The organism is Alteromonas sp. CNT1-28, from assembly GCF_022348345.1.
GTDB lineage: Bacteria > Pseudomonadota > Gammaproteobacteria > Enterobacterales > Alteromonadaceae > Alteromonas > Alteromonas macleodii.
Genome location: NZ_JAKREZ010000005.1, coordinates 57672 through 115342, shown reverse-complemented (window position 1 = coordinate 115342; position 57671 = coordinate 57672). Strand labels below are relative to the sequence as shown.

The window sequence follows — 57671 nt, the reverse complement described above, 5'->3', positions numbered from 1 at the left end:
AATCTCCACGTCAAAATCATCTTCGATATAGTGCAGCGGCAAGGTAATGTTCTGCTTACTCGACAGTAGTTCCTTGGCTAATCGAGCCGAGTTCACCACACGGGCAGACAACTTGTTCTCCTGAACAATAAGCAAGCGTTCTAATTGGGCTGGCTCTTTAATCACAGACATGGTTTGAGCAATATCTAACCCGTAATCGTCAGAGAAAAAGCGGGTGAGTGCAGGAATGTTATCAACCGCGCACATATCAGAGAAGTACGTAGGAGGAACAGGAAGCCCGTTAATCATCTTAAGGCCCATTCCCATTTCTGGGGCAATAGCCTTTAGCACCAAGCTTTTGTCGCAATCCATGCCGCCTAAACGTCTGCCTGTTACCGACAGAACATCCTCTTTGCGATCAAGCTGATTGGAACGCGCGGGAGAAAGCTTAATACAGCAAATATCCGTGGTACCCCCACCAATATCGACAATCAGCGTAGTGGTATCCCTTGGTAGGGTTTGCTCAATTTTATACGCCGCTGCTATGGGTTCATCTAGGAAATTAACCCCTGAAAACCCAGCTTTCGTCGCCGCTTCAGTCATTATTTGAATGGCCTGGGCGTTCCCTTCTTCACCGCGGGTGCCGTGAAACTTAACTGGACGGCCAATAACCGCATTATTAACAGCCTTGCCTAGCTGCTGCTCTGCACACTGTTTAAAGTACGCTAACTGCTTAGCAATGATACCGATGAATGCTTGTTTTTGGTCACCGTCTAGCGAGGCGCCTAGAAAGTTCTTAGGTGAATAAATTAGACGGCCTTTGTCCGGCATTTTAAGAAAGCGCCTAAACCCTTCTTCACCAAACGCAAACTTGCCGTGCTCTACTAAGCGCAGCAAAGGGATTTCGTCTAGCGACATGGCATGCATCAATTGCGCAATAGCTTTACGCTGTAATGCAGGCTTGTTGTGCAAATCACCGCGCAGCGAGTCGATACGGTCGCTATACATCGCCTGTTCTTTTGGATCTTTTGCCGAATAATAGCCGTCCTTCGCCTTATCTATTTGCTCACTGATAACGCGCTGTAACTGCGCCACTTTCGCTTCAACCATGGCATCAGGAGGCGGCGGCAATTCATCTTCAAAATAGATGAACACCGAAGAACGGATTTTATTGCCCTTCTTATCTAACGGGTCGAGTTTGATGTGCTGATGGGCCGTTCCATCAAAATACACAACCTCAGAATTTGATGTACCGTAGTCAATCCCAATCGCAGTCATAGTATGTTCGCTCAAAAAGTTAGAAGCGGATTGTAATGCAAAAGAACCTAACGGCACACCCCCTGTAAGCTAATCAAAACACAACGATTTACCCTAAACACAATCGCTTTTATAAGGGCTACTGAAAACTCCCGCCTATAATGCTAAAGTGGAAATCAAACTTATAACAAAGCCTACAATAATTTATGAGTAATACAGCACCACTTATCACTTCTTTTGACGTACGTTTTTGCGAAACCGATGCTTTGCAACATGTTAGTAACACGGCATTAGTTGCTTGGTTTGAAGCCGCTAGAGAGCCTATTTTCAGAATGTTTACCCCTGAGCTAGACTTACAAAATTGGCCGCTAATTTTAGCCAGCTACAAAGTCGATTTTTTAGCTCAAATTTTTTATGGCAAACCTGTGACGGTTAAAACCTACATTAGCCGGCTAGGCAATAGTGCATTCGACGTGTTTCAAGAGTTATGGCAAGACGATAAGCTGTGCTCAACAGGCATTACCACCATGGTACATTTTGACTATAAAACACAGCGTTCTGCGCCTATTCCAGAGGATGTGAAGTCAGAACTACAGTCACACTTTAAAGAACTACCCACTAAGTAACAAAGCGCAGTACGAGGTCTCCATGAGCGATTTAATTGAAGTTATTGATGATGTGTTACCACCAGAGCTGTGCAAGCAACTCATGGAACGCTTTGAAAGCAGCCCTAATTTGTCTCAAGGCCGAACTGGCGGCGGCGTCGACTTAGACAAAAAGCGCAGCATGGATGTGTCGATAAGCCGCAACCCGGAATTTAAAGACTTATTTCAGCAAGTGATGCAGCACACTGGACAGCAGCTGGTCTCCTACATTGAAAAGTACTATTTTGCGCTTGTTGGGCCCATTGGCTTAACCGTACGCCACCCTAAAACCGGTGAGCCGGTAAAAGTAACCGGAGAGAATTTTGACGAAGTAGGCAAACCCAATTTGGCAAATTTGGTGAATTACCTGTTCCGCGTTGGCGATGTTAATGCACAGCGCTACACCGCGGGCAAGGGTGGCTACCCGTACTGGCATTCAGAAGTCTACCCACAGCTTCAACATAACGATGCGCTACATCGCGTACTGCTGTTTATGTACTACTTAAACGATGTGGACGAAGGCGGCGAAACAGAATTTTATTATCAAAACCGTGCGGTTAAGCCTAAAGCAGGCAGAATGGTAATTGCGCCAGCCTATTTTACTCACACGCATCGCGGCCAAATTCCAAAAAGTAATGACAAGTACATTTTAACGTCTTGGCTTCTGTTTAACCGCGCTGAACAGATTTATACGCAGGGCTAGCTTAACAATAACTTCGTGATGATGTGCTCTAGCTCGCTGTACTCTTCTTTGTCGATAGGTAAGAAGGGTGCAGGTAAGCTAGGCGTTTCACAGTAGCCCAAAATTTCTGCCGCGGCTGCAACCACACGCAAGCCGCCGCCATTGCGCGCAAACATGCTCCATATTCCGCTTAACGCTTGTGACTGAGACTGTGCATCTACAGCATTACCAGACTGAGCGGCGTCGATTATGCGCATTACAGTTCGCGGGAATATCCCCCCTATAACGGAGAGCCATAGGTCACAACCTTCACTCATTCCTGATGCGCCAAAACTATCACCACTCACGCCTATAGCAATGTGTGCAGGCATTATGTCTCGTAATGATGCTAATCGACGAGCGCCTTCGCTACTGCTTGCTTCAGAGGGTGGGATATCCTTGCTGGAACTATTATCCATTGAGCTTTTGGCAAACGGAGTACCGGGTATTTTAATCGCCCCGATATTCGGCAATTTGCCTATGCGGCGGTATAAGTCATCGCTGAAGGTAAAATTAGTCACCCGAGGATTTTCGTAAACGCAGATAGGCACAGATACCTCGTGACTCACTGCCTCATATAGGCCATACACTTCTTCTTCGTTAAGCACTTGATAGGAAACGGGTGCTAACAGCACAGCATTAACACCTGCTTGCTGCACAGCTTCAACGTTTTTTAGCACGTCATAGGTTCTCAGCGCCCCAACGCCTGCCATAACAGGAATGCCATTTGCGTGGTCGACGGCGAGCTTGGCTACGTCGTACTTTTCCCCTCGCGTTAGATAAGGATACAGCCCAGTAGAGCCTATCGCGCAAATTGAATCTACATTCGCCGAAGCTAAATTCTCAACAAGCCCTTTAAATGCTTTATAATCAATAACTTCTTGTTTGAATGGAGTAATGGGAAACGCTGATAATCCTGTAAACACCTGATGTCCTTTTTAAACGTTTAATGCTTAAAACCCTTCTACGGCTTCGCCTTTCAAACGGTAACCTACAGACGCAATGTCGCCTTTCCAACCGTCAGTCGACAGTTCGCCGGTTACCCAAATTGCATCATAAATATTATCTATGCGCACACCTTCTTCAAATTTTACGTAAACAATTTGATTAGACGGCGGCGGTGGTACGTGAATACAGGCTCCGAAATATGGAACAAGTAAGAACTCAGTGGTTAGCTCTGCCGTACCTTCTAGCGGCACAACAAAACCCGGGATTTTCACCCGTTTACCATCAAAGGTATCGACAACGGGTGCGTCAGGCTGAAGCTGACTCATCTCGCCATTGTGTTGAACTGAAGGTGGCGCGAGCTCATTAAAGCCCTCGGGCACTAGGTCTTCCCAATATACTTCAGTAGGAGTTTCATCTGCCAGTGCGTTGAAAGTTACAACCATCATTATTACGGCAAACAATGAAGTCATGGATAATTTATGGTGAATCATACTGCTCTCTATCGTTGAGTATTTTGTTCGCTTTTTTGTATCGGCTTTTGCTTGTCGTTTTCAATCTTCACTTTTTAGCCACATACAAAAAGGGCTGGTATTACACCAGCCCTTTGTATCATCAATTTAAAGCAGCGTGAATTATTCTGCTTCGAAACGCGCGATGCTTGCGGTAATTTCTTCTTTTGCAGCGGCTGCGTCTGCCCAACCGTCAATCTTCACCCATTTGCCTTCTTCAAGATCTTTATAGTGCTCGAAAAAGTGCTCAATTTGCTTAAGAAGAAGCGGAGGAACGTCTGCAATTTCTTTAACGTCACGATAGATAGTAGAAAGCTTGTCTACTGGTACCGCTAGTACTTTTGCGTCTTTACCAGACTCGTCAGTCATGTTTAGTACGCCAACTGGACGACACTTGATAACAGAACCTGCAAGTAGTGGGAACGGAGTCATTACTAGAACGTCAACCGGGTCGCCATCTTCAGACAACGTGTTGTTCACGTAACCGTAGTTAGTTGGGTAGTGCATGCAAGTTGCCATGAAACGGTCAACAAATAGTGCACCTGTGTCTTTGTCTACTTCGTACTTCACCGGGTCAGCGTGTGCTGGAATTTCGATGATCACATTTACTTCGTCTGGTACGTTTTTACCAGCAGAAATAGCACTCAAGCTCATTCTTTGGTCCTTTCAATGATGTATAAGAAATTTTGGGTTAAGTATACGGTGACAGCAGCAAAATAAAAACGCTTTACGACCCATGTCGTACTAATCTCTTTATTTTTCGTTAAATTTTGCTGCTTTTTCGCTATTTCGCTTTGTCGTTGTAGCTCAAGCACATCTCAACTTCTTCTTTAGAGCCGATAATGCACGGTACACGTTGATGAATTTCTTCAGGCATAACTTCCAGAATTCGGCCAGTGCCTGTTTCTGCTTTTCCACCTGCTTGCTCCATTAAGAATGCCATCGGGTTAGCTTCGTAAAGCAAGCGTAATTTACCTGGCTTAGACGGGTCCCTGTTATCGAATGGATACATAAAGATGCCACCGCGACAAAGCAAACGATGAATATCACCCACCATTGCCGCTACCCAGCGCATATTAAAGTTTTTGCCTCTAGGGCCATCTTTACCTGCTAGAAGGTCGGCAATGTATGCCTGCATTGCAGGTTCCCAATGACGCTGGTTCGACGCATTAATCGAAAACTCTGACGTTTGCTCAGGTACTTGAATATTAGGGTGAGTAAGCAGGAAACCACCGTGGGTTTTATCAAGCGTATAAATGTGCGTGCCGCGACCCGTCGTCAACGCCAGCATAGTAGACGGGCCATACAGCACATAGCCTGCAGCTACCATCTGCGTACCAGGCTGTAAGAAAGCAGACGGATCATCTGGTTTCATCCACTGTGGCGCATGGGTAATAGAGAAAATAGTACCAATTAGGCTGTTAATTTCAGTGTTTGACGACCCATCTAGCGGGTCGAAGCTTACTAAGTAATTACCGTCTGGATTACACGGCACAACGTCATCTTCTTCTTCAGAAGAAATGGCTTTTACGTAGCCAGATTCCCTTAGCGTGTCTTTTAAAATGTGGTTAGAGATAACGTCGAGCTTTTTCTGTGTTTCGCCCTGTACGTTTTCTGAAAGGGTTGAACCGAGCACGCCAGCAAGTGCGCCTTGACTCACGCGGAAAGAAATTTCTTTACAGCCCGCTAGCAGTGTACGAATGAGTAAAATTAACTCAAGCGGTGCACCGTCTTGTTGCAATTGGGAATTTAAACGTTTCATTGAATGTAAGCCTTTTTTTCGTGTGTAGGGTGTTGTGCTACCAGTCGCTCAGCTTTCCTTACCGGCGTTTGTCTGAAGCACACACAGGTTTTAAACCTGTGGCTAGATTGTAACCGTGTTCTTGGGTAAGTGGAACACGCCCGTAAAATGTCATACACACACCATACCAGTTTGCACATCATAGATTCTTAGGTGTTTAGCGTATTACAACGGCTTAAGGCATTTATTGAATGATTTAAATTGAATTATCTATAGGCCACGGGGTTCTGATACAGTACCCCAATAACATGATAATTCATTGAGAATGCGCTATGCATGTACATATTTTAGGCATTTGTGGAAGTTTTATGGGCGGCATCGCCGCTATTGCTAAATCACTCGGCCACAAAGTAACAGGGTCTGATAAAAACGTTTATCCGCCCATGAGCACCCAGCTTGAAGCATTAGGCATCGAGTTGACCGAAGGTTATTGCGAAAGCCAGTTTGATCCAGCGCCAGATATGGTAGTAATTGGTAACGCGATGTCGCGCGGTAACCCCGCCGTTGAATACGTGTTAAACCGAAACCTGCCTTACACTAGCGGCCCACAATGGCTGCTTGATAACTTACTAAAAGATCGTTGGGTCATTGGGTTATCAGGTACCCACGGTAAAACGACTACTAGCAGTATGGTCGCGTGGATTTTAGAACACGCTGGTCTTAATCCCGGTTATTTGATTGGCGGCGTACCAGAGAATTTTGGCGTATCGGCTCGCGTGGGTGAAAGCCCCTTTTTTGTCATTGAAGCTGACGAATACGACAGCGCATTTTTCGATAAGCGTTCTAAGTTCGTACACTATCGTCCAAAAACCTTGGTAATTAACAACCTTGAGTTTGACCATGCAGATATTTTTGCTGACCTTGGGGCTATTCAAACCCAGTTCCACCATTTGGTTCGCATGGTGCCAGAAAACGGGCTTATTCTTACACCTAACAATACGCCCGCAATTGAGGATATGCTCAAGAAAGGTTGCTGGTCTTCTCGCCAATCGTTGGGCAAAGAGTGGCATGCGGAACTGTTAAAGAAAGACGGCAGTGAATTCAATGTATTACATAACGGCGTTATAGCTGGAACGGTAACCTGGGCTTTGGTTGGTCAACACAATGTGGACAATGCTTTAATGGCCATAGCTGCTGCCCACCATGCAGGTGTTACCTTACCTGATGCCATAGACGCCCTATCATTTTTTAAGAATGTTAAGCGTCGCATGGAAGTAAAGGGTGAAGTAAACAACATCACCCTTTATGACGACTTTGCACACCACCCTACTGCAATTGCGACTACACTTGATGGATTGCGCAAGAAAGTGGGTAATGCCCGTATTCTGGCTGTGCTAGAGCCGCGCTCTAACACGATGAAAATGGGCGTGCACAAAGATACGCTGGCAAACTCATGGCAGAAAGCCGATGAGGTTTACCTTTATGAACCTGAAGGCATGGACTGGTCGTTAGTCGATTCGGTAGCGCACAGCAACGCGCCTACGCACTGCTTCAGAGATGTAGAGAAGATCGTTCAAGGCGTTTGCAACGTAGCACAACCGGGCGATCATATTCTTGTAATGAGTAACGGCGGTTTTGAAGGCATTCATGGCCGAATACTCGACGCCCTAAAAATGAAGTCCAAATTGTAAATAGACAGAATAAAACCAAGTGTTACCCGATAGACAAGCGCATTACGCTTGTCATCTACAGAGGCTATATAATGAAACATGACAAGCAAGTCACGCTTGCTATCACAGGCGCATCTGGCGCGCCTTATGCGCTTACACTATTGAAATCGCTAGTTAACGCCGATTACCAAGTGTATGTACTTATCTCTTCAGCAGCAAAAGTAGTATTTGCCACTGAAGAGAATGTGAAAATCCCCGGGCGTCCCGAAGATGCAGCTGCGTTTTTTACCGAGCATTGCAATGCAAAGCCAGACCAAATCAAGGTTTTCGGCAAAGAAGAGTGGTTTTCACCAGTAGCTTCAGGCTCAGCGGCCCCCGCAAAAATGGTGGTTTGCCCGTGTTCTACAGGTACGCTTTCGGCCATTAGTATTGGCGCTAGCGACAACCTTATTGAGCGCGCAGCTGATGTCGTTCTAAAAGAGCGTGGACAACTTATTTTGGTGCCTCGTGAAATGCCACTTTCTTCTATTCATCTAGAAAATATGCTCAAGCTTTCGCAAATGGGTGCTACTATTATGCCTGCAGCGCCTGGCTTTTATCACAATCCTAAAACTATCGATGACTTGGTAGATTTTGTGGTGGCGCGCATACTAGACCACCTAGGTATTGAGCAGTCTCTTGTCGCAAGATGGGGCTACCAGTCTTCCAAACATTCTGAGGATTAACCATGTTCGCGTTTGCAAACAGGATTTGCGCAGTTGCGCTGAGCACGCTATTTACATTGTGTATTTCATCACCCGCTTTCGGATGGGGGCAAACCGGTCACCGAGTGACTGGCGCTATTGCCGAGCAATATCTTAGCCCTCTTTCACAAGCTGCACTAATGGAGTTATTACCACACGGTTCGTTGGCTGAAGCCTCAACTCACGCTGACGAAATGCGTTCTGACCCCAGCGAATTTTGGCAGAAAACCGCTAGCCCTTGGCACTATGTATCTGTACCTGAAGGAAAGACCTACGAAGAAGTTGGCGCACCAAAGCAAGGTGATGCGGTTACCGCGTTAAAGCAGTTTACTGAAACGTTAAAGAACGACTCCGCCACCGTTGAAGAAAAGCGTCTGGCCCTTCAGTTCATTGTACATATTATTGGCGACCTTCATCAGCCGCTTCATGCCGGAAACGGAACTGATCGTGGCGGTAACGATGTAAAAGTGCGCTTCTTCTGGCAAGACTCTAACTTACATCGCGTGTGGGACTCGCAAATGCTAGATCAGCGCGACCTGTCTTATTCGGAGTGGACGTCTTGGTTAACAAAAGCTATTACGGCTAAGGATATTCGCAGTTGGGCCACCACCGACCCTATGGTGTGGATTGAAGAAAGCACCGCTATTCGCGATACCATTTATCCTGATGACGCAAACAATATGAGCTATGACTACTTATACAACCACCTGCCTACTGCTAAAAAGCGTTTGCAGATGGCGGGAATTCGCATTGCCATGTATTTGAACAACGTGTTTGACGAAGCAGAGCACTAGTCAAAAGTTGAGCTCGATTAGCATCTCATAGTTAATCGAGCTGATACACTTCCAACCTTAGCGCTTCAAGAGCCTCTGTCGTACTACCTACATCTGCTGATTTCATAAAGTCTCTCAACAGTGTCATGGCAGGTTCTGCGAATTCGTGAGGCACGACCCTATCGAAATATGGACTTGTGCTTTCTGCCGTATTTAACTGCTTAGCGCCCATATCATTAAAGTAATTCGGAAAATGCTCACTTCCCGCCAAAGGAGAAAATCCCCCTGCGTGAAGATTAAATCGCGACTGGGCCTTGTGTGTCGCCATGAACGACAAAAATTGTCGCGCCGCTTTTTGCTTCGAAGAACTAGCCCGAACAAAAAACACATCCAAAGGAGCTAGCTCAATGGTTTCTTGACCGGGACTGAGCTCTGGGAAAGAAAATATCCTAATTTTTGACTCTGCACTTTCAGGAATACGAGAGCTTAGAAAATGTCCAATTAACGTAACGCCTGCCAAGCCTCGGTATAGATAAGGCATGGGATCATACCAGTCCATGTTCTCTCCCGTATCCATGAAATAACCCTTATCAATGAGTACTTTCCACAGAAGAAAAACCTGCACGACTCGCTCATCTTTATATGAGACACTGCCTGATAACAGTTCGTGGTGAAAGGACTCTCCATAAAGCCGTAAACTAATGAATTCAAACCAGCTTGTTAATACCCACGGCGCATCATACCCAATGGCTATGGGCGTAATACCTTTCTCTTTTAAAGCCTGACAGAGGTGAAGAAATTCGTCCCACGTATTTGGTGCAGCAAGTCCCAGAGAATCAAAAAGCTCGGCATTATAAAAAAATGACCACGGATAATGGGATACCGGAATAGCGTAGAAGCGGCCATTAAGGCTAACTTGAGAGGACACCGACACTCTAAACGCATCTGTTAGTCGCTGTGCTTGCCAAACGTCACTTATGTCGCTCACCCATCCACTGCGAACAAGGTCGAGCAGCCGCTCGTCGCCATACCAATAAAGTACGTCTGGCCCTTCACCCGTTTTAAGCCATTTGAGAACTTGCTGCTTATACTTATCGGTATGTACGCCCACCGCATTGAGCGTAATATCAGGCGCTATTTTGGCAAATTCTTGCTCAATGTCAGAGATTAAGTAACGTTCGTTAACGTTATCATTCAGCCATCCGACAGTAAGCGTCTCTGCCTTTGAGGGCAACGCCAACATAGCCAAAAAAACGGTAAGACAAAAAGGATATAACCCGTAAATTGCTCGCACCAAAAGCCCCTGCTTAAACTGAGTTTGCAGAACTTATCGGTTAATAAACGCCAGGTGCGCCCCTAAAATTACGCGCTATTTATAGCACTCAGTCCAGATCGAGAGGTTCAGGAGAGAGAATAACGCCCGTGCTATCAGCATACAAATGATCTTCTGGTAAAAACGTAACGCCACCAAAGTTAACGGGCACGTCTACCTCACCAATACTTTCACACTCAGCATTTACTGGAATGGCGGCTACCGCCAAAACACCGATATCTAATTCGGCAAGGCTATCAACTTCTCGCACGCTGCCGTATATCACAACCCCTTCCCAATCGTTGTCGATTGCAACTTGAGCAGAGGATGCATCGAACAGTGCACGACGGCTAGAACCACCGCCGTCAATAAGCAGTACTTTTCCAGCGCCGGGCTGAGCAAGTACTCGGTCGATAAGGCCTCTGTCTTCAAAGCATTTAATTGTGGTAATTTCACCACCGAAAGAATACCGGCCACCAAAGCTCGCGAAAATTGGATCTACCACGTCTACGCTATCAGCAAACAAATCGCATAATTCAGATGTGTTGTATTCCATCGTTCTGCCTTACTAAAATTGAGAAGACTAAAATTAAGTGAAAACAAAGCGCTGCTTACGCTTCTAAAACTAGCATAGCATTAAATGTGGCAATGCAAACGTTTGATTTCACGCCTTTCGTCGAATTTTCTACTTTTTTTAAAACTCATCAATACTTGCTCTCCCCTTCCCAAAATGAGCACATATTTTGCTTAGCTTTTTGTCTTTTATAGCCATTCCTAATATCTGTTCGCCAGGACAAAAGAAAAAGTAAAAGCGAAGCTCGCTGTCAAAAAAGTTTCTTTTTTTCGTCACCCACTGGTCACAGATGAACTTTAGCCTGTGCAGTAATTAACCGATAGGGGACAAGGCGATGTTGATTAAATCCTTGACCAAATACGATACTGACTTGTTTTATCGCCTGTACAAACTGACGCAAAAAAGAGACTGCAGAAGTATTATTTGGCTGTCGAAAACCGGCGATGGTTACCTGTACCTTGTTATCGGTGCGCTGCTTTGGGCATTTGAGCCTGAACACGGTGAGGTTTTCCTCTACACAGCGCTGATGGCTTATGCGCTGGAATTACCCATTTATGTGCTGCTTAAGAAAATGTTCAAGCGCCCTCGCCCTTGCGATTTTCTAATGAATTTAACAGCACATGTCACGCCTTCTGATAAATTCTCTCTTCCTTCAGGTCACACGGCAGCAGCCACATTGATGGCGAGCATAGTGGCTCATTATTATCCGTCGTTTGCTGTATTGGCTTACAGCTGGGCCGCGTTAATTGGTCTTTCACGTGTGTTACTGGGTGTTCATTACCCGTCAGACGTGATCGCAGGGACGCTTCTAGGCGTTACAATAGCAACGTTGAGCATTTCTATTCTGGGGTAGCATGAGATTATTGTATGGTGTGCAAGGCACCGGTAACGGACACATCGCCCGTGCGCGAATAATGGCTGCAGCTCTGGCACAGCGCGATGACATTAACGTTGACTTTGTGTTTACTGGTCGTCCCCCTGAGAAGTATTTCGACATGGAAATATTCGGAGAATACCGAACCTTTACTGGCCTGAGCTTTATCACCAAAGGAGGCCGGGTTGATAAATGGGCGACCGTTAAAGATGCAAATGTAAGCCAGTTTATTAAAGACGTGAAAGCCTTTGATACCAGCAACTACGATTTGCTGGTCAATGACTTTGAGCCCGTTACGGCGTGGGCAGCTAAACAGCAAGGTCTACCTTCTATTTCGATTAGCCATCAGGCTGCATTTGCCTACGACGTCCCTAAAAGTGGCAACACGATTTTCGATTCCTTGCTAATGAAAGTGTTTGCGCCAACAGAGATTCAACTAGGTGTGCACTGGTATCACTTCAATCAACCGATTATTCCGCCATTCGTTGCAGAAAAGCCGATTGTGTCTTCGGGAAATGGTCACGTTCTGGTTTACTTACCTTTTGAAGATATTGAAGATGTTCAACAAATGTTGGAACCGCTAAGCGATCAGGTTTTCGAATGCTTTCACCCGAACATCGATGAAGCGAAAGAAGTGGGACATATTCATTGGCACCCTACATCTAAGAAGCACTTTCAAAAAGCCCTACAGCACGCCAGTGGCGTAATCGCCAATGGGGGGTTTGAGCTATCGAGTGAGGCACTTCAACTGGGCAAGAAGCTGCTTATAAAACCTTTACACGGCCAGTTTGAGCAACTATCGAATGTGCTTACATTAAATAAATTGGATTTATGCCACACCCTGTTTCAACTTGATACCGACATTGTTGAAGAGTGGCTAGAAGCTCCTGACAACGAAGCAATTGCCTTTCCAGACAACCCCAACATTCTTATCGATTGGCTTAAAAACAAAGACTTTTCTGATACGCAAAGCCTGTGCGATGCGCTTTGGAAAAACGTTCGATATGGCGATAAAACACAAGAACGATTATTGGCTCTTGCAATTTAACGCCGCAATGCGATGATAGCGGCATTTGTCGTATTCTTCGCGGGATTTTTCGTGCTTAAAAAGTCAGTTGTTTTCTTGCTAACACTCACAGCATTATGTGGCTGTGGTTACAAAGGGGCGCTCTACATTCCTGAGGCGCCTGCACAAAACACGTCTGCTGAACCAGCGTCTTCTGAAAATGCAGAAACCGGCGCCGACTCTGACACCAATAACACTTCACCCGTAACTACTTCTGGAGAGCTGAACTAGTGGATTATTTCGCCTACAGCCAAGGTCAGCTTCATGCTGAACAAGTGGCTGTTTCTGATATTGCAGCCCAGCATGGAACGCCGGTTTACATCTATTCACGTGCAACGTTAGAGCGTCACTGGCACGCATTTAATGATGCCATTGGTGAGCATCCTCACCTTGTGTGTTACGCGGTAAAAGCGAATTCGAACATCGGTGTATTAAGCGTTCTAGCCAAATTAGGTTCAGGCTTTGATATCGTTTCAGCAGGTGAACTCGCTCGCGTAATCGAGGCCGGTGGCGATGCAAGTAAGGTAGTATTTTCAGGCGTTGGTAAAAAGCATGATGAAATTCGCTATGCGCTAGAACAAGGCATCATGTGTTTCAATGTAGAATCAGAGCCAGAGCTTCATCGAATTAACCAGGTTGCAGGCGAAATGGGCACGAAAGCCCCTATTTCACTGCGCATAAACCCGGATGTGGATGCCAAAACTCACCCTTATATTTCTACAGGCTTGAAGGCAAATAAATTCGGTATTGCCCGTGAGCGAGCGCTTGCTACCTATGAATTGGCCGCATCGCTACCTCATTTAAATGTTGTTGGTATGGACTGCCATATCGGCTCACAGCTCACAGAAATCGGCCCATTCGTAGACGCCTTGGAGCGCCTACTTTTGCTTATTGATGAATTAGCTGAACGTAACATTATCATTGAACATTTAGATGTGGGCGGTGGTCTTGGCGTTACTTATAACAACGAGCAACCACCTCATCCTAAAGCCTATACACAAGCCATGGCTGAAAAAATGGTAGGCCGTGAGAATCTAAAGCTTATTCTTGAGCCAGGCCGCGCTATTGCAGCAAACGCCGGTATTTTAGTTACCGAAGTTGAATTCATCAAAGAAGGTGAAGAAAAAAGCTTCGCCATTGTCGACGCTGCAATGAACGATTTGTTACGCCCTGCACTTTACTCAGCATGGCAAAAAATTATTCCTGTAAAAGAAGAAACTACGGCAACACCACGTATTTACGATGTAGTAGGCCCAGTGTGTGAAACTGGTGACTTTATAGGAAAAGATCGTGAATTAGCCATTGAACCAACAGACTTACTTGCAGTTCGCAGCGCCGGTGCCTATGGTTTTGTTATGGCGTCAAACTACAACAGCCGCTGTCGTCCAGCCGAGATTATGGTAGACGGTGACAAAGCAATTGTGGTTCGCGAAAGAGAAAAACAAAAAGATCTCTGGCAAGGTGAGTACAAACTTCCGTAAACTAGAGACAAACTAACAAGATAGATGCGCGTTTAATGCAGGTTCAATTTTCTAAAATGCACGGTTTGGGTAACGATTTCATGGTTATTGATAACGTTACTCAGAACGTCTTTTTCTCTAAAGAAAAAATTCAGCAACTGGCTAACCGAAACTTCGGCATTGGCTTCGACCAGCTGTTGATGGTGGAACCGCCTTACGATCCTGAACAAGACTTCCACTATCGTATCTTCAACGCGGATGGTTCGGAAGTAGAACAGTGTGGCAATGGCGCACGCTGCTTCGCACGTTTTGTTAAGCAAAAAGGTCTCATTAATCGCAACAAAATTGTCGTAAGCACCAAAGCTGGAAAAATGGTGCTGTATCTTGAGAAAGATGGTCAGGTTACTGTGAACATGGGTAAACCTGAATTCGAACCTGCGAATATTCCACTTAAAGCCAATAAGCAAGAAAACACCTACATATTGCGAGTCGGCGAAAGCACGCTATTCATTGGATCGGCATCGATGGGTAACCCACATTGCGTGATGGAAGTCGACGACGTTGATACTGCTAATGTGGCCGAGATTGGTCCGCTTGTTGAAAAGCACGAACGCTTCCCTGAAGGCGTAAACGTTGGCTTTATGCAAATAATCAATGAGTCACATATTAAACTTCGCGTATTTGAACGAGGTTCAGGTGAGACCTTGGCCTGTGGTAGCGGCGCTTGTGCAGCGGTTGCAATTGGCCAGATTCAGGGTAAATTAGGAAAAGACGTGCGGGTAGACTTACCCGGAGGCAGTTTACGTATACGCTGGCCTGGCCCAGATAACGTGTTAAAAATGACAGGGCCTGCTGAGCACGTGTACGACGGACATATAAATCTATGAGCGAATTATCAGGGCAGTCTAACGCTACGCAATTGATTGAGCCATTTAACGACACAACGGAATTGTCGAGTGCCGATGTGCGCGCGTTCTTGTTACAAAACCCTGAGTTCTTTGCCGAGCACCCCGACCTTCTTGAAAAAATTAAGCTTCCCCACGAGCAGAAAGGCAGTGTTTCACTAGTAGAAATTCAAAGCGATCAGCTTCGAAAGAAAGTTAGGCAGCTTAATTTTAAACTCAATCAGCTGGTGAGCATCGCTAAACAAAACGAAAAAATATATCGCGTTTACACCGATTTAAACGTGCAGCTTCTGCGCTGTGAAAGTGTTGCCGAAGTTCAGTTTACTTTGGAAGATGTGCTTCAAGAGCGTTTACAATTGTCATCGGCGGTCATTAAAAGCTTTAAAGGTCCGCACGCGATCCCCGAACTACAGCAACGTTTATTTACTGAAAAACGTTTTAAAAATACCAACTTTTTCTTCGGTCGATTATCTCAGCACGAACGCCAGCTTCTTTTCGGAGAAAGCCCTGCGGAGTCTGTAGCGCTAATGCTGCTTGGTGACAACCGTGAACTCGGTATTTTAGGCATAAGCAGCAGTGACGCCAGCCACTTCACCCCAGATATGGACACCTTGTTACTTCAACAGCTTCAGCAAGTGCTTAATATCATCTTGCCTGAAATGATGGGATATTAGGTGTAGTGTCTACGGACGCATTGATAAGCGAACCTTGCCAGCAATGGCTAGATAAGTTTCTGCTACATCTACAGGTAGAACGTGGGCTATCTCTTCACACCATCAAAAACTACCAGCGCCAGCTTACCGAAGTTGCAAAGTTACTTGGGCTTTACGAGTGGTCGGGACTAACGCCAAGCGACATAAAGCGGGTAATGGCTGATGCAAAGATGTCAGGGCACAGCCCGCGCAGTATAGCATTGCGCCTATCGGCACTTAGAACCTTCTGCCAATATCTTATCGATCATCAGCAACTATTCAGCAACCCTGTAGAAGGTATTCAAGCTCCGAAGCAAGGGAAGCCATTGCCTAAGCAACTAAGCGTGGATGAAATGCAACAGCTTCTTAATGCCTCCCCCCGAAGCAGTGACGACGATGAGGGTATGCAGTTACGTGATGTGGCTATGTTTGAGCTACTCTATGGCTGTGGACTGCGCTTGAGCGAACTGACTGGGCTTAATTTGGCCGACTGTCTAAAGGACGGTACGGTGAAGGTCATGGGTAAAGGAAGTAAACAGCGAATACTTCCGTTAGGCCGACACGCACAAAAAGCGCTTAACGCGTGGTTAAAGGTACGCCCTGCCTACGCATCACCTTACGAAAGTGCGGTCTTTGTGAGTAAGCGCAAAACCCGCATATCCAATCGACAAGTCGCTAATCGCCTCGATAAAATGGCAAGCGAACAGTCTCTGTCACAAAAAGTAAGCCCTCACAAACTGCGCCATTCCTTTGCTACCCACGTATTAGAATCCAGCGGAGATTTGCGTGCGGTGCAAGAGCTATTAGGTCATGCTAACTTGTCAACGACACAAGTTTATACCCATCTGGATTTTCAGCATCTCGCTAAGGTTTATGACGCGGCTCACCCTCGCGCACATAAGAAATAACGCTACTAGAAGGTTTCCCAATGCAGTTTTTCAGGCCTATCAATAGTGTCGAGGCTATGACCTTCGACCTCGATGACACCCTTTACAATAATGAACCTATTATTCGACGCGCAGAGCAAGCCCTTCAAGCGCATATTGCTGAACATCACCAACAGGCAGCTAAGCTAACATCACTTGATTGGCTACAGCTTAAACGTGCGGCTATCGCCAAAGACGCGCGGTTGGCTTCTGATATGGGGCAGCTTCGTCGCGTTGTATTAAGCGCTGCACTATCTGGCACGCCAGCAAACCAGTTATCAATAGTCCCTACAGAAGACACTGCATTACGTGCTGCTGTAGACGGCTGCTTTAATTGTTTTTATGACGCAAGAAGCGATTTTGCGTTAGTCAGTAATGTGCACCACACCCTCGATAAACTTAGCCAGCACTTACCGCTCGTTGGTATTACTAACGGCAATGTAAACGCGCAAAAAGTAGGGTTAGACCGTTACTTCACGGCGATCTTACACGCCAGTGTGGAACGGCCTATGAAGCCTGCTCAAAACATGTTTGATGAAGCGGCCTCACTGATAAAGGTAACGCCGTCGCACATTTTACATGTGGGCGATAATATTATTAAAGACGTGTTCGGTGCCATTAATGCAGGCTATCAGTCGGCATGGTTTGCATGTAATCGTCCAATGCAGTTGAAATTAGAACCCGTTTCAGTACTTCCACACGTTCAGCTTGATTCATTAGAAGAGCTTATTCAATTTGTCTAGGCGCTATTTATCTCGAAAATACAGACCTTTACTACTCATTCTTTTGCGGGATGTTAACCTTTGAGTAAGCCGCATTCTTAAAGGTCTAGAGAGCCGCACTTAGGGCGTATAGATTTTAACGCTCACTCGTTATACACTGAAAACTGAAGTCGTAGTTTTTGTGTCCTCATGGAAAAACCTGCTATCTCGAAGTCAAGGTCGCAACAAGCGTCCAAGGTAGATAAGCCAACCTCGAATGTTCATGAACATGCCGAGACAGGTCGTTCTTTTTGGCCGTTTAAGCCACTGTCTGGCTTGTATCAAGATGTATTTATTATCTTGTCTTGGATTGCCATATGGCAAATTGGACGCATTGTTGAATACACTGAACACGCCAGTGTTTGGTTTCCTGCGGCAGGCTACACCCTTGCATGCTTCTTAGTTTTAGGTTGGCGCGCGGTAGTGCCTATTATGGTGGCCGCCATTGCGATTACCGTCTGGAATGGTCATAACTACTCGCTGCCGTTAAGTAACGTAGAAATGATGTGGGGCGGCGTGTTATTCGGCGTTGCACATATGCTTCCTTACTATGCAGGAGCCAGTGTTCTCGGCCATCTATTGAGAAAACCCGACGTCACCACACCCCAATTAATCGTCTCGTTCTTAATTATCGGCTGTATTTCGTCGTTAGTTGCCACGCAACTTGTCATTGGTTCACTTGTTCTCACTAATCAGATGTCAGCGGCGGATATTAAAGATGCGATGCTGCCCTTTTGGATAGGGGATATGGCTGGTGTTGTTGTGCTTGCACCTCTTTTTGCTGGCTTGTTAGTAAAAATAAGTGCGGCTTCTAAAATAGACCTCTTGGCATTTTCTAACTGCGCTTCATCCGATTTACACAGCTACTTTAAGAAAGTGGCAATCAATTTGGCCCTCATACTATTCGTCATGTTACTGGCAAAACTTACCCAGTCCCGTGATAGTGCATTTGCTATCTTTTTTCTCGCCATTACCCACATGTGGATAGCGTGTACTGAAAGTACGAAGCGCAATGTTATAAGCCTTGCAATAAGCAGCTTATGCATTGTTTTGCTGGTGCATATATTCGCCTTAATGGATTACGTCAAAGTGTATCAGTTTGCACTCAACGTTATTGCAGCCAACGCGTTGTTTGGTATAGCCATTCCTCAGTTACAAGCAGACAATGCTCTGCTCAAAGACCGTGTTTTTGTGGATACCTTAACCCAAGCTTATACGCGGGAGTATTTGGCTCAGCGCAGCGCACTAGAAATGGCTCAGAGCCGTGAATCTGGAAGCTCGCTTTATTTCGTTATGTTTGATTTAGATAAGTTTAAACGTATTAACGACGAATTAGGCCATGTAGACGGCGACAACGCATTGCGCCGACTAAGTCAGGTGACGAAGGATATTGTGCGTAAAGCGGATGTTTTTGCCCGTTTCGGCGGCGACGAATTTGTATTGCTTCTGCCTAATATCAGCGAGCAAAACGCCCTTAATTTGGTGGAAAAAGTACGTGAAGGAATAAACGCAATCGTTATTTCAGAAGTGTCATTATCATCGAGCTTCGGCGTCACTCTCATGCAGCAAAGCGATACACTCGAGACACTTATTCAGCGCGCCGACCGCGCACTCTACGCATCAAAGGAAAAAGGCGGCAACACAATAACCCTCAAATAATGGGGTCAGAGTACATTTAATCACTCAAAAACCCCTGAAGACGAAAATGTACTCTGACCCCATTATTACGAAAGCAGAAATGTACTCTGACCCCAATTTTATACGTGGGAGTTATCTTCTAGTACGTTTTGGCGCATGGATTCACATGGGCTTTGACAAACCGGTCTCCCAACCACTTTAGCTGGAACACCCACCACAGTAACGTGAGCCGGAACACTATTAAGTACAACGCTACCAGCGCCCACTTTTGAGCCTTCACCTATTTCAATATTTCCAAGGATCTTGGCGCCAGCGCCAATTAACACGCCTTGGCGAATTTTAGGGTGACGGTCGCCCGACTCATTACCGGTACCACCTAATGTAACGCTCTGCAAAATAGATACGTTGTCTTCAACTACTGCAGTTTCGCCCACTACAATGCCAGTTGCGTGGTCAAACATGACGCCTTTACCAATACGCGCAGCAGGGTGGATATCTACACCAAAGCTTGCCGAGTTGCGGCTTTGTAAGAATAAAGCAAGCTGATGACGCCCATGAACCCAAAGATAATGCGCCATGCGGTGTACTTGCACAGCATGAAAACCTTTAAAGTGAAGTAAGGGAGTAAGGTAATCGTTGACCGCCGCATCCCGCGCCTTAATCGCTAGAATGTCAGCAATAGCCGCTTCGCTGATGCCAGGCTCAAGTAAGTAAGCTTCATCGAAAACTTCACGAATGGCGAGCGCAGGCATGACGTCGTCTGCCATTTTGTTCGACAGAATAAAACTAAGCGACGATTCAAAGTTGTGATGTGCAAGAACACTGGCATGCACATAGCTAGACAGCAAAGGCTCTTTTTCAGCAACAACTTGCGCTTCTTGTTTTAGCGTAGACCAAAAATCGATGGGCGTTGTAAGTGCGGTCATGAGCATGTCCCGTTATATAAAAATGCTGTGTTCTATCAGAAAATTGGGTAAGCAATCTAAACTTGTTCCTTGCTGTGCATATCTATGCTGACAAAAAGAAACGCATAAAAGTTTACCTGAGTTTGATGTGATGCAATACCGATGTGATACCGACCAAGCGCATAATTCGATCAATTTATCGAATTAATTCGTTATAGCTAATAACCGTATCGTACATGTATACATCGTTAAAGCACTCTGCTCTCTCGCTGCGTCTAACTGAGTGCTTCCATTAATTTAATAGAACGTCCAGAGCGCTCGTATCTTTCATTAAATAATACTAAAAATCATGATTGCACAAGAACGTATAATGCCGTTGAAGTTTATCTTCACTGGGAAAAACTGGACTGTATAAATTAACAGGCAGGTGGCATAATAGTGCGCTGCTGAATGTATAACACTATCAACTAACAGGTACCACACTATGGATGTATCTCGACTGCTAGACGAGCTAAACGACAAACAGCGTGAAGCAGTAGCAGCCCCACTATCTAACGCCCTAGTTTTGGCTGGCGCGGGCAGTGGTAAAACCCGCGTATTAGTGCATCGCATTGCGTGGTTAATGGAAGTCGAAAACATCGCCCCTTTTTCTATTTTGGCAGTGACCTTTACCAATAAAGCAGCCAAAGAAATGCGCGGCCGAATAGAGTCGTTGATGGGTCGCAGCCTGCACAATATGTGGATTGGTACCTTCCACGGGCTTGCACACCGCCTGTTACGCGCGCATCATGCAGAAGCCAACTTGCCTGAGAATTTTCAGATAATTGATTCGGATGATCAGTATCGACTTATTCGCCGCATTCTGAAGGCCATGAACCTGGACGAAAAGCATTGGGCGCCTCGTCAAATTCAGTGGTACATAAATGGCAACAAAGACGAAGGCTTGCGCCCTCAGCACATTGAAACCCACGGCGATCATATTCAAAAGACCATGCGCGAAGTCTATGCGGCATATCAAGACGCTTGCGACCGTTCAGGCTTGGTAGATTTTGCTGAACTGTTGCTACGCGCACATGAATTATGGGCTAAAAACCCAGAAGTATTAGCCCACTATCAACGTCGTTTCCGTGCAGTGTTGGTAGACGAATTCCAAGATACCAACAATATCCAATATGCATGGCTTCGTATGCTGTGTAGTGGTGGTAATAATAACATTATGATTGTTGGCGACGACGATCAGTCTATTTACGGCTGGCGCGGCGCAAACGTAGATAATATTCAGCACTTCCTGAAAGACTTCAACGAGCCTAATACTATTCGCCTTGAGCAGAATTACCGCTCTACAGGAAACATTCTTAAAGCGGCGAACACGGTTATCGACAACAATACGGGCCGTTTAGGGAAAGAGCTTTGGACGGAAGACGCGCAAGGCGAGCTGATTTCTGTATATGCGGGTTTCAACGAGCTAGATGAAGCGCGCTTTATTGTTTCGAAAATCAAAGATTGGCTTAATCAAGGCAACGCCCTTACTGATACCGCTATTCTTTATCGAAACAACGCCCAGTCTCGAGTACTGGAAGAAGCCTTGCTGCACGAAGGGCTGGCGTATCGCATATACGGCGGTCTGCGCTTCTTCGAACGCCAAGAGATTAAAGACGCCCTTGGCTATATGCGTATGGTGAGCCACCCGCACGACGATGCAGCTTTCGAGCGTGTAGTAAACACCCCAAGTCGCGGTATTGGTGAGAAAACCTTATCGCAAGTGCGCGACACCGCGCGAATGCACAACTGTTCAATGTGGCAGGCGTGTCAGTTGCTCATTAATGAAGGTGGCTTTAAAGGCCGCGCGCTAAACGCTATGCAAAGCTTCGTGTTGCTAATTACTGAGCTAGAGCAATCCACGTTAGATGAGCCCCTTGACCAACAAGCCGATAAGGCTATTCGCCAGTCTGGTCTGTACGCCATGTACCAAGCAGAGCGCGGAGAAAAGGCCCAAGCACGTCTAGAAAACTTAGAAGAATTGGTTACTGCATGTAAAACTTTTATCGTGCCTGAAGAAGCCGAAGAAATGTCGCCTCTGGCAGCCTTTCTAGCTCATGCGTCGCTGGAAGCAGGTGAAACCCAGGCGGATAAAGACCAGGATGCCGTGCAAATGATGACCATTCACACCGCTAAAGGCCTTGAATTTCCACTGGTATTCTTAGCAGGTGTAGAAGAAGGCATGTTCCCTAGCCAAATGACTAACGACGAGCCAGGTCGAATGGAAGAGGAACGCAGACTTTGCTATGTTGGTATGACCAGAGCAATGCAAAAGTTGTATATTACTTATGCAGAAAGTCGTCGACTCTATGGCCAAGATAAGTATCATACTGCTTCTCGATTTATTCGCGAAATGCCAGCAGACTGCGTTGAAGAGGTTAGGCTGAAATCGACTATTTCGCGGCCCGTGCACAACCGCTTTAGCCAAGCGACGTCGCACGCCAGTTTTGAAGAAACGGGCTTTAGTTTAGGTGAGCGAGTTGTACACCGTAAATTTGGCGAAGGGATCGTACTTAACTACGAAGGGAGTGGTGAGCACGGTCGAGTTCAAGTAAACTTCGACGAATTTGGCAGCAAATGGCTGGTACTTGCTTACGCAAAGCTGGAGAAAGCGTAACATTATTAATAGGCAAGGTAGCCTAAACCTAAGTTGAAATGTATGCAGCAACACGTGCTGATCATCGAAAATGGTGAAGGCAACCTTGAACTTATAGCGAAATTAGTACGCCGGGCTGGTCTTACCCCCGTTGGCGCAACGTCGCTGACAGAAGGCAAAGCACGGTTTTCGCAAAATATGCCGGAAACCTTTCTGTGTGCTATTGTCGCATACTCGCTTCCCGATGCACCAAAAGGCGAAGCCATCGACTTTACGGTTGAGTCTTTCATTCCCACCATTGCTACAACAGAAAGTTTAGATAGCGCTATTCGCGATAAAGTCCTAGAACGTGACGTTGTCGATTACATTCCTAAAGAAAATTCGCAGAACTACGACTACCTCAATCGTCTTATTAGCCGATTAGAAAAAAACAAGTCTACTGGCGTCGTCGTGGTAAGCACTAATCGGGTGTTGCGTTCAAAGACCGTTTCATTACTGCAGCGCCACAATTTTATTGCGTTTGAATGCCTAACGGCCACAGACGCTATGCAATGCTTGTCTGAACACAAAAACGTACGTCTTGTTATCACTGACAACACGTTGCCTGATATGACAGGCACACACTTTGTCGCCAGTTTAAGAAAAGCCTTCTCGAAAGAGCAGCTGGCAATTATGGGCGTTGCTGGAGGCAAAGGCATGTTAATGTCTGCGCACTTCATTAAAAGTGGTGCAAATGACTTCTTGCGAGTGCCCTACTGTCATGAAGAGTTCTTGTGTCGCGTGATGCAGAACGTAGAATATATTGAGAGCGTTGAAGAAATTCGCCGTGTGGCCAACACCGACTATTTAACAGGTTTGCCTAACAGGCGCCACTTCTTCTACATGGTTACTGTACAACACCAAAACCTGTCTGAGGATCACGCTCTCGCCCTTATTGACCTAGACTTTTTCAAATCGATAAACGATACCCATGGCCATGACGCCGGTGACATTGTGCTAAAAGCCATGGCGGCCCTTATTGAGTTTTATTTTCCAGACGAAATTATTTCCCGCTTTGGTGGCGAAGAGTTTTGTATATACATGCCGTCAACACCACTAAAAGAAGCCTGTGAGCGTTTAGACGACTTCAGAAAGGTGGTGGAAGCGGAAATTATTCAGCTGCCTAAAAGCGACATTAAAGTGACCTGCAGTATTGGAGTAAGTGGCGCCCACACTCAGCGCGTAGATAAGCTACTAAGCCTTGCCGACAAGCAGCTTTACGCCGCCAAAAATAGTGGGCGTAACCAAGTAAAGTGCGAACCACCAGATGTTCCTCAGCAAGAGCAAGCTTCACTGCTTTAGCTTTTCACTCAATCAACCGCCGCTTAGCTGTCCGACGTTTAATTAAAGACTTGTGCGCAAAAGCCCCTACTCCACCGCTAGCTTTCGCGCTTTACGTTGACTGCGGTAATTAACTAGCGAGTCGGCACTAAACAAGATAAGCGCAAACCACACAAAGCCGAAGGTTACCAAGCGCGACTCTTCAAGCGGTTCGCCGTACAGGTAAACCGCCAGTATGAACATAAGTGTTGGGCCAATGTACTGAAAGAAGCCCAGCGTTGAATACATAATGCGCCTTGCTGCAGCGGTAAAACAAAGTAGTGGCGCGGTAGTTACAATGCCAGCCGCCAAAATAAGGATATTTAGCGTGGCATCGTTATTAAATAAATTGCTGTATTCAGAGCCAAAGAACACCCAGTAAATAATAGCGAATGGCGAGAGCATTAAAGTTTCAATGAAAAGGCCTGGTAGCGAGTCTACTGCCACTTGCTTGCGCAATAAGCCATATACGCTAAAACTTCCCGCAAGCACCAGAGCAATCCACGGCACGTGGCCGTAAGAGAAAATAAGAATAGCCACGCCAATAACGGCAAGCCCAACGGCTACACGCTGTAAGTTACGCAACCTTTCACCTAAGAAAAGTCGCCCTAAAAACACGTTGATAAGAGGGTTGATGTAATAGCCAAGGCTTGCATCAAGAATATGGTCGTTATTAATTGCCCAAATAAACAAGAGCCAATTCGCCCCGAGTAACAAGCCAGCAACGAATAAAATCTGCATTACGCGCTTATTGCGAAGGGCGGCGCCCACTTTGGGCCACTGCTTTAGCGCGGCTATAAGCCCAACCAAAAGCACCACAGACCAAATTACCCTGTGCATTAGGATTTCAGCAGCCGGCAATACCATCAACTGTTTGAAATAAACAGGTGCAACACCCCACATGCTATATGCGGCAATTGCACAAATAACGCCGACTTGAGCGGCACTGGCTTGCTTAGACAAGACTGACTCCAACGAAATTCGGGGGAAGAAGGCGCGTATTGTTTATCAGGTTAGGTGAATACACAACCCTTAACGCTTTCCAATGCGGCAAAGGACGTGTAACAAGCGGCATAATTAATGAAACGTAATTAACAAAAAATGAAAAAGCCCCACTAAATGTGCTCATTCAATGGGGCCTAAGATGCGTTCGTCATGAAAAAACAGAACAAGGTTTATCGCGGGAATGGTGCTACAGTAGAAACAGTGTGCCCAAACCTAAGAATGCTACAAAGCCTACAATGTCGGTTACGGTAGTCAGAATGACCGACCCCGACAGTGCAGGGTCTATTTTCAGCTTGTCCAATATTACAGGTACAAACACGCCTGCTAGTGCGGCGGCTACAATGTTGAACAGTATGGCCAAACAGATAACCAACCCTAACATGGCATCGGTAAACCAGAAATAAGCAACAACGCCAATTACCAAGGCCCAAATCACGCCATTTACGCCGCCTACTTTAAGCTCTTTCACCATCAGCGCCCGTAAGTTGGCAGGCGTGACCTGCCCCAACGCCAAGCCGCGTACAATCAGGGTTAGCGTTTGACTACCTGCAATGCCTCCCATACTTGCCACTACCGGCATCAGTACCGCAAGGGCAACCACTTGTTGAAGGGTGCCTTCGAACAATCCAATAAACCACGAAGCTAAAAATGCGGTAAGCAAGTTAATGCCAAGCCAAAGGGCACGATTTTTCGCACTTTTCGCCACAGGCGAGAATAAATCTTCGTCCTCATCCATACCGGCCGAAGCCATCACTTGGCGTTCGTAAAATTCGTTAACCAACTCACTTGCAGAGGTCACATCTAATCGGCCGAGAAGCTTGTTGTTTTCGTCAACTACCGGCAGCGACGCAAGCCCAGAACGTTGAACAAGTAGCGACGCATTCATAGTGTCGTCAGCCCCTTGAATGGTCGTCACACTTTCTTCCGACAAGTCGAATAGCGACACGTGATCTTGCGCATTGAAGAGGTGGCTAATTTTAACCAGCGCGGAAAATTGACCTGAGCGGTTCACCAAAAAAATGCTGTCACAGTGCTGAGGTATGTCACGTCTTAATAAACGTAGCCCTTCGCGTACTTTCGCGTTCGAAGGTAGCACTAACTGCTCGTGGTTAACCCAGTGCCCTATTTGGTTATCGGGGAATTGTGTCGCTTCTCTGAAGTACTTACGCTCTTTAGAATCAAGTGATTCATAGGCCATATCGACAAGCCGTTTTGGCAATGAATCGAGTAGTTCCAGTAAATCTTCTGCGTCAATATCAGCAAAAATAGACGCCCATTCGTCGTGCGGCGTATTGTCGATAAGAATTTCACGGGGGTCGCTACGCATCTCAACCAATACGTCGAGCTTACGGTCGCGAGGAATGCCTTCCCATACCGCCAAACGTTTTTCTACGGGCAACGATTCTAACAGTGATGCGATGTATACCTCGTCTTGCCCCGCAAGGGTGGCTAACAAGGTCGCCGGATCGTCACCCATACTTTCGGTAACAATCTCTTCAATTAAATCTGGTAATGGCTCTGCCATGCTACACCTCCCGTTAATACCGCTCACTTCCTTTACACAACGTCACAACAGGCATTGTGGGATGATGCAAACCTATTAAGACACTGCTATCCCAGCATATACGTACCCGTGCCAAAGGCTATATGATCGCCTTTTTCGTTGTGCAATTCCATTCTACAAACCACTAATTTACTGCCCTTGCGTATAATCGTGGCTGTCGCAACAAAGCGCTCGCCTCTTCCCGGCCTTAAGTAGTCAACGCGCATATCGACCGTGCCCATGGTGGGCAATCTAACTTGAAGGTCCGCAAGGTGTTCACGTGCGGTTTGTTTGATGGTTTCTACAATTGAAACTAAACCACCGATGGTGTCTAGCATAGTCGCTGTTACACCGCCGTGTAGGATTTTTTGCATTGGATTGCCGGTTAGCGCTGGTTGCCAATCAAGGTGCAGGGAGATCTGTGTATCCAGCCCCTCTCCTTCGGTAACAAATTCCAAGCCCAGCAACTGGTTAAACGGCATAGTATCACGAAAAAGCGCAATTACATGTTTAATCATTAGTTCATGGTTTAGTGTTTCGCTGCCCTTAGCTTCGTCTTTATTAGTCGTTTTGTTATCCACTCGCTTTCCTTGATGAATTGATATTTGTAATGTGCTTATAAGCAACATTACTACCGAACGTAAGTTTGACGGAAATTCATCCAACCAATGATATTGAATCAAAATAAATTATAAGAGCTGCTGCCCCTCTGATCAGGACTATCGCTGAATTTTAGTCTAGTTTTTTAAATTGCCCCGTGAAGACGTCGCCAAAAACGCGTAAAATCCAGCGCCATGACAACTGCAATAGCTCCATCAGAATTAGCGCCAGAAACGCAACGTGTAAAAACACCAGAAACCGTCTTAAAAGATGTATTTGGTTACGATGCTTTTCGCGACGGTCAAGGCGAAGTCATTCACCAAGTATGTGAAGGTAAAGACGCACTTGTTTTGCTTCCAACAGGTGGTGGCAAGTCGCTGTGCTATCAAATTCCTGCGTTAGTGCGCCAAGGCACCGCTATTGTTGTGTCACCGCTTATATCGCTTATGCAGGACCAAGTAGAACAGCTTAAAGCGCTGGGCGTAAACGCTGCCTATCTCAATTCAACGCTAGAAGCAGACGAACAAGCACGCATAAATGACGCACTTCAAGCAGGAAAGCTCGAATTGCTCTACGTGTCGCCTGAGCGTTTAATGCAGTACTATTTTCAGCAGTCGCTTGCGCACGCCGACATTGCCTTATTTGCCATTGATGAAGCGCACTGCGTTTCCCATTGGGGGCACGATTTCAGGCAGGATTATCGCGCTCTGGGGCAAATAAAATCTCGCTTCCCCTCTATCCCTGTTATTGGACTCACAGCGACTGCAGATTCAGCGACCCAAGCAGACATACTGACGCAGCTAAACCTTAACGACCCGCTGGTTTATAAAGGCAGCTTCGACAGACCCAATATTCGCTACCGCGTAATGAGCAAGTACAAAGCCTTTGATCAAGTTGTTGCTTACGTAAAACAGCAAGAAGGTAGCGGCATTATTTACTGTAACAGTCGCGCTAAAGTCGACGACCTGCACGCTAAATTATTCAGACAAGGTTTTCGCTGCGCGGCCTATCACGCGGGTATGGACAACGACGAGCGAGAGCTGGTACAACGCCAGTTTCTTAACGACAAAATTGATATTGTGGTGGCCACCGTTGCCTTTGGCATGGGTATCAACAAATCGAACGTGCGTTATGTGGTTCACCACGATGTTCCGCGCAGTGTTGAAAGCTATTATCAGGAAACCGGCCGAGCGGGGCGAGACGGCTTGGAGTCAGAAGCTTTATTGTTGTTTGATGAAAAAGACGCAGCCCGCGTAAAACAGTGGATAGAGCAAGGGGAAATAGCCGAGCGCAACCAAATAGAGTTACAAAAATTTGCGGCTATGGAAGCTTTTTCAGAAGCGCAAACCTGTCGTAGACAAGTACTCCTGAATTACTTTTCGCAGTTCAGTGGCAGCGCCTGTGGCAACTGCGACATTTGCCTAGACCCACCTAAGATGATCGACGGTTTGGTGATTGCACAAAAAGTACTGTCGTGTGTACTTAGGCTCTCACAGCAAGCCTCTAGCCAGTATGTCATTGATGTCTTGCGAGGCAAGCAGCTTAGGCGCCTTCAGGAAGCAGGCCACCACCAGCTTTCCACATACGGCATAGGTAAAGATAAGTCGGATAGCTACTGGCACAACATTATCAACCAGCTTGTTCATAAAGGCCTTATACGCGTTGATATTACCGCCCATGCCGCATTGCGCTTAACCGAGGCCGCTCGGCCTGTGTTAAAAGGTGAAGTAGCGGTTCAGCTTGCCGTTCCGCGACTTGAATTTAAGCCCGACAAGAAAAAAGCAAAACAAGCGCCGGCCAATTACGATAGAACGTTGTTCACCCGTCTTAAGCACTTACGCAAAGTGTTGGCCGAAGAAAATGAAGTGCCGCCGTATGTGGTATTTAGCGACGCCACTTTGGTGGATATGGCGTGTAAGCTCCCTACTACGCGCAACACTCTATTAGATGTAAGTGGAGTGGGCCAAACCAAACTCGAACGCTATGGTGAGGCTTTTATCCAGCTTATTGATGATTACATAAATCGAGAGCACTGAGGGCTTGCAGGCCAACTAGATTCTGTTTTCCAGCTGGCCGCAGTTTGCACAAAGTTAAAGTGCACGCAGTAGAGATAAACACACTAGGCGTAAGCGTATTCTCCCCCTTTCTCAAGCGCAGCTTTGTAGGCTTCTCTGGCATGAACCCGTTTTACGTAACCTTGAATGGCAGTAAAGTCCTTCGCACGCCCGCTGGCCACCAAAGACTCTAACGGAAATATCATTTGAACATCAGCGCCACTAGGTGCGTCACCCGCAAACCAAGTATTTTTCGATAAGTAAGATTCCACATAGCGTAAGCTCTGCGCTAAATTAGGGCCATAATAGGCATTTAAAATACCGTCTATCAGTTTGTTAGTAATTGGCTTAATAAAGAAAGGCTTCGAACCTTTTTGACGCGCTTTCTCCAGCACTAAGTTTGCCACTAGTGGCGGCATTAGCGAACCTTCAGCGAAATGCAGCCAAAACCAATACTGTTGAAGTGCCTCTGGGTCTTGAGGTACAGAAAATGCGTCTGTGGCGTGGTGGCGAACAAGGTATTCCACAATAGCACCAGACTCGGCAATAGCACCGTGCGGCGTAGTAAGCACCGGAGAGCGTCCCAGCGGATGAACAGCGCGCAATGAATCCGGCGCTAGGTTTGTTTTACTGTCTCGTTGATAGAATTCTATTTTGTACTCTATGCCTAGCTCTTCAAGAAGCCACAAAATTCGCTGCGAGCGAGAGTTATTTAAATGGTGAAGTGTTAGCATACCCCGTCCTTAATACGCTTAGATTAAAGCTATTGTTTTTGTGTTGTACTATATACACTTTATAAAGCAAGCAGGTTTACAATAACCAGCGAATTGATAAGTTCTATGCAAAATCTCACCAAAGAAGACATTCAACAGCACGCCGTGGTTAACGAACAAAGCGTAGAAATCCGCGTTGCATTACCTTTAACGCCTCTTAAAACTCAGCAGTGGGCAGAGCAGTTTTGTGAAATTTTTCACTTTTCACTATCCGACGCAGATTGGGGAGCCGATCGCTTTCAGGCGCTTATTACCACCCAATCCAGCAATACAAATTTTCAATGCATACTTTGCATTGAGTGGCTTTGCGAGGCGATTTGGCTGGAACCAGTAGGCACTCAACAATCACCGAATGCGATCTACCTGTATCTTCAAAACACGTAAGTATTACCACACCTTTTTCTTTCTGTTTGGCTTTTAGGACAGACTAGTATTATTCTATAGAAAACACATAATTAGCGCTTCAAGGATCATGCTAGTGCCAATCTCCCAGCTAACAAAGTACGTTGCAGCTTTGCTCATTAGTTGGGTGGTTCTAAGCATAAACGCCTTTGCCAGCCCACGGCTTGTTATCGATGAGTCTTTCGAAAGGGAAATCATCAACCATTATGCACGGGTATCAATTGCACCTAATAGCGCAACCTATTTTGATGTATTGACGGGAAGCTCCACAAAAACACCGACAGCAACGGCTTCTTCAACAGAACGTGTGTGGTATTCAACAGAGCTTGTCCACTCTGGCTATAGTGCCATTCCCTTAGTGCTTAATATCGACCGTCTAAACGTTGATGATTTGCAGATTTATCTTCTAGACAGCAGCCAGCGAATTATAAAATCGTACCGTTATCAAGCCGGTAAAGGTGACTATTCGTTAAGACAACCGCTTCCAAATATCAGGCTTGCTTTCACCCTTCAACCATACCAAGACGCTCGGTTACTAATCGCAGTGAAAGACGAGGGGCTAAAGTACTTTCCAATGTCACTATGGGAGCGAGACCTGCTTACTCAACATGACACTAATATGCTGACTTTGCTTGGTGCTGTGTCGGGTGTGATGGCACTCATTGCTTCCTATTTTCTTTTTTCCTACTTATATCAGCGTATTCCTACCCGCTTCTGGCTTACCATGTCGTCATTGGTGCTTATTGCGTTATTGTTCATTACAGAGGGTGGCCTCGCGTTTTGGCCTAGCCTGACCAACGCCAGCGAGCATTTTTACGCCGTATGCTTCGGCGTATTACTACTGTGTATTGGAAAAGTGACTCATCACCTGTTCTCTCGTGTGCCTTTTGTTTTAAGACTGCTAAATTATGCTCTACCTATTGCTGCTACCATTTACTGTTTTACCGTAAATGCTTATATGGTCACAATCACGCTGCTTATACTCACAGCGGCAATGGGTTTGTATCACGTTACCCTTGCTCTTATCTTTAAAGATAAAGGCAGTAGTGTTGTCAGCACCACTTATATTTTGGCCTGGCTATCTTTCTTTGCGTTTTACGCATTGGTGACCCAAAACCTTTTCAGCGACCTTATTTATACTGTCGATGTCGCGATGGGAATGCTGTTTTTCTTAACCTTGGGTTTCCTGTGTTTTGGATTTGCGGTCATCACAAAAGAGCAGGTACTCAATCAACATAAGCTCTCCTCTCAAGCTGAAACAATTTCTAGCTTAAATCACTTTTATGACTTGTTCCGAAACTCCGCTGAAGGACACTACACATCAACTTGGGACGGTAAGCTAATTTCAGTTAACCCTGCGATGTGCACGGTGTTTGGGTATGAGAATGAGGAAGAAATGCTTAGCGAAGGAGCAAGCACAAAAGCCTTTTATGCATCACCAGAAGACAGACATGTATTGTTAGGTGAGATATCACAGCAAGGCCACGTCACCAGAAAAGAGATACGGGGAAAACGTCGGGACGGCACAGAGTTCTGGTTTTCATTGTCTTGCCAGATCCGCGAGAACGATGAAGGAACTTACCTGTACGGCTCAATTATTGATATCACGGAAAAAAAGCAATCCGATTTAAGCCTTCAGTATTTGGCTACTCACGACTCACTAACCGGCGTATACAACAGACGGCAATTTGAATCTGTCTTCAAGGAAAAAGTGAATAACCACAGCGCGTTACCTGTGTGCCTACTCTTTTTAGATTTAGACCGATTTAAAGTCGTTAACGACACCTGCGGTCACAAAGCGGGAGATGTACTTATAAAAGACGTCGCCCGCCTGATTGAAAATACGCTGCTACCCAACGCGCAGCTAGCAAGACTCGGGGGCGATGAGTTTGGCGTTATCTATTCAGATTTAGATGCTGATGCGGTATATCTCAATGCAGTGAAAATACTCAATGCAGTACAGGCCTATCGGTTCATGTGGGATAACCGCATATTCAATCTGGGCGTAAGTATTGGCATGGTCGTATGCGATGATAGTAACGTTAGCTCAGGGCAGTATTTAAGTATGGCTGACGCCGCCTGTTATTTTGCCAAAGAGCAAGGCAGAAATCAGGTGCATAAATATAATAAAGATGATGAGAGCATGCAGCGCTATCAGCGTGAGTTGGACTGGGTCTCTTCTATAAACAACGCCTTGGAAGAAGGGCGCTTTGAACTTTATTACCAGTCTTTAAGACCTTTGAGCAAAGCCAGCGATGGTCACTATTATGAAGTGCTATTGCGCCTAAGGGAAAAAGACGGAAAAATTGTTGAGCCCGCTAATTTTTTACCCACGGCCGAGCGCTTTGAAATGAATGTAAATGTCGACAAATGGGTAGTCACAAATACGTTCAAATGGCTGTCTGAAAACCCTGAACATCTCGCTGAGTTAAGGCGATGCAGTATAAACCTTAACTGCCACTCATTAGCAGACAGAGATTTTACGTTATTCATTTTAAACGCTTTCGAAACCTTTAATATTCCTTACAACAAGATTTGTTTCGAGGTGATCGAGTCGGTAGCGATTATAAAAATGGAGGACACCCTTGCCTTTATGCGTACTTTTAATCGCCTTGGGTGTTCGTTTGCCCTAGACGACTTCGGTAGCGGCTTCTCTTCGTACAGTTACCTTAAAAGCTTGCCAGTTAATCAGGTAAAGATTGACGGTATGTTTATCAAGGATATGCTGAACGACAGTGTAGATACGGCTATGGTTGCGTCAATCAATGATGTAGCGAAAGCCATGGGTATGCAAACCGTTGGGGAATTCGTTGAAAATGAAGGCACCATGGCACAACTTGGCAAAATGGGCGTTGATTTTGCCCAAGGCTATAGCGTTGCAAAGCCTGCCCCGCTGCGAGAGTTTACGCCACTTTAATAACTGCACTTAATATACGTCTTACGAAAAAAGTGATAGCACTAGCGTCAACTCGCGTATAATAAAATGGTAGACTTGCAAAAAAAGAAGTCATCCCCACTTATTGCCTACTGTCCAAAGTGTAGAAGTAACATGAGTAGCAAACAGCCTAAATACGAATATGTCAGTACCGCAAAATTACCCACTCGCATGGGTGATTTTAAAATACACGGCTTTGTTGAAGCCAGCGGCCAAGAGCACGTTGCCCTTTCTTATGGAGAGTGGAAAGAAGACGACGTAGTGCCAATTCGTATCCATTCAGAATGCTTAACAGGCGATTCTTTATTTAGCACTCGCTGTGACTGTGGCTTTCAATTAGAAAAAGCCATGCAAAATATCGTCGATAATGGTCACGGTGTGCTTTTATACCTTCGCCAAGAAGGTCGCGGTATTGGTCTTTTAAATAAAATTCGCGCCTACAACCTTCAAGATAGCGGCATGGACACGGTAGAAGCTAACGAACATCTTGGATTTGACGCCGATTTAAGAAGTTACGATATCTGCAAGCTGATGCTAGATACGCTGAATGTGAAGCATGTTGAGCTTATGACAAACAACCCGAAAAAGTTGGCAGCACTAAAAGCGCTTGGTATAGACGTGGTTGCACGTAAGCCTATTGACCACGGTATCACCAAAGACAACAAGCATTACTTAAAGACGAAAACAGAAAAGCTTGGGCACGCTTTCGACCCCCACGTTTTCAAATAGACGAGTTATTTGAAAACGCCCACACCAATGTGGGCGTTTTCTATTCAGCTTGGGTTAATCATAGACTGGTTATAACGTATACAGACTTACCATTTAGCGCGCGAAAAGCCGTTGCTCATGCGCTAAGGAGAATGTATGAAAAACATAACCTTATCTGTGATTGTCGCACTGTCTAGTGTTTCAGCGCTACCTGCCATCGCCCAGTCGAACGCCAACCTTGCACATGCTTCTGCGTCAACGCAGCAATATTCTGACGCTGAATTAGACAGTGTACTTGCGCCCATTGCGCTTTATCCTGATACCCTACTTACTCACATACTGATTGCGGCTACCTACCCGCTTGATGTAGTTGCAGCCGACCGCTGGCGCCAAAGCAACAAGCATTTAACCCCGGAACAGGTGGAAAATGTGCTGGCGAGTGTTAACTGGGATCCCAGCGTAAAAGCACTTGCTCCGTTCACCGACTTACTCAGCACCATGGCGAACGATCTTCAGTGGTTACAGCAACTTGGTGATAACGTACTAATTGATCAAAGCCGTGTACTAGACCGAGTGCAGGTGCTTCGACAACACGCCCTCAACACTGGCAATCTGGTGACCAATGACTACATTGAAGTTGAACGGGAACGTGAGCCTACTCGCGAAATAATTTACATTGAGCCCCGTCAGCGGGAAGTGGTGTATGTTCCTTATTACGACCCTCATGTTGTATACGGTCACTGGTGGCACACAACTTCACCAGTTCGCTGGCGTCATCACGTAAGCTATCATCATCATAGCAATGTCTATTGGTCTCCTAGTATTCATCTTTCTACGTTCTTTTTCTTTGGCAGCGTGCACTGGCATAACCGCCATGTGGTTATTCACCGCGAGCCTGTACGCCGGTATTATCACGGTAGCCCAAGAAAACGCGTAATAAGCCGAGACTATCGTCGCTGGGAACACAACACGGTGCATCGTCGTGCGCGTTACTCTACTCGAGTAGTTCACAACGCGCCTTCGCGATATGAACATACGGGTGTGTCGCGGGAAAAGCACTTGTCTAATAAACACGTTAGCACGGTAAATACATCGAAACGCCACAATGACAAAAATACCGTAAGACCCATTGCGCGCACGGAGAATATCAAGACAGTAAGACGCACTATTGAACCAAAACAGGTAACGCCACTTAGAGAAAGTCGTTTTCAGAACAAGCAAGACTCGGTAAGCCGCAAACAATCAATTGAGCACGCGCTAAAACGCAATCAAGCGGCGAGCAGAAGCGAGAAGCCGACTAGAGACCGGACGCTAAGCCAGTTAAAGCGGGACAAACCCGCTCGGATATCAACGCCGTCAGAGTCGAAGCGATATGCTAATAGAGAAAACACGCTAAAACGCCCAGCTAAACAAAACATAAATCGAGAGCGAATTGAAAGAACGAGTCCGCAAAACAAGCCGGTGGCTCGAGAGAGCAGTAAGCCAAGACGAATTGAGCGGGCGAGGACTTCTTCAGTAAGCCGTGCTCAAGTTAAGAATTCTGAATCAAGCAGAAACAGGACGATAAAGCAGGGACGAACTGAGAAGACGCTGCGTTAGCACTAAATTAGAACGTTAGTTTCCTATCAGTAAGCCAGCAAACCTATAATTTGCTGGCTTCACTTTTCATTTATTTAACGCTTAGGCTCTATTCAAATGAAAGCTTATCAATGCGTCGACAAAGCGCAGGGGAGACTGTTCATCTAAATTGAAGTAAAGAGAGGGCTCAATAAGTTCAAGTTCCATTATCGCCCAGCCACTGCCCTGCCTGACTAAATCAACCCGTGCATAAAGTGCTTCGCAAGGCATTGCTGACAATGCTTTCTGGGCAATATCTAGTTGTTCTTCATCTACGGCAATGGGATGTAAGCTCCCCCCGTGTTCTTCTTGTACGCGAAAATCGCCTTTCTGCGGCACCTTTTTAATGGCATGGCTGTACTTCCCGCCAAAATAGAAAAGCGAGTACTCCCCTTCTTCAACCACGCTATTTAAGAAAGGTTGAATCATGAAATCACGTTGATTAAACGTATCAGAAAGCGCCTGTTGCTGTTCATGCCAATTTGAGACCGAGAGCTTAAACGTATCATCAGCATTAGCGCTAAGCGTAGGTTTAACCACCACAGTGTCGCAATTGAAATGGGAAAGGGCCTCATCAATAACACTGTTATTAAATGTATTACTCCACCGTGTACTTACAATAGGCACGCCCTTGCCCTGTAGGTCTTTTAAGTAGTGCTTTTCAATATTCCACTGCATAAGAGGCAATGGATTGAGCAAGGTTGCGCTCGACGCATCAATTTGAGTTAAACAAGCCAGAAAGGCCTCTGGATGCTGCTGATAATCCCATGTACTGCGCACAATCACGTAGTCAAACCTATCCCAGTTCTCTGACTGACTATGCCAAGATATGATTTCTATAGACCAACCGTTATCATTGAAAAACGGGATCAAAAGCTCGTCGTACACAAAGAAGTCTTCAAGGTGGTCAGTAGAAAGAAAGGCGATGGCAGGCATGATTGTGTCCTTTAGCTTATTTAGGCATTCGAAGATTAAACTTTTTTAATAACAGTAACTTCTATACAAAAGTTAAATGGCGTAAAAACCGTGACTTACGTAAACTGTGGCGAAGTTAGCACACCCCTTATTTTTAACCTACACTTAATCCCAAATACTTGTCGGAGATTGGCATGCAGTATCCTTGGCTCCTAGAAGGTCACAAGATTTTTCGCGTTGTAATTGTTATCCAACTGCTGATTGCGATTGGCATCGGTTTTTATACTGGCGAGATTCTTCCTGCATTTGTTATTGGTATTCCAATTGCTGTCGTACCACTTGTCCTTAGTTTGCAAACCCCCTATTCAGCGATAAGTCGCCATGCGATGGCTATCGGTGTTCAACTGCTGACAGCCCTCCACATCCACCAGTCATTCGGGTTAATTGAAGTCCACTTTGAAATCTTTGTTCTTCTGGCATTTCTTTCCTACTTTAGAGATTGGAAAGTAGTTGCAACCGGCACTGCAGTCGTTGCTGTCCATCATATTTCGTTCTTCTTTTTACAAGCGGGCGGCGCGCCGTTATTTATTTTTGAAGAGGGTCACGTAACCTTTCCTATCTTGCTGATGCACGCCGTATTCGCGCTTTCTGAGGGCGGTGTTTTGATGTACATGGCTAAACAAAGTCATCAAGAAGGTGCCGGTGCGGCCGAACTGCGCTTAGCTATTGAGACCATGCAAAAGGGTGACGGTAGACTCGATTTATCTATTGAGCTTAACCGAGGCCACAAAATTGTGAGACCATTCGCAGAGCTCATCGACCAAGTAAAAGCTTTAATTGAGCTTGCTTCAAATTTAACAGACGAAGTTGTTAGAGGCTGTGACAAGATGGAGCTGGCGGCAAACAACATGTTTGAAATCAGCAGAAACACTGACCAAGAGATTGCCATGGTATCGGCATCGTCAGAAGAAATCGCACAAACGATGCAGCTGTCTACCGAACAGACAACCCTTGCCAGCGACAAAGCCTCTGCGGCACAAAGTTCTTCGCAGACTACGCGCGACTCTATTTCCAACACAAGCCGCACCATAGATTCGCTGCGCAACACATTAAATGCGGCAGCGCAGACAAACTCGGCGCTTAACGAGCAGTGCGCGCATATTTCTGACGCAATGCGCTCTATCACCGCCGTTGCCGAGCAAACTAACTTGCTTGCGTTGAACGCAGCAATCGAGTCAGCCCGCGCAGGGGAACACGGCAGAGGTTTTGCCGTTGTTGCCGATGAAGTACGCACTTTGGCTATTCGCTCAAAAGAAAGTGCAGACCAAATCACAAGTATTACTGAGCAGCTAGTTGCCCAAACCGCCAGTTCAGTCGAACAAATGCAAACCTGCATTCAGCTGGTTGATGAAGCCGTTGTATCGAGCGATAACGCCACTTCAGCCATGACCCAGATCATGCAGCAAATTCGCGAAGCGAGCGAAAGCATGACCGAAATAGCGACATCAGCGGTGGAGCAAGAAACCGCATCGTCTTCTATAGCGCAAAGTACGGCGCGATTAAGCGAATTCACTTCTGAGGAACTGGCTACCGCTGAATCGCTAGCAGGCGAAGTTGAGGTGTTGTCACAAATCTCTCAACGCATGCGCAGTGCTATCGAGCGATTTAAGCTTTAACCAAAGCGCTAGAAGCACGCTGTTGGCATTTGGGTTATGCATAAAAAAACAAGCTGGATACTTTTGTTGTTATGGGCGGTGAGTTTACTCACCGCCTTGTTGGTTTACGGTCAGCGCCAGCTTTCTTCCTTCGACCCAAATGGTGATTTACTTCACCGCACAACAGCGCCTAATTTTGACGCTTCACTTGTCGAACTACTAAACGAACAAAATATTGCCCCTGGTTCTGTTATTCATGTGGGAACGCAGTCTCGTTGCTACTGTGAAACGTTAACTACACCCCATCAAACTCAGCTATTAACAAAGCTAGGAAATGACTTTCATCAAGTCAGAGTGAATATAGAAGACGTACCAGAACTCGCCGCTATGCTTGATGCAGTGCCCGCGCTTATAGTTTTAGACATGCAAAATCAGCTTCGCTATTTAGGTCCATACGCAACGGGCTACGGATGCTTTACCGGAAAGAACCTTGTCGAACAGGTTGTAAGCTATACCACACAACTCCCCTACAACGGTGCGGTAATTAACACTGATGCAACTGGATGCTTCTGTTAAACTCTTGGCATGGATTATGTAACTTATCTTTGTATATCGTGATATCACTATAAACATGGCAGAAGGCGCGCATATTTTGCGCACTAGGTGCCGTTTCGTGAAAGGTTTACAAGGAGTCCACAATGTCAAAGCGCGCCGTTCTTTATCGCATGGTTACCCCTGATCACATTTGTCCCTTCGGACTTAAGTCGAAAGATTTGCTAGAAAGAAAGGGCTACGATGTTGAAGACCATCACTTGTCCAACCGAAGTGAAACTGACGCTTTTAAAGAGAAGCATAATGTGAAAACCACGCCGCAAACGTTTATCGATGATAAGCGAATTGGTGGCTATGATGACTTACGAGATTATTTCAATTTGAAGCAAGAAAGTGAGTTCGGTTCGCGCTACACACCTATCATTGTGATTTTTTCTTTAGCCGCCCTTGTGGTATTTGCGCTCATGCTAAAAGGTGGACTCCCGACAGGTATTGAACCTTTCATAATGAATTTCATTGGCGTCACCATGGTGATCCTCGCATTACAAAAACTACAGGACATCGTAGCGTTCTCAAATCAATTCATTACTTATGACTTACTTGCAATGAAGCACGTAAGGTACGCGTATGTGTACCCTTTCGCAGAAGCGTTTGCTGGGCTTGGTATGCTAGCGGGGCTTCCCGCACTATTAGTTTCACCTGTTTCTATTTTTATCGGTGCAATAGGTGCAGTTTCAGTTATTAAAGCGGTATATATCGATAAACGTGAACTTAAGTGCGCCTGTGTGGGCGGTAATTCAGACCTTCCTCTTGGGTTTATCTCGCTTACCGAAAACCTTGCCATGTTAGGTGCTGGCCTTTACATGCTTACACGATGGATAGCCTAAGTTAAATGAAGGCTGATGCACCGGTGTTGAGCTGGTATCTATTACCGTGTTTACCCGTTGAATTAACAACACGATAATTCACTTGCTATGAGACGCTATTGAGTTTCTTCAATAGGGCGGCTCATACCTTTAAGGTGCGACACCACACTGCGGCCTAGTGCACTTAAATCGTAGCCACCTTCTAACATGCTGACTATGCGACCGTGACAACACTCGTCAGCCACTGCGCGAAGTTGTTGGCTTATCCAGAAATAATCGTCTTCCACCAGTCGCAAATGCGCCATAGGATCTTCTGCGTGGGCATCAAAACCCGCTGAGATAAAAATCAGCTCAGGTTGAAAGTTGCGCAATGCGTTAAACCAGTGCTGCACTTTTTCTCTAAATACCTCACCTGTAGAGCCTGCTTCTAGTGGTACAGAAAGAATATTACTTGCCGACACCGGTGAACCACTGTGTGGATAAAAAGGATGCTGGAAACTGCTGCAAAGCATGATGCGTTGATCGCCAGCAACAATTTGCTCGGTACCGTTTCCGTGGTGAACATCAAAATCGATTATGGCAACGCGCTTTAGTTCATAGTTTTGAAGGGCATAGCGCGCGGCTATAACAATGTTATTAAAAATACAGAAGCCCATAGCGCTGTCGTATGTAGCGTGGTGACCTGGCGGCCTTGTCGCGCAGAACGCCTGCCTGTCACTACCTTCCATAACCCAATCCACCGCGTTACATCCCGCACCAGCCGACTCAAGTGCTGCATTTAAGCTGTGTCGCATCAAGCCGGTATCTTCGTCTAACCATGCCACGTTATCCTTGCGTTCGGAATAGAGCGTTTTTTCGTGGTCTCTAAATATGGACTGAGCCGCATGCTCAAACACACTTTTCACATAGTAAGGGTCATGGGCTAGCTTAAGATAAGCTTCAGCAATTGGCGTAGCATCAGCGTGCTCACACACCATATCGAGTCCAGAAGACAGTAATTGGTCGTCTATGGCGAACAGGCGGTCCGGTGACTCGGGATGATCTTTCCCCAAGTCGTGTTTAGTGCCGTGTTTGCCGCGAAAAATTTTAATTGTCATGCGAGTGATGCCACATCTAGTACTAACTCTATGTCACTGGGGTCGCCAGTGAACTTCCGTTTAAATTGCGCTTGCTCGAAAATGGCAATCATCGGGCTGTTGTCGCCACGCACGTAGGCCATCATCTTTGCAATGCCTCGTTTTTTCGCAACGTTGATCAATTCGTTTAGCAGCCTGCTTGCCATCCCCTTCCCTTGCTGGGTTTCACGGGTAACAAACGCTGCTTCACAGGTATTGTCATTTGGATTGAAGTAAAACCGCCCTACTGCGTGAATGGTAATACGGGAGCCTTCTTGCCTTACAATACATAACGCCGCATCTGAGCTTTGATCCACCGACACCAAATTACACGACTTTTCGCGCGACATTTGCTTCGGGTCGTAGTTGTAACGCAGCCTTAGTGTTTCTTTCGTATGGGAGTAAAAGAATTCCTGCAAACGCCTTTCATCGGCGGGGTTCAGCGGGCGCATGTAATAGGTTTCCCCCTGAATATTCAGTTTTTTAAGCTGAATAGCACCCAGTTCTGGAATATCGGTTGGGTACTTTTCCTGATAATGAGGTACCCAATAATGCTGTCTTACTTCTTCTAAGAGCGCTGCACGGAATTTGGGGTGTGCCACACGAATAAGTTCCAATGCACGCTCTCGAATGCTTTTGCCTTTAAGCGATGCTATGCCGTATTCGGTCACCACGTACTGAACATTGCCCCGCGAAGTAACAACACCCGCCCCTTCACTTATACGGGGTGTGATACGGGAAATGGTTTCATTCTTGGCAGTAGAAGGCAGCGCTATAATCGCTTTCCCACCTTTGCTGATAGACGCGCCCGTTACGAAATCAACTTGCCCGCCTATGCCACTGTAAAAGTCGTAGCCCAATGAATCGGCGACGACCTGACCGGTTAAATCCACTTCAAGCGCACTGTTAATGGCAACCATATTATCGTTCTTGGCAATATTGGTGGGTTTGTTTACGTAGCTACTTGGATAAAACTCGATGTGAGGGTTGCTGTCGATTAAATCGTAAAGCTGGCGAGTACCAATAGCAAAGCTAGTAACAATTTTACCGGGGTGGAAAGTCTTCTTCTTGTTGGTGATAGCGCCCGACTCCAACAGTTCAATAATACTGTCGGTGAGCATTTCGCTGTGAATGCCTAGGTCTTTATGGTTACACAGATATTTAAGGGTGGCACTCGGTATTTTCCCAATACCAAATTGCAGCGTTGCACCATCGTCCACCAGCATAGATACATACTGACCAATTCGCTCTGCCACCGAATCGATAGGCGGCGGCGTTACTTCAACAAGCGGCTCTTCGGCTTCAATGCAGGCCGTTATTTCGCTGATATGAATATAAGAGTGCCCGGCGGTTCTTGGCACCTGAGGATTAATTTGAGCGATGACCCTTTTGCTTTGTCTGATTGCCGACATAGCAATATCCACTGCAGGACCTAGTGAGCAATAGCCGAATTCATCGGGTGGGCTTACGTTAACCAGCGCAGCATCCAGTGCTAGCGTACCGTCGCTAAATAAGCTTGATATTTCAGACAGGAAAACGGGGGTATAGTCAGCGCGGCCCTCATCGACCGCCTTACGCATGGCTTCGCCACCAATGAAGAATGTATTCGCTTTAAAGAGGTTTTTATACTCTTCTTTCACCCATCGGGTGTCGCCTAAAGCCAGCATATGAACCAGCTCGATGTCGCTAAACCCTTCGCTGTTATCAATGAGATGCTGCACTAGTGCATGCGGCACCGAGGCATTTCCGCCAACAAAGACACGGCAACCAGACTTTATCAGCGACGACCATTGTGGCGCTTGAGGTAAACTAAATGTCATTTCCATCTGCCCTGTTTTAAGCAATAACTCATCATGCCATAAAAACAGGCGCTTTCCCGCATTTGCGTAAGCGTGAACTATAAGCGATTGGTCGTAGGCTTACCGATTCATCATTAGTATCGAAATTTTTCCAACCAATTTCTGAAAAACGGAGAAATAACAGATTTGCTGTTCGCGAGGCGATGGCCGTCATTAAGTAATAAGAGCTGAGCTTTTTGATGGCGCGCGTACTTTAAGCTATTTTCGATAGGCACGATATCGTCATTCCAGCCGTGCACTAGGCTCACATAGCCGTCGTAGGGGAACCGTTGAATTTCGTAGTTTGGCAAATACAGTGCAGGAGCCATAAGAAATACGCCTCGTGCCGAGATTTGGCTTGCTGCGGCAAGTGACACATAGCCGCCCATGCTTGAGCCAACCAGAACAACATCATTGCACTTTTCAGCAATAAACTCTTTAAGTCGCGCTAGGCGAGCTTCCGGGCAGTCGAGATCTTGATAATCAATACTCTCGACGCCAAAACCCATATCGCTCGCTACATTTGAAAGCGTTGTTATTTTACTGCCCCATGGACCGCTTTCTTTGCCGTGAGAAAAAACAACGGTGGTCATTACCGATATCCCTATTCAAAAATGAAAAGTTTTTCCCACTCTAGCGCACTTGCTTGTTACTTGTCTTCCCTATGAAAGAGTTTTTCTACCAGCACATAGAACATGGGCACGAAGAAAATCGCCAAGAAAGTAGCGGCGAACATACCACCCATAACCGCAATACCTATTGCATTTTGGCTGGCTGCGCCTGCTCCGCTAGCTAGTGCTAACGGCGTTACCCCCAAAATAAACGCCATTGACGTCATTAAAATTGGGCGGAAACGCTGAGAGGCTGCATTTGAAACCGCAGTCATTAAACCTTCGCCGTTTTCGTACTGCTCTTTTGCAAATTCGACAATAAGAATAGCGTTTTTCGCCGCCAAACCTACGGTAGTCAAAAACGCTACTTGCAGGTACACATCGTTCGGCAAGTTGAAAATAAACGCAGCGGTTACCGAGCCAAGAATACCCAAAGGCACCACTAACATAACGGCGAATGGTACAGACCAGCTTTCGTACAGGGCAGCTAAGCACAAGAAAACAATCAAGATTGATAGTGCGTAAAGCATAGGCGCTTGCGAGCCTGCTTCCTGCTCTTCATAAGATAGGCCTGACCATTCAATTGCGAAGCCTGGCGGTAACTGCTCAACCAATTTCTGCATTTCAGCCATTGCTTCACCCGAAGAGATACCTTCAGCAGCACTACCTTGAATATTGACAGACGACACGCCGTTAAAACGCTCTAACTTAGGTGAGCCATAAACCCATTCAGTGGTCGAGAACGTGTTAAACGCCACCATCTCGCCGTCGCTGTTGCGAACAAACCACTTATCCAAGTCTTCAGGGGTCATGCGATGAGGCAAATCTGCCTGCATGTAAACACGCTTTATTCGACCTTTATCAATAAAGTCATTTACATAGCTGGACCCCCACGCTATTTGAAGCGCGTTATTGATCTCACTTAAATTCAATCCAAGTGCCGACGCTTTCTCGCTATCAATATTGATTTTAAATTGAGGTACGTCACTTAAACCATTGGGGCGAACGCCAGCCAGCTTTGGATTCTGCGCTGCCATGCCCAACAGCTGATTACGCGCATTCATCAGCGCTTCGTGACCATTTCCACCACGGTCGACCAGCTGCATATCAAAGCCCGTTGCATTACCTAGTTCCATGATAGGCGGAGGCACTATGGGAAAGGCTGAAGCATCTTGAATTTGGCTAAACGCGCCAAAAGCTCGGTTCATCACTGCAAACGCAGAATTGTTTTCGTCTCTTACACTCCAGTCGTTGAAGTTTAAGAAAGCCATACCCGCGTTTTGCGCCTGACCCGCAAAGCTAAAGCCCACAACCGCGAACATGCCGTTAACCGCGTCTTGTTCTTGTTCAAGAATATAGTCTTCCACTTGCTTGATAGACTCGAGCGTACGGCCAGCCGTTGCACCAGGCGGTGTGCTTACCAACACCATCATACGCCCTTGGTCTTCATCTGGAAGAAACGCACCAGGAAGCTGGCTGAAAATAAATGCCATACCACCTACCAGCAAACCATAAACAACGAAATAGCGCTTAAAGCGTTGCGCCATATGAGTTGTAGTCTTTTGATAGCGATCGCGGCCTTTGTTAAACGTGCGGTTAAACCAGCCAAAGAAGCCTTTGTTCTTGTCATGGTTTTCCGGATGCTTTTTCAATAACGTGGCGCACAAAGACGGTGAAAGGACAATGGCGACCAATACCGAAAATGCCATAGCCGACACGATAGTAACCGAGAACTGACGATAAATAGCGCCTGCTGAGCCGCTGAAGAACGCCATTGGAATAAATACCGTTGAAAGCACGGCCGCAATACCAACAAGTGCACCTGTGATTTGAGTCATCGACTTTTTAGTGGCTTCGGCAGGTGAGAGACCTTCCTCTTCCATAATACGTTCAACGTTTTCCACCACCACGATGGCATCATCTACGAGCAGACCGATAGCAAGTACCATAGCAAACATGGTTAGCACGTTAATACTAAAGCCAAATGCCAGTAGCACAGCAAAGGTGCCGAGCAATACCACAGGTACCGCAATGGTAGGGATCAACGTTGCACGCCAATTTTGAAGGAACAGTAGCATCACCAAGAATACCAGTACTACCGCTTCAATAAGCGTATGTACTACCGACTCGATAGACAGCTCGATAAAAGGAGAACTATCAACCGGGTAAACCACTTTAACTGTATCTGGCAAATTCGAGCGCAGTTCTTCAACTCGGGCTTTTACTGCCTTAATGGTATCTAGTGCGTTTGCGCCAGAGGCAAGGCTTATCGCCATACCTGATGCAGGCTTGCGATCGTATCGAACAATAACGTCGTAGCTTTGCGCACCCAGTTCAACACGCGCAACGTCACGCACGCGAACCTGAGAACCATCGGTATTTACGCGAAGTACGATGTTTTCGAAATCTTCAACGGTTTGAAGGCGACTTTGCGCTTGAATAGTCGCGTTAATTTGCTGATTTTCTATTGCAGGCATGCCACCTAATTGACCAGCAGACACATCTGTATTTTGTACCTGAACGGCGCCTTGAACGTCAGTAGGTGTAAGATTGTAGCTGTACAGTTTATCTGGATCTAACCATATACGCATTGAACGCTGCGCACCGAATACCCGTACATTTCCCACCCCATTAACACGGGAAATCGGGTCGCGAAATTGAGAAACTAACAGGTCGCTCAGGTCATATTGCGTCATTGAGTCGTCTTCAGAATAGAAGCCAACTGCCAATGCAAATGCGCTATTTGCTTTAGTTACGGTTACCCCTTGTTGCTGTACTTGAGTAGGCAACAGTGGCAGTGCACCCTGCACCTTATTCTGAGTTTGTACTTGCGCAATATCAGGATCAGCACCAGGCTCAAAAGTGAGCGTAATAGACATGCTGCTGTTCGAACTGCTTGCCGAGAAATAACGTAGGTTATCAATTCCCGTCAGGCTTTGTTCTATTACCTGAGTAACCGAGTTCTCTACGGTTTCTGCAGATGCTCCAGGATACGTTGCTGAGATAGTCACCGAGGGCGGTGCCACCTTGGGATATTGTTCAATGGGGAGTGAGGTAATTGCCAACACACCCGCCATCATTGTGATAATTGCCAGCACCCATGCAAACACGGGCCTGTCTATAAAGAAACGAGCCATATTACTTAAATCCCTTGTTTGCTATCGTGAGCCACGTGATGATGGTTGCCACTCTGACGGATTAACTTTCGCGCCAGGCTTCACCTTCTGATATCCAGTTACAATTACCTTTTCGCCTTCGCTCACACCGCTTAGGGCAACATATTGGTCTCGATAGATTTTGCCTATTTCCAAGGTACGACCTTCTACTTCGTTGTTCTGGTTAACAACATAAACTGAAAGCGAACCGTCTGGTTGGCGTGTCGTTGCGCGTTGAGGAACAAGCAGCGCATTTTCGCGTCCAGTAATGACGTGGCCTTTCACAAACAAGCCAGGCAGCAATACGCCATCTGGATTTGGCATTTCAGCACGAAGTGTTACCGAACCAGTGGTCTCATCAACCGTTACCTCAGAAAATTTAACGCTGCCTGTTTGGTCGTAACGCTTGCCTGTTACTTCATCTACCGTTAATTCAACATCCATTGAACCTTGGTTTCTCATTGACTGGCGAAGCGTAATAATTGACGCACCTGACTCCTGCATATCAATGAAAACTGGGTCAAGCTGTGTAATGGTTGCAAGTTGCTGAGATTGGTTCGTGGTAACTAGGGTACCTTCAGTAACAAAAGAGCGGCTAATACGTCCGCTGATTGGGGCGTACACTTTGGTGTAACCCATATTAACCTTCGCTACGTCAACAGCAGCCTCAGCTACGCTAATTGCCGCTTGCGCTTGATCTTTCTGAGCAATTACGTCGTCATATTCTTGTTTGCTTACCGCGTTTTGCGCAACAAGGTCGTCATAGCGTCGCGCCTTTGCTTCCAACGTTTTAAGGTTCGCTTGAACACTTTTCAAATCGGCTTTTGCGCTATTTAACTGTGCTAGATAACGGGCTTCGTCAATTTGATAAAGCTGCTGTCCTTTTTCTACATGTGCGCCTTCTTCAAACAAGCGCTCCGTAATAACACCATCTACCTGAGGACGCACCTGAGATTGACGAGACGGGCTTACGCGGCCCGGTAACACCATTTCATGTACTACAGGTTCTTGTTTCAGTGTAACTACCGATACTGAGGGTGCAGGCATACCTTGCTGAGCACCTTGCTGTGCTTGCTCGCCTTCATTCGAACACCCAATAACGCCGACAAGGGTTATTAATGCTGCAGTAACATAAAAAATGCGACTCATAAATTTTCTATTTCCCAATAACTTTTTGTACAGAACACGGCCTTTGCTCTGCATATCCAATTTTAAAATTAAAGCTTATTGCTTCCGGTGCACCGAATTATCTAGCGCATTTCAAAGCCTGAAACTGCGATAATTGGTTTTGAAGTGGCATAGTTAAGCGATCATTGATACGGATCTACGCTCTTATAGGTCATATTGTGCGCATTTATAGATGATAATAAAAGTCAATGAAGTTGAAATTACTGAAGTTGTCGGTCAAATACCTGAGCGTGTATACGTTATACGAATAAAGCGAAATCACAATGCACTTAACGTTCTATTTTAACGAATAATAACCCAGCAATAACTGGTAGGCGTGAATGACGTCTTGGGCTTCCTGTTGCGTTCCTCCCTTATCAGGGTGAACCAACTGCAGGGCTTTTTTATATACTCGTTTTAGTACCGACAAAGATACATGTTCATCTTGGGGCAGGCCCAGAAGCGCGTGGGCATCAGCAATATCTTCCTGCTCAAAGGTGTGCGCGTTTCCTGAGGCCATGCGATGCCAAAACGCATTAAGCAGTGCATCTACACTTTTTCTGTCGGCCTTCTCAAAATTGCCCCAGTCCAAATAGTATTCAGCTAAGGTATCAGCTTCGGTTATTGCTCCAGCCTTTTCCTGGCTTTTTTTATCATTGTCGCTGCGAGCACTTTCTTGGTTTAGCTTAATATTAAGAGTATGAATGTCTAGCACGCCTTCGCCCTGTTCTATCCAACTATGTTTAAGTTGGTAAAGGGCGTGAAACACAATGAAATGGGTTTTAAAGAGCATTAAAGGCTCTCGTAACGAAGCGTCATCAAAAAAGTGATATGGCGCTTTTTTCAAAATCTCAATGAGCTCATACTCGCTCACACCACGTTGAAAAAGCGGCTTTTGTGTCGATAACGTATCAACAAGTAGTTCGGCTTGAAGCACGTAAGCTTCGCTGGCATCAGGCTGATTTTGCAAAACTAATTACCTTGCTTTAAATAGGGTTCATCCAGGGCCTGCTGGTCTTTAATGTACGTTAAAGACCAACAGCCCTAGTGTACAAACATGTTAAATATTGGCCTAGTACCGATTTTATTGCTAGAAAGTAATCCAAAACACAACGTTCACTGTTAAAGTAGCTTAGTAAAAATAAAATAATAACTTTGGAGTTCACTTGAAAGCACTCATTGCCCTTACCAGTATTGTCGGTTTCCTTATGGTGGTATTACCCGGCCCCCTTTATCAGTATGCCGGTGTGAGTTTAGGCACCGCATTTACTTCACTGCGATTTGGCGTGTATGTGGGCGGCGCAGCGTTGATACTCATTATTTTGCAGGTTTTGATTAACCGTAAAAACGTTAGCTGGGGAAGCACCTTTATCTGTGCCATTCTTGCCCTGGTTGCTGTGGGAATGCCGGTGAGCATGATGAGCAAAGCCAGCGCAGTTCCTCCGATCCATGACATTACTACCGATGTCACTAATCCGCCGGAGTTCGTTGCAATTGCTCCGCTACGCGAAGGTGCGCCTAACTCCATCGCTTACGAAGGCGGTGAAGTCACTAAGCAGCAACTAGAAGCTTACCCTGAAATTAAAACTCAATTGCTGCCGCAACCTGCAAATGAGGTCTTCATCGCTGCAGAAAAAGCCATAGAGGCGCTTGGATGGGAACGCGTTAATGAAGGCGCATTGCCGAACACCTTAGAAGCCACCGACACCACAGCGTGGTTTGGTTTTAAAGACGACGTAGTTATTCGTCTAACCGCTAAAAGCGACGACACACTGGTTGATATCCGCAGCAAATCACGAGTAGGGAAAAGTGATTTAGGCAAGAATGCTGAACGTATCGAAACCTTTATGGCAGAGCTTAGAAACCAACTTGGATATCACTAAAACCTGACCACCCGCTTAAAAAACAAAGCCCGTTCGCACTAAGCTAACGGGCTTTTTTGTAATTGGACCTAACTTTAGTGGGCCAACTTTAAGACAACGACTCCTGCAACAATAAGCGCTACGCCGAAATATCGTGCCAATGACGAGGGGTCGCCATAAAACATAACACCCACTAAAAATGTGCCCGCGGCGCCAATTCCTGTCCACACAGCGTACGCCGTACCAATTGGAATTTGTTTTTGCGCCATCCATAAACAAAAACCACTGGCAGCCATAAACCCAACCGCAAGTAAAATACCCATTACGCGGGTTTCCGCCTCTTGTGACATTTTTAGTCCAACAGGCCAACCAATTTCCAGAAGGCCCGCCACAATCAAATAAATCCAGCTCACCAGTCTACCCCTCTCTTCGCGCTCATCGTCAACTATCACAGATGCGTAGCGTACCGTCTTAAATCATAAAGCGTACTCGACGCGTCGTAATATTTTGCTATTTAGCGCTTTTGCCTTACAAACTCGCCAACTGAATACTTACCATACCTAATACCGCAGCATTAAGACGGTTAAACCAACGCCAGAAATTAGGGCGCTGCATATGGTGTGCAAAACGTGCGGTTAAGGTACTCAAACCTACGAACCAAACCACCGATGCACCAATAGCTCCACCCACAAACCACCATTTATTTTCTTGCCACTGACTCGCTAAGTTTCCCATCAATAATAAAGTGTCTAGGTAAAAGTGGGGGTTTAACCAAGTTACTGCCAACGCAATGAGCAGTGCTTTTTTGAACGACAGTTGCTTTTTCGCCATTTCTAAAACAAGCGCGTCGTTGGCCAAAGATGATTTTATTTTGTTAAAAGCAATCCACAGTAAGAACGCAACACCAGCCCACTTGGTGATAGACACCAGCATTGGGTATTCCTGCAATAGCAAGCCAAAGCCCATCGCTCCTAAGCTTATTGAGATAGCATCGCTTAGGATAAACAGCAGGACAAATAAGGTTGTCCACTGTCGCTTCATCGATTGCTCAATCAAAAAACTGTTTTGTGCGCCTACTGCAATAATTAGGGTACCGCCCATCACGAAACCACTTGTTGCTGCCGCCAACATGATAAATGCCTCTTAGTGTAAATAAGTTCAAACGCCGTAGCTGTAACGCGGTTTAAGGTTACATGCTGAATAATTGGCTTGATTTTATACACCTTGAAAGACTAAATTAAATTAATGATATTTGTTTTGAATAAGCAAAATTAATACTTATAACCTTCTTTTCACAGGTAGTCATTAATGTTGGATTACGACGCGCTTCGATGCTTTCATGAAGTGTTACGCTACGGCGGATTTGAAAAAGGTGCACAGGCCCTAAACCTCACCCAGTCGGCGGTATCGCAAAAAATAAAACGGCTAGAGCAGAGTGTCGGCGGCCCAGTGATGGTTCGCACCAAGCCGCTTCGCGCTACGCCACTGGGAAAAGAGCTGCTGGCGCATATTCAAAAAGTAAGCGTATTAGAAGAAGCGCTGAATATACAAAGTGGATTAGAAGCGTCGGCTGCACCTATAAGCGTTGCCGTGAATAACGATGTGCTGGCTACCTGGTTCTCGCAAGTAATGGCCGCGTTTAGTGATAAGCGTGCCAACCCGATTCATATTGTTAATGCGGATCAAACTCAAACCCGAGACATATTACAGCAAGGCCGTGTGATGGCTTGCATTAGCCAAACAGGTACACCCGTTACCGGTGGGCAATCTATAAGACTGGGAACCATGCGCTATCAACTTTATGCATCGCCTCGCTTCATTGAGCGATACCTGCATAAAGAAATATCCCCCCAGAGCGTGATGAGTACACCGGGTTTGCTGTACGACGAATACGATGTGACTTTGCTGACTGATTATCAACGAGAGTGTTTAAACATAGCCCCCTCTTTTACAACTTGTCATTGGTATCCATCGTCTCATGGCTTTGTCAAAATGGCGCTAGATGGCGTGGTGTGGGCTTTGCTACCCACGCTTCAAGTTGAACATGAGGTTAACGAAGGCGATCTCGTTCCGTTATTTCCTCAAAAAGAGCTTGGTGTACCGTTATTTTGGCATTGGACAACCCTTGAATCGGCAGCGCTTGCCGACTTGACCAAAGCCGTAAAGAATATAGCGAAAGCGCAGCTTAAATGACCCTAATACACTGCGTGTGTGATACGTTGCTGGAAGGTTAATTAAGAAGACGCCAATTGAGCCGTCTTATGCTTCTCCTTAACACTGTACATCAGTTTATCTGCTTTATTTAACAGAGTGGTAAGATCTTTGCAGCGTTCATTTGTGATGTATGTGCCTACGCTTGCCGTAACAGAAATAACAACGTTATCGGTTCTAATATCCCTTTCCAGCAGACTGGCTTCTATGCGCGCAGCCAAGCGCTCAGATTGTCCTTCACTGTAACAGTGGCTTAGCACCACAAATTCATCGCCGCCAAGGCGCCCTACTGCATCTTGGTCTCGGCATCGGCTCAGCAGAATTTTAGCAATAACCTGCAGCACTTTATCGCCGCAATGGTGCCCGTAATGATCATTAATCTCTTTGAAGTTATCAACGTCGATAAATAGCAAGGTCAAATATCCTCCTTCCTTGTTGAAGTTAGTAAGCAGACTTTGTGCTATTCCTTCCCATCCACTGCGGTTTAGCACTTTACACAGGGAATCTGTAGACGCACGTTTGAATGCACTAAGCCTGTCGTCATCGAGCTTTTTTACTTTTCTCGACGTGGCAATAGCAAAAATAAACGCTTCAATAGTTATTCCCACAATAAGTCCGTAGCGGTACATAAACGCTGACACGTCTGAAAAAACCAATCGAAACATCATGGAAAACACCATGACAGCAATACCCATTAATACTAAGTTTGAACAATGTACTTTGCGGTAGGCGGCATAAACACAGCTTGATAGCGTACAGGTCATTGTTATCAGCGTGATAAGACTTAGCGTACTATTTACTCTCATCGCATCAGAAGTGGACAGAATGATCTGCACAAATGAAAGTGCCAGTGCCGAACACGCCATTCCCAGAATAAACTGGCGCTGCCATACTTTTAGCAGTGCTTTGAAATCGAGTAGTTGATCAAGAAACCTTACCGCAGCAAATACCGTGATCCCTGCGAATAACAGATGCAGTTTAAAGTTCGAGAAAAAGGCGACATGGGGAAACGCAATGTTCAGTAACCCTTCTTGAAGCAAAAAGAAAATTGCAGCACTGAGCACATAGAAACTGTAGGAGTAAAAGCCGTAGTTGCGCATACTCGTTCCCAGCATTCCTACGTACAAGGTTAACGCTAGGCAAAAGCCAATGAACAAGCTTAATGTGAAGGTATGTATTGACGCCAATGTCTGAAAATCATTTAACGTAGCGATATTTAGCCTAACAGGTCGCTGTACCTGAGAGTTAATATCCAAAAATAGACGCTTATGGGTATTATCTATTGCATAGGACTCAAATGCGCCGGTTAACTTGGGGACTTTTTGCATCTCGCTGTCATACAGCTGATTATAAGAAAGGTAGTTTCTTGGGAAATAGAGAACGTGAGTCGCGTTGACATCGCAGCTTAACGAAAGACGCTGTGCACCTTCTTTAAGTACGATAGACAGAGCACTATCGGTATCAGTATCAGAAGTACCATTTTCAGCATTAATGACGCACGCTGCATTGGCAAACGTGCCGAACGTCAGCAAAATCAACCCAAACAACAAGCGAACAAAATTACGAGACACTCCACATGCCATAGATTTGCTTCCTACTGGTACCGCAGCTAAATCCGTGTAGCAAAAATATCCCTGTACGGCTATTACACAAAGATGAGTTATGAGTATTTATATTCTGGTATAAAAACTCACACCCATTAAGCTTAGTTTAAAAATGTGAGAACGCTGAAAAATATCCTGCGGAATGACAAGAAATGTATACATTGCTTCTGAGCTAACGATTGGTCCCAATTAACGTCTTTCTATGGCTGGAATCTCAATATATGCATCGGGATCAGATTCTTTTAGGGCATTAAGTTTACGTTTTCTTGTCGCTCGCTCATCAATAGTTTCACCAAAAACCTGTACATGTAAGTCGGCAATCAGCGCCTTGCCCTGTTCATTCGTAATTATCCCTAGAAGCTCGCCAGCGTGCATAAATCCTTGTACCCGATATTTCTCAGCATCGACCTTTTTACCGTTTTTGCTGGCTGTATAAAGCGCGATAAGCTGTTCGGTACAAGCATCTAAAAAACGTACCTTCTGTTTCTCATCAATCATTATTTTATTCTTTCCTTCGGTGGCTTGTATTCAGACACCTTAGCGAGATTTTGATGTTATGGGTAGATGTAAGCTTAACTATGCGCCTAACGCCGACTAAGTTAGGCCTATCGATTACTTCAACTAAAGTTCATTGGTGAAATAGCCGTTTGATGCCTACGCTCTCATTAGTGCTAGAAAGAAACTTTCTAGGTAGTCACCGTTAAATTTATGTGAGCATCACTATGCGAGTTCAAATAGCGTTAGGCTTGGTTGCGGCCTTAGTATTTGCCCCCGTTGTTGTTGCAAAGGGAAATGCTCATCATTGGGAAACGTCACCCCATCATTTATCTGCATTGGTAGGTACCACTTACACAAAAGAGTGCGGAAACGCTTTTACACTAGGTATCGATTACGAATACCGTGTGAGCGACTTTTTAGGCGTAGGCTTTGTGGCTGAATACGCGTTTGAAGACTTAGACGCTTACACCTACCTGCTTGTTGCTGACCTGCACATTACCAATAATTTTATTGCACAAATAGGCCCCGGCGTTGAGTTCCACGGCAGCCATAAAATGGAGGTGGCCCGGTTAGGCTTTTTGTATGAGTTTGAAGTATCGGGGGTTACCATATCGCCGCAGCTTCATTACGACTATCATCGAAATCATAAAAGTGCAGTGGTTGCAGGTCTGGCAATTGGTATGTCGTTTTGATTACAGCGCAATACTGCGCGGTTTTTATCTTTTTATATAACGAAGGCTTTTAATCTAACGTTAATCTTCTAGAAAGTTCTTTTTAAGTAAGTCTGTTTAGTCTTATCTGTGTTCAATTATCAGACTGAGAGACTACGATGAAAAACTTAGCTTTAGCACTAACCGCCCTTCCCTTTATAGCTTCAGCATCCAGTGCAGTTGCATTTGAAAAAGGCGACATTCTCGTCCGAGGTGGCTTTGCCACGGTTGCACCTGATGAATCGTCTTCAAACATTAACGTGGGTGATGACTTGGGTTTTGGCCTGACCATTGATAACAACACGCAGTTGGGCCTCACCGCGGCCTATTTCATCACGGATAGGGTTAACGTAGAAGTATTAGCCGCAACGCCGTTTACACATGACGTTAATTTCGCTGTCGATAACCCATTAGGAACAGGTAACCAGCTAGGCGAAGTAACCCACCTTCCGCCCACAGTGACGGTTAACTATTACTTTAACGATCCATCAAGTGCTTTTCAGCCCTATGTGGGTGCGGGCCTAAACTATACGTTTATTTATGACGAGCAATTTACGGGAGCTAATGAAGAGGCAGGGCTTAGTGACTTATCTCTAGATAACTCGTTTGGCTTAGCCGCACAAGTGGGAATAGACTATCAGTTAAGCGAAAGATGGTTTTTGAATGCCGCAGTTCGTTGGATAGATATAGACACAGAAGCAAGCTTCAACCTAGGTGATACCCGGGGCTCTGTGAGCGCTATTGAAATAGACCCCTTTGTCTATGCTATTTCGCTAGGTTACCGGTTTTAGGTAACCGTTTAATGCGTAGGCAGTTATGAGTGGAAACCCAGTCTTGAGCTGAGAAGCCTAAAATAAACAAAAGCTAATCTACGACTTAAGTTTTTATTCATTGAGTTTATGGATAATGTACAAGACTCTGCTAACGCTAATTGTGACTTTTCAATAGTTATCGGCGTCTTGAGTGTTATGAATAACAAACTTGAGGCGTCTATGCATAATTTAGAGCCTATTTTTTTACTTGTTTTAATTGGCTTTTTTTCTATCGCGAGTCAGCTAATAGCCTATCGATTGCGCCTACCTGCGATTTTGTTCTTACTGCTTTCAGGCCTGTTTATGGGGCCAGTAAGCGGCATTTTTAACCCCGATGCGGTATTCGGCGATTTGCTGTTTCCGATTGTTTCTTTATCTGTTGCCATAATTTTATTTGAAGGTGCGTTAACCTTAAATCTTCAGGAACTTGGCAACCATAAGAAAACCGTTATGCGGTTATGCTCATCAGGAGCCATCCTTTCTTGGTTGATTGTAGCGCCTGCTGCATATTATCTAATGGGTTTAACGTGGGAATTAGCCTTTCTATTCAGTGCTATCGTGACGGTAACGGGCCCTACTGTGGTAATGCCCATGATACGCGCCGTTAGACCATCTAAGAATGTTGCTCAAATCTTAAAATGGGAAGGCATTGTTATCGACCCAATCGGTGCTATTTTGGCTGTACTGGTATTTGAATATATTGTGTCTCAGCAAAATGCGTTGAGCCACACGCTGCTTGTTTTCTTTAAAACTGTGGCGGTTGGTATTTTCTTCGGCTTGGCAAGTGGATATGTATTGTCCAAAGCAATCAAGCGAGGATACATTCCTGAATATTTGATCAATACATCTGTGTTGATTTCCGTGCTCATTAGTTTTGAAGCATCAAACTTGCTTGCGCACGAGAGTGGATTACTTGCTGTTACCGTAATGGGTATGTTTTTAGCCAACAAACGTGACATAAAAGTAGACGATATTGTAGAGTTCAAAGAGACCCTTTCCGTACTGCTTATTTCTGGGTTATTTGTCATCCTTGCCGCGCGAATCAAGCTAGAGGAATTATATGCGATTGCTCTTCCAGCAACGCTTTTACTTCTAGTGATGATTTTTATAGCAAGACCGCTCAACGTGTACTTTTCTACAAAGCGCTCGTCGTTAATATGGCAAGAGAAATGGCTGATATCTTGGATGGCACCGCGAGGCATTGTGGCTGCCGCAGTATCTGCGTTATTCGCTATTAAGCTCGACATGATTGGCTACGCAAACGCCGACATTCTTATTACTCTGGTCTTCTTTGTTATTGTGTTTACCGTTACGTTACAAAGCTTAACCTCTACGCACATAGCCAAAGCACTAGATCAAAGAGAAGAAGCTGCTAAGGGTTACCTTATCTTTGGCGGCGGTCACTTCGCGAGAATGCTGGGCAAAGAATTGATGTCGTTGGGCTACACAGTAAAGATTGCTGATACGAACTGGGAATCCATTTGCGCTGCAAGAATGGAGGGAATACCTACTTATTTTGGAAACCCAAGCTCTGCACACGCAATGAGGACAATGGATTTAACCGGCATTGGCAACGTACTGGTCATGTCTAGTTATAAACATTTAAACCCCATTGTTACTCAGCACTTCCAGTATATTTACGGTGATGAACACGTGATGGGCATTAGTCACAACGATCAAAAGGGATTTGAAGGCCATTCTTTGAGCGAACATTACCTGCAATCTTTGGGATTATTTGGAGACACAACTTACTCCAAACTGGCTAGCCAGACTTCCAAAGGCGCGGTGATAAAACGCACTGCATTAACGGCCTGCTTTACGTTTGATGACTACAAAGCCAAGTATATGAGTCAGTTTACCGCGCTTTTCTTTGTGGACTCAAAAGGCAAGCTTACTGCATTTAAGAGTAAAGAGAGTACACCTCCCGGTGAAGGTTGCCAGATTATTAGCCTAATTAGCCAGATGGGTTAAAAGAAGAGCAAAAAAAGAGGGGGAATTGCTTCCCCCTACTTCATTTCATCGTAATGAATGGTTTCCTCAGGCATGAGGTTTTCCACCAGTTGGTCGAGGTTGTCGACCACATCCTCAGGCTCTTCAAACAACGCAACGTGGAACATTGCATCACCTTCTTGTACCAAAGGTATGTTTTGTTTACCAATGATGATACCTGAGCGCGGCGCGATGACATCGTGAACGTAAGTGCCTGTAGGACTACAGACCTGCGCTAAGACATCGCCTTTTTTTACGTGATCGCCCAGTTGCTTCACATCACGCACTATCCCGCTTTCAGGTGCACGTATCCAAGAACTTTTATTCGCAATAAAAGGTTCAATTAACGGCTTTTTACGGCGTCGCTTCGCTACCATGCCAA

The 57671-nt window shown here is 45.7% G+C and carries 53 protein-coding genes (2 of these 53 cut by a window edge); 29 read left to right on the top strand and 24 right to left on the bottom strand.

Annotated features, from left to right (window positions below):
• Positions 1 to 1257, bottom strand: the 5' portion of a protein-coding gene (locus tag MHN02_RS04720) for an Hsp70 family protein (protein WP_049587076.1). It extends 246 nt beyond the left edge of the window; the window shows 1257 of its 1503 coding nt (coding positions 1-1257); it begins with the start codon at positions 1255 to 1257; its stop codon lies off the left edge, out of view.
• 185 nt (positions 1258 to 1442) lie between these two features.
• On the opposite strand from MHN02_RS04720, the gene MHN02_RS04715 reads away from it, so the two are divergent.
• Positions 1443 to 1862 (top strand): thioesterase family protein, encoded by a 420-nt coding sequence (locus MHN02_RS04715; RefSeq protein WP_239244827.1) that lies wholly within the window; start codon positions 1443 to 1445, stop codon positions 1860 to 1862.
• Positions 1863 to 1884: 22 nt separating this feature from the next.
• Positions 1885 to 2583, top strand: coding sequence for a 2OG-Fe(II) oxygenase (locus MHN02_RS04710; RefSeq protein WP_239244825.1), 699 nt, complete (start codon positions 1885 to 1887; stop codon positions 2581 to 2583).
• Here the strand turns inward: MHN02_RS04710 and MHN02_RS04705 are convergent.
• From MHN02_RS04705 to MHN02_RS04690, 4 genes are all read right to left on the bottom strand, one after another.
• Complete coding sequence (locus MHN02_RS04705; protein WP_239244823.1) at positions 2580 to 3527, bottom strand: dihydrodipicolinate synthase family protein; 948 nt, start codon at positions 3525 to 3527, stop codon at positions 2580 to 2582. The genes MHN02_RS04710 and MHN02_RS04705 overlap by 4 nt on opposite strands.
• A 27-nt stretch (positions 3528 to 3554) precedes the next feature.
• Entirely contained in the window at positions 3555 to 4040 is a 486-nt protein-coding gene (locus MHN02_RS04700) for a DUF3299 domain-containing protein (protein ID WP_049587082.1), read from the bottom strand.
• 141 nt (positions 4041 to 4181) lie between these two features.
• Positions 4182 to 4712, bottom strand: coding sequence for an inorganic diphosphatase (ppa, locus tag MHN02_RS04695; protein WP_014947861.1), 531 nt, complete (start codon positions 4710 to 4712; stop codon positions 4182 to 4184).
• A 130-nt stretch (positions 4713 to 4842) separates the two neighbouring features.
• On the bottom strand, positions 4843 to 5820 hold the full coding sequence (locus MHN02_RS04690; protein WP_239244821.1) for a class 1 fructose-bisphosphatase: 978 nt from the start codon (positions 5818 to 5820) through the stop codon (positions 4843 to 4845).
• A gap of 311 nt (positions 5821 to 6131) precedes the next feature.
• Between MHN02_RS04690 and mpl the strand changes: the two genes are divergently transcribed.
• The 3 genes from mpl (at position 6132) to MHN02_RS04675 (ending at position 9006) form a co-directional block, all read left to right on the top strand.
• Positions 6132 to 7490: a UDP-N-acetylmuramate:L-alanyl-gamma-D-glutamyl-meso-diaminopimelate ligase gene (gene mpl, locus MHN02_RS04685; RefSeq protein ID WP_014947859.1), complete on the top strand. Its 1359-nt coding sequence runs from the start codon at positions 6132 to 6134 to the stop codon at positions 7488 to 7490.
• 71 nt (positions 7491 to 7561) lie between these two features.
• The gene (locus MHN02_RS04680; protein WP_014975357.1) at positions 7562 to 8194 is read left to right on the top strand and encodes a flavin prenyltransferase UbiX; all 633 of its coding nucleotides are present in this window, start codon (positions 7562 to 7564) and stop codon (positions 8192 to 8194) included.
• 2 nt (positions 8195 to 8196) lie between these two features.
• Positions 8197 to 9006, top strand: coding sequence for a S1/P1 nuclease (locus MHN02_RS04675; protein WP_239244819.1), 810 nt, complete (start codon positions 8197 to 8199; stop codon positions 9004 to 9006).
• Between the two features lie 31 nt (positions 9007 to 9037).
• Here MHN02_RS04675 and MHN02_RS04670 read toward each other — a convergent pair whose 3' ends face one another.
• Positions 9038 to 10279 carry an extracellular solute-binding protein gene (locus tag MHN02_RS04670; RefSeq protein ID WP_239244817.1) on the bottom strand — a complete coding sequence of 414 codons (1242 nt, stop codon included), beginning with the start codon at positions 10277 to 10279 and terminating at the stop codon, positions 9038 to 9040.
• 88 nt (positions 10280 to 10367) lie between these two features.
• Complete coding sequence (gene rraA / locus MHN02_RS04665) at positions 10368 to 10853, bottom strand: ribonuclease E activity regulator RraA (RefSeq protein WP_014947855.1); 486 nt, start codon at positions 10851 to 10853, stop codon at positions 10368 to 10370.
• A gap of 352 nt (positions 10854 to 11205) precedes the next feature.
• Between rraA and MHN02_RS04660 the strand changes: the two genes are divergently transcribed.
• From MHN02_RS04660 to MHN02_RS04620, 9 genes are all read left to right on the top strand, one after another.
• The gene (locus MHN02_RS04660; protein WP_239244815.1) at positions 11206 to 11724 is read left to right on the top strand and encodes a phosphatase PAP2 family protein; all 519 of its coding nucleotides are present in this window, start codon (positions 11206 to 11208) and stop codon (positions 11722 to 11724) included.
• Position 11725: 1 nt separating this feature from the next.
• The gene (locus MHN02_RS04655; RefSeq protein ID WP_014947853.1) at positions 11726 to 12793 is read left to right on the top strand and encodes an MJ1255/VC2487 family glycosyltransferase; all 1068 of its coding nucleotides are present in this window, start codon (positions 11726 to 11728) and stop codon (positions 12791 to 12793) included.
• Between the two features lie 12 nt (positions 12794 to 12805).
• The gene (locus MHN02_RS04650; RefSeq protein WP_039226877.1) at positions 12806 to 13042 is read left to right on the top strand and encodes a lipoprotein; all 237 of its coding nucleotides are present in this window, start codon (positions 12806 to 12808) and stop codon (positions 13040 to 13042) included.
• Positions 13042 to 14292, top strand: coding sequence for a diaminopimelate decarboxylase (gene lysA / locus MHN02_RS04645; RefSeq protein WP_239244813.1), 1251 nt, complete (start codon positions 13042 to 13044; stop codon positions 14290 to 14292). The genes MHN02_RS04650 and lysA overlap by 1 nt, the downstream gene beginning before the upstream one ends.
• Positions 14293 to 14327: 35 nt before the next feature.
• Positions 14328 to 15158 (top strand): diaminopimelate epimerase, encoded by an 831-nt coding sequence (dapF, locus tag MHN02_RS04640; protein WP_014947850.1) that lies wholly within the window; start codon positions 14328 to 14330, stop codon positions 15156 to 15158.
• Positions 15155 to 15850: a DUF484 family protein gene (locus tag MHN02_RS04635; protein ID WP_014947849.1), complete on the top strand. Its 696-nt coding sequence runs from the start codon at positions 15155 to 15157 to the stop codon at positions 15848 to 15850. Before dapF ends, MHN02_RS04635 begins: the two co-directional genes overlap by 4 nt.
• 5 nt (positions 15851 to 15855) lie before the next feature.
• On the top strand, positions 15856 to 16776 hold the full coding sequence (gene xerC / locus MHN02_RS04630; protein ID WP_014947848.1) for a tyrosine recombinase XerC: 921 nt from the start codon (positions 15856 to 15858) through the stop codon (positions 16774 to 16776).
• A 20-nt stretch (positions 16777 to 16796) separates the two neighbouring features.
• Positions 16797 to 17537, top strand: coding sequence for an HAD-IA family hydrolase (locus MHN02_RS04625; protein WP_239244811.1), 741 nt, complete (start codon positions 16797 to 16799; stop codon positions 17535 to 17537).
• Positions 17538 to 17705: 168 nt separating this feature from the next.
• Positions 17706 to 19214 carry a diguanylate cyclase gene (locus tag MHN02_RS04620; protein WP_039226887.1) on the top strand — a complete coding sequence of 503 codons (1509 nt, stop codon included), beginning with the start codon at positions 17706 to 17708 and terminating at the stop codon, positions 19212 to 19214.
• Between the two features lie 98 nt (positions 19215 to 19312).
• On the opposite strand, the gene cysE is transcribed toward MHN02_RS04620, so the two are convergent.
• Positions 19313 to 20119: a serine O-acetyltransferase gene (gene cysE, locus MHN02_RS04615; protein ID WP_014947845.1), complete on the bottom strand. Its 807-nt coding sequence runs from the start codon at positions 20117 to 20119 to the stop codon at positions 19313 to 19315.
• A gap of 463 nt (positions 20120 to 20582) precedes the next feature.
• Between cysE and uvrD the strand changes: the two genes are divergently transcribed.
• Complete coding sequence (uvrD, locus tag MHN02_RS04610) at positions 20583 to 22754, top strand: DNA helicase II (protein WP_014975348.1); 2172 nt, start codon at positions 20583 to 20585, stop codon at positions 22752 to 22754.
• A 42-nt stretch (positions 22755 to 22796) separates the two neighbouring features.
• Complete coding sequence (locus MHN02_RS04605; RefSeq protein ID WP_014977963.1) at positions 22797 to 24074, top strand: diguanylate cyclase; 1278 nt, start codon at positions 22797 to 22799, stop codon at positions 24072 to 24074.
• A gap of 66 nt (positions 24075 to 24140) precedes the next feature.
• On the opposite strand, the gene rarD is transcribed toward MHN02_RS04605, so the two are convergent.
• The 3 genes from rarD to MHN02_RS04590 all read right to left on the bottom strand — a co-directional run bounded on the left by rarD (position 24141) and on the right by MHN02_RS04590 (position 27221).
• Positions 24141 to 25055 (bottom strand): EamA family transporter RarD, encoded by a 915-nt coding sequence (gene rarD, locus MHN02_RS04600; protein ID WP_239244808.1) that lies wholly within the window; start codon positions 25053 to 25055, stop codon positions 24141 to 24143.
• Positions 25056 to 25284: 229 nt separating this feature from the next.
• Positions 25285 to 26622 carry a magnesium transporter gene (locus tag MHN02_RS04595; protein WP_014977961.1) on the bottom strand — a complete coding sequence of 446 codons (1338 nt, stop codon included), beginning with the start codon at positions 26620 to 26622 and terminating at the stop codon, positions 25285 to 25287.
• Between the two features lie 86 nt (positions 26623 to 26708).
• A complete protein-coding gene (locus MHN02_RS04590; RefSeq protein ID WP_052247383.1) occupies positions 26709 to 27221 on the bottom strand; it encodes a thioesterase family protein in 513 nt (170 codons plus the stop codon).
• A 213-nt stretch (positions 27222 to 27434) separates the two neighbouring features.
• Here MHN02_RS04590 and recQ point away from each other — a divergent pair, with 213 nt between their 5' ends.
• Complete coding sequence (gene recQ, locus MHN02_RS04585) at positions 27435 to 29276, top strand: DNA helicase RecQ (protein ID WP_239244805.1); 1842 nt, start codon at positions 27435 to 27437, stop codon at positions 29274 to 29276.
• 83 nt (positions 29277 to 29359) lie between these two features.
• On the opposite strand, the gene MHN02_RS04580 is transcribed toward recQ, so the two are convergent.
• Entirely contained in the window at positions 29360 to 30028 is a 669-nt protein-coding gene (locus MHN02_RS04580) for a glutathione S-transferase (RefSeq protein ID WP_239244802.1), read from the bottom strand.
• A gap of 105 nt (positions 30029 to 30133) precedes the next feature.
• On the opposite strand from MHN02_RS04580, the gene MHN02_RS04575 reads away from it, so the two are divergent.
• The 4 genes from MHN02_RS04575 to MHN02_RS04560 all read left to right on the top strand — a co-directional run bounded on the left by MHN02_RS04575 (position 30134) and on the right by MHN02_RS04560 (position 35711).
• Complete coding sequence (locus MHN02_RS04575; protein WP_239244800.1) at positions 30134 to 30451, top strand: hypothetical protein; 318 nt, start codon at positions 30134 to 30136, stop codon at positions 30449 to 30451.
• 88 nt (positions 30452 to 30539) lie between these two features.
• A complete protein-coding gene (locus MHN02_RS04570) occupies positions 30540 to 33386 on the top strand; it encodes an EAL domain-containing protein (protein WP_239244797.1) in 2847 nt (948 codons plus the stop codon).
• 132 nt (positions 33387 to 33518) lie between these two features.
• On the top strand, positions 33519 to 34133 hold the full coding sequence (gene ribA / locus MHN02_RS04565) for a GTP cyclohydrolase II (RefSeq protein ID WP_014947836.1): 615 nt from the start codon (positions 33519 to 33521) through the stop codon (positions 34131 to 34133).
• Positions 34134 to 34268: 135 nt separating this feature from the next.
• Positions 34269 to 35711: a DUF3300 domain-containing protein gene (locus tag MHN02_RS04560; protein ID WP_239244794.1), complete on the top strand. Its 1443-nt coding sequence runs from the start codon at positions 34269 to 34271 to the stop codon at positions 35709 to 35711.
• A gap of 81 nt (positions 35712 to 35792) precedes the next feature.
• Here MHN02_RS04560 and MHN02_RS04555 read toward each other — a convergent pair whose 3' ends face one another.
• Positions 35793 to 36665, bottom strand: a complete 873-nt coding sequence (locus MHN02_RS04555; RefSeq protein WP_239244792.1) for a hypothetical protein — start codon at positions 36663 to 36665, stop codon at positions 35793 to 35795.
• Between the two features lie 173 nt (positions 36666 to 36838).
• On the opposite strand from MHN02_RS04555, the gene MHN02_RS04550 reads away from it, so the two are divergent.
• From MHN02_RS04550 to MHN02_RS04540, 3 genes are all read left to right on the top strand, one after another.
• Positions 36839 to 38320, top strand: a complete 1482-nt coding sequence (locus tag MHN02_RS04550; protein ID WP_239244790.1) for a methyl-accepting chemotaxis protein — start codon at positions 36839 to 36841, stop codon at positions 38318 to 38320.
• A gap of 36 nt (positions 38321 to 38356) precedes the next feature.
• Positions 38357 to 38875, top strand: coding sequence for a DUF6436 domain-containing protein (locus MHN02_RS04545; protein WP_014947832.1), 519 nt, complete (start codon positions 38357 to 38359; stop codon positions 38873 to 38875).
• A 122-nt stretch (positions 38876 to 38997) separates the two neighbouring features.
• The gene (locus tag MHN02_RS04540; protein WP_069943519.1) at positions 38998 to 39738 is read left to right on the top strand and encodes a glutaredoxin; all 741 of its coding nucleotides are present in this window, start codon (positions 38998 to 39000) and stop codon (positions 39736 to 39738) included.
• A gap of 95 nt (positions 39739 to 39833) precedes the next feature.
• Here MHN02_RS04540 and MHN02_RS04535 read toward each other — a convergent pair whose 3' ends face one another.
• The 6 genes from MHN02_RS04535 to MHN02_RS04510 all read right to left on the bottom strand — a co-directional run bounded on the left by MHN02_RS04535 (position 39834) and on the right by MHN02_RS04510 (position 48573).
• Positions 39834 to 40814 carry a histone deacetylase family protein gene (locus MHN02_RS04535; RefSeq protein WP_239244788.1) on the bottom strand — a complete coding sequence of 327 codons (981 nt, stop codon included), beginning with the start codon at positions 40812 to 40814 and terminating at the stop codon, positions 39834 to 39836.
• Entirely contained in the window at positions 40811 to 42652 is a 1842-nt protein-coding gene (locus tag MHN02_RS04530; RefSeq protein ID WP_168533127.1) for a bifunctional acetyl-CoA hydrolase/transferase family protein/GNAT family N-acetyltransferase, read from the bottom strand. Before MHN02_RS04530 ends, MHN02_RS04535 begins: the two co-directional genes overlap by 4 nt.
• 113 nt (positions 42653 to 42765) lie before the next feature.
• Positions 42766 to 43263, bottom strand: a complete 498-nt coding sequence (locus tag MHN02_RS04525) for an alpha/beta hydrolase (RefSeq protein ID WP_014947828.1) — start codon at positions 43261 to 43263, stop codon at positions 42766 to 42768.
• 56 nt (positions 43264 to 43319) lie between these two features.
• Complete coding sequence (locus tag MHN02_RS04520) at positions 43320 to 46418, bottom strand: efflux RND transporter permease subunit (RefSeq protein WP_239244786.1); 3099 nt, start codon at positions 46416 to 46418, stop codon at positions 43320 to 43322.
• Between the two features lie 21 nt (positions 46419 to 46439).
• Positions 46440 to 47585, bottom strand: a complete 1146-nt coding sequence (locus MHN02_RS04515) for an efflux RND transporter periplasmic adaptor subunit (protein ID WP_014947826.1) — start codon at positions 47583 to 47585, stop codon at positions 46440 to 46442.
• A 316-nt stretch (positions 47586 to 47901) separates the two neighbouring features.
• The gene (locus MHN02_RS04510) at positions 47902 to 48573 is read right to left on the bottom strand and encodes a DNA-J related domain-containing protein (protein WP_239244784.1); all 672 of its coding nucleotides are present in this window, start codon (positions 48571 to 48573) and stop codon (positions 47902 to 47904) included.
• Between the two features lie 196 nt (positions 48574 to 48769).
• Between MHN02_RS04510 and MHN02_RS04505 the strand changes: the two genes are divergently transcribed.
• Positions 48770 to 49486 carry a DUF1499 domain-containing protein gene (locus MHN02_RS04505; RefSeq protein ID WP_014975331.1) on the top strand — a complete coding sequence of 239 codons (717 nt, stop codon included), beginning with the start codon at positions 48770 to 48772 and terminating at the stop codon, positions 49484 to 49486.
• 74 nt (positions 49487 to 49560) lie between these two features.
• Here the strand turns inward: MHN02_RS04505 and MHN02_RS04500 are convergent, their stop codons facing one another.
• Both MHN02_RS04500 and MHN02_RS04495 read right to left on the bottom strand, forming a co-directional pair.
• Entirely contained in the window at positions 49561 to 49878 is a 318-nt protein-coding gene (locus tag MHN02_RS04500; protein WP_014947823.1) for a multidrug efflux SMR transporter, read from the bottom strand.
• A 115-nt stretch (positions 49879 to 49993) separates the two neighbouring features.
• Positions 49994 to 50596: a LysE family transporter gene (locus MHN02_RS04495; protein WP_014975330.1), complete on the bottom strand. Its 603-nt coding sequence runs from the start codon at positions 50594 to 50596 to the stop codon at positions 49994 to 49996.
• Between the two features lie 177 nt (positions 50597 to 50773).
• Here MHN02_RS04495 and MHN02_RS04490 point away from each other — a divergent pair, with 177 nt between their 5' ends.
• Positions 50774 to 51658, top strand: a complete 885-nt coding sequence (locus tag MHN02_RS04490) for an ArgP/LysG family DNA-binding transcriptional regulator (protein WP_239244782.1) — start codon at positions 50774 to 50776, stop codon at positions 51656 to 51658.
• Positions 51659 to 51699: 41 nt separating this feature from the next.
• On the opposite strand, the gene MHN02_RS04485 is transcribed toward MHN02_RS04490, so the two are convergent.
• On the bottom strand, positions 51700 to 53247 hold the full coding sequence (locus MHN02_RS04485) for a diguanylate cyclase (RefSeq protein ID WP_239244780.1): 1548 nt from the start codon (positions 53245 to 53247) through the stop codon (positions 51700 to 51702).
• A gap of 222 nt (positions 53248 to 53469) precedes the next feature.
• Complete coding sequence (locus MHN02_RS04480; RefSeq protein ID WP_014975326.1) at positions 53470 to 53778, bottom strand: hypothetical protein; 309 nt, start codon at positions 53776 to 53778, stop codon at positions 53470 to 53472.
• 224 nt (positions 53779 to 54002) lie between these two features.
• Here MHN02_RS04480 and MHN02_RS04475 point away from each other — a divergent pair, with 224 nt between their 5' ends.
• The 3 genes from MHN02_RS04475 (at position 54003) to MHN02_RS04465 (ending at position 57271) form a co-directional block, all read left to right on the top strand.
• Positions 54003 to 54470, top strand: coding sequence for a hypothetical protein (locus tag MHN02_RS04475; RefSeq protein ID WP_014947817.1), 468 nt, complete (start codon positions 54003 to 54005; stop codon positions 54468 to 54470).
• 137 nt (positions 54471 to 54607) lie between these two features.
• On the top strand, positions 54608 to 55279 hold the full coding sequence (locus tag MHN02_RS04470; protein WP_061438989.1) for an OmpW family outer membrane protein: 672 nt from the start codon (positions 54608 to 54610) through the stop codon (positions 55277 to 55279).
• Between the two features lie 177 nt (positions 55280 to 55456).
• Positions 55457 to 57271, top strand: coding sequence for a sodium:proton antiporter (locus MHN02_RS04465; RefSeq protein ID WP_239244778.1), 1815 nt, complete (start codon positions 55457 to 55459; stop codon positions 57269 to 57271).
• 35 nt (positions 57272 to 57306) lie between these two features.
• Here MHN02_RS04465 and MHN02_RS04460 read toward each other — a convergent pair whose 3' ends face one another.
• Positions 57307 to 57671: the end of a succinylglutamate desuccinylase/aspartoacylase family protein gene (locus MHN02_RS04460; RefSeq protein WP_061438987.1), read on the bottom strand. Its footprint extends 679 nt past the window's final position; only the last 365 of its 1044 coding nucleotides appear in the window; its start codon lies off the right edge, out of view; the stop codon is at positions 57307 to 57309.

Coding starts and splice junctions, on each gene's coding strand:
- MHN02_RS04620 (WP_039226887.1), top strand. CDS start 17,706: ATGGAAAAACCTGCTATCTCGAAGTCAAGGTCGCAACAAGCGTCCAAG.
- MHN02_RS04555 (WP_239244792.1), bottom strand. CDS start 36,665: ATGCCTGCCATCGCCTTTCTTTCTACTGACCACCTTGAAGACTTCTTT.
- MHN02_RS04690 (WP_239244821.1), bottom strand. CDS start 5,820: ATGAAACGTTTAAATTCCCAATTGCAACAAGACGGTGCACCGCTTGAG.
- MHN02_RS04660 (WP_239244815.1), top strand. CDS start 11,206: ATGTTGATTAAATCCTTGACCAAATACGATACTGACTTGTTTTATCGC.
- MHN02_RS04465 (WP_239244778.1), top strand. CDS start 55,457: ATGAATAACAAACTTGAGGCGTCTATGCATAATTTAGAGCCTATTTTT.
- MHN02_RS04480 (WP_014975326.1), bottom strand. CDS start 53,778: ATGATTGATGAGAAACAGAAGGTACGTTTTTTAGATGCTTGTACCGAA.
- MHN02_RS04520 (WP_239244786.1), bottom strand. CDS start 46,418: ATGGCTCGTTTCTTTATAGACAGGCCCGTGTTTGCATGGGTGCTGGCA.
- MHN02_RS04525 (WP_014947828.1), bottom strand. CDS start 43,263: ATGACCACCGTTGTTTTTTCTCACGGCAAAGAAAGCGGTCCATGGGGC.
- mpl (WP_014947859.1), top strand. CDS start 6,132: ATGCATGTACATATTTTAGGCATTTGTGGAAGTTTTATGGGCGGCATC.
- MHN02_RS04535 (WP_239244788.1), bottom strand. CDS start 40,814: ATGACAATTAAAATTTTTCGCGGCAAACACGGCACTAAACACGACTTG.
- MHN02_RS04605 (WP_014977963.1), top strand. CDS start 22,797: ATGCAGCAACACGTGCTGATCATCGAAAATGGTGAAGGCAACCTTGAA.
- MHN02_RS04575 (WP_239244800.1), top strand. CDS start 30,134: ATGCAAAATCTCACCAAAGAAGACATTCAACAGCACGCCGTGGTTAAC.
- MHN02_RS04540 (WP_069943519.1), top strand. CDS start 38,998: ATGTCAAAGCGCGCCGTTCTTTATCGCATGGTTACCCCTGATCACATT.
- MHN02_RS04595 (WP_014977961.1), bottom strand. CDS start 26,622: ATGGCAGAGCCATTACCAGATTTAATTGAAGAGATTGTTACCGAAAGT.
- ppa (WP_014947861.1), bottom strand. CDS start 4,712: ATGAGCTTGAGTGCTATTTCTGCTGGTAAAAACGTACCAGACGAAGTA.
- MHN02_RS04710 (WP_239244825.1), top strand. CDS start 1,885: ATGAGCGATTTAATTGAAGTTATTGATGATGTGTTACCACCAGAGCTG.
- MHN02_RS04675 (WP_239244819.1), top strand. CDS start 8,197: ATGTTCGCGTTTGCAAACAGGATTTGCGCAGTTGCGCTGAGCACGCTA.
- MHN02_RS04495 (WP_014975330.1), bottom strand. CDS start 50,596: ATGTTGGCGGCAGCAACAAGTGGTTTCGTGATGGGCGGTACCCTAATT.
- MHN02_RS04650 (WP_039226877.1), top strand. CDS start 12,806: ATGATAGCGGCATTTGTCGTATTCTTCGCGGGATTTTTCGTGCTTAAA.
- MHN02_RS04545 (WP_014947832.1), top strand. CDS start 38,357: ATGCATAAAAAAACAAGCTGGATACTTTTGTTGTTATGGGCGGTGAGT.
- MHN02_RS04560 (WP_239244794.1), top strand. CDS start 34,269: ATGAAAAACATAACCTTATCTGTGATTGTCGCACTGTCTAGTGTTTCA.
- ribA (WP_014947836.1), top strand. CDS start 33,519: ATGAGTAGCAAACAGCCTAAATACGAATATGTCAGTACCGCAAAATTA.
- MHN02_RS04580 (WP_239244802.1), bottom strand. CDS start 30,028: ATGCTAACACTTCACCATTTAAATAACTCTCGCTCGCAGCGAATTTTG.
- MHN02_RS04530 (WP_168533127.1), bottom strand. CDS start 42,652: ATGACATTTAGTTTACCTCAAGCGCCACAATGGTCGTCGCTGATAAAG.
- MHN02_RS04635 (WP_014947849.1), top strand. CDS start 15,155: ATGAGCGAATTATCAGGGCAGTCTAACGCTACGCAATTGATTGAGCCA.
- rraA (WP_014947855.1), bottom strand. CDS start 10,853: ATGGAATACAACACATCTGAATTATGCGATTTGTTTGCTGATAGCGTA.
- MHN02_RS04475 (WP_014947817.1), top strand. CDS start 54,003: ATGCGAGTTCAAATAGCGTTAGGCTTGGTTGCGGCCTTAGTATTTGCC.
- MHN02_RS04490 (WP_239244782.1), top strand. CDS start 50,774: ATGTTGGATTACGACGCGCTTCGATGCTTTCATGAAGTGTTACGCTAC.
- MHN02_RS04700 (WP_049587082.1), bottom strand. CDS start 4,040: ATGATTCACCATAAATTATCCATGACTTCATTGTTTGCCGTAATAATG.
- MHN02_RS04655 (WP_014947853.1), top strand. CDS start 11,726: ATGAGATTATTGTATGGTGTGCAAGGCACCGGTAACGGACACATCGCC.
- MHN02_RS04715 (WP_239244827.1), top strand. CDS start 1,443: ATGAGTAATACAGCACCACTTATCACTTCTTTTGACGTACGTTTTTGC.
- recQ (WP_239244805.1), top strand. CDS start 27,435: ATGACAACTGCAATAGCTCCATCAGAATTAGCGCCAGAAACGCAACGT.
- MHN02_RS04570 (WP_239244797.1), top strand. CDS start 30,540: ATGCTAGTGCCAATCTCCCAGCTAACAAAGTACGTTGCAGCTTTGCTC.
- MHN02_RS04680 (WP_014975357.1), top strand. CDS start 7,562: ATGAAACATGACAAGCAAGTCACGCTTGCTATCACAGGCGCATCTGGC.
- dapF (WP_014947850.1), top strand. CDS start 14,328: ATGCAGGTTCAATTTTCTAAAATGCACGGTTTGGGTAACGATTTCATG.
- MHN02_RS04515 (WP_014947826.1), bottom strand. CDS start 47,585: ATGAGTCGCATTTTTTATGTTACTGCAGCATTAATAACCCTTGTCGGC.
- MHN02_RS04625 (WP_239244811.1), top strand. CDS start 16,797: ATGCAGTTTTTCAGGCCTATCAATAGTGTCGAGGCTATGACCTTCGAC.
- MHN02_RS04470 (WP_061438989.1), top strand. CDS start 54,608: ATGAAAAACTTAGCTTTAGCACTAACCGCCCTTCCCTTTATAGCTTCA.
- MHN02_RS04550 (WP_239244790.1), top strand. CDS start 36,839: ATGCAGTATCCTTGGCTCCTAGAAGGTCACAAGATTTTTCGCGTTGTA.
- uvrD (WP_014975348.1), top strand. CDS start 20,583: ATGGATGTATCTCGACTGCTAGACGAGCTAAACGACAAACAGCGTGAA.
- cysE (WP_014947845.1), bottom strand. CDS start 20,119: ATGACCGCACTTACAACGCCCATCGATTTTTGGTCTACGCTAAAACAA.